44 protein-coding genes and 1 riboswitch (2 of these 45 cut by a window edge) are annotated in these 57,671 nt (G+C 34.4%); of the genes, 27 read left to right on the top strand and 17 right to left on the bottom strand.

Annotation, left to right across the window (positions count from 1 at the left end):
• From EV145_RS00455 to EV145_RS00400, 12 genes are all read left to right on the top strand, one after another.
• Nucleotides 1-1,406 carry the 3' portion of a HEPN domain-containing protein gene (locus tag EV145_RS00455; RefSeq protein ID WP_133523286.1) on the top strand. Its footprint begins 685 nt before the window's first position, so 1,406 of the gene's 2,091 nt are visible here — the last part of the coding sequence; its start codon lies beyond the left edge, outside the window; it ends in the stop codon at nucleotides 1,404-1,406.
• Nucleotides 1,399-2,175 carry a uroporphyrinogen-III C-methyltransferase gene (cobA, locus tag EV145_RS00450; protein WP_133523285.1) on the top strand — a complete coding sequence of 259 codons (777 nt, stop codon included), beginning with the start codon at nucleotides 1,399-1,401 and terminating at the stop codon, nucleotides 2,173-2,175. The genes EV145_RS00455 and cobA overlap by 8 nt, the downstream gene beginning before the upstream one ends.
• 238 nt (nucleotides 2,176-2,413) lie before the next feature.
• Nucleotides 2,414-2,995 carry a bifunctional precorrin-2 dehydrogenase/sirohydrochlorin ferrochelatase gene (locus EV145_RS00445; RefSeq protein ID WP_133523284.1) on the top strand — a complete coding sequence of 194 codons (582 nt, stop codon included), beginning with the start codon at nucleotides 2,414-2,416 and terminating at the stop codon, nucleotides 2,993-2,995.
• A 164-nt stretch (nucleotides 2,996-3,159) separates the two neighbouring features.
• Complete coding sequence (locus tag EV145_RS00440) at nucleotides 3,160-4,212, top strand: NAD(P)/FAD-dependent oxidoreductase (RefSeq protein ID WP_133523283.1); 1,053 nt, start codon at nucleotides 3,160-3,162, stop codon at nucleotides 4,210-4,212.
• Between the two features lie 403 nt (nucleotides 4,213-4,615).
• Nucleotides 4,616-4,730: riboswitch (SAM riboswitch) on the top strand.
• A gap of 329 nt (nucleotides 4,731-5,059) precedes the next feature.
• The gene (locus EV145_RS00435) at nucleotides 5,060-6,064 is read left to right on the top strand and encodes a homocysteine S-methyltransferase family protein (RefSeq protein ID WP_133523282.1); all 1,005 of its coding nucleotides are present in this window, start codon (nucleotides 5,060-5,062) and stop codon (nucleotides 6,062-6,064) included.
• A 107-nt stretch (nucleotides 6,065-6,171) separates the two neighbouring features.
• Nucleotides 6,172-7,332, top strand: coding sequence for a leucine-rich repeat domain-containing protein (locus EV145_RS00430; protein WP_133523281.1), 1,161 nt, complete (start codon nucleotides 6,172-6,174; stop codon nucleotides 7,330-7,332).
• A gap of 75 nt (nucleotides 7,333-7,407) precedes the next feature.
• The gene (locus EV145_RS00425; RefSeq protein ID WP_133523280.1) at nucleotides 7,408-7,962 is read left to right on the top strand and encodes a hypothetical protein; all 555 of its coding nucleotides are present in this window, start codon (nucleotides 7,408-7,410) and stop codon (nucleotides 7,960-7,962) included.
• 259 nt (nucleotides 7,963-8,221) lie between these two features.
• Entirely contained in the window at nucleotides 8,222-10,897 is a 2,676-nt protein-coding gene (gene metH / locus EV145_RS00420; protein ID WP_133523279.1) for a methionine synthase, read from the top strand.
• Between the two features lie 82 nt (nucleotides 10,898-10,979).
• Nucleotides 10,980-11,936 (top strand): methylenetetrahydrofolate reductase [NAD(P)H], encoded by a 957-nt coding sequence (metF, locus tag EV145_RS00415; protein WP_073483305.1) that lies wholly within the window; start codon nucleotides 10,980-10,982, stop codon nucleotides 11,934-11,936.
• Nucleotides 11,937-12,065: 129 nt separating this feature from the next.
• Complete coding sequence (locus EV145_RS00410; protein ID WP_133523278.1) at nucleotides 12,066-12,719, top strand: class I SAM-dependent methyltransferase; 654 nt, start codon at nucleotides 12,066-12,068, stop codon at nucleotides 12,717-12,719.
• A 146-nt stretch (nucleotides 12,720-12,865) separates the two neighbouring features.
• Entirely contained in the window at nucleotides 12,866-14,089 is a 1,224-nt protein-coding gene (locus EV145_RS00405; protein ID WP_133523277.1) for a dicarboxylate/amino acid:cation symporter, read from the top strand.
• A 112-nt stretch (nucleotides 14,090-14,201) separates the two neighbouring features.
• A complete protein-coding gene (locus tag EV145_RS00400) occupies nucleotides 14,202-15,611 on the top strand; it encodes a pyridoxal phosphate-dependent decarboxylase family protein (RefSeq protein WP_133523276.1) in 1,410 nt (469 codons plus the stop codon).
• Nucleotides 15,612-15,927: 316 nt separating this feature from the next.
• On the opposite strand, the gene gldA is transcribed toward EV145_RS00400, so the two are convergent.
• Nucleotides 15,928-16,824: a gliding motility-associated ABC transporter ATP-binding subunit GldA gene (gene gldA / locus EV145_RS00395; protein WP_133523275.1), complete on the bottom strand. Its 897-nt coding sequence runs from the start codon at nucleotides 16,822-16,824 to the stop codon at nucleotides 15,928-15,930.
• Between the two features lie 146 nt (nucleotides 16,825-16,970).
• Between gldA and EV145_RS00390 the strand changes: the two genes are divergently transcribed.
• On the top strand, nucleotides 16,971-17,552 hold the full coding sequence (locus EV145_RS00390; RefSeq protein ID WP_133523274.1) for an outer membrane beta-barrel protein: 582 nt from the start codon (nucleotides 16,971-16,973) through the stop codon (nucleotides 17,550-17,552).
• 303 nt (nucleotides 17,553-17,855) lie between these two features.
• Here the strand turns inward: EV145_RS00390 and metE are convergent, their stop codons facing one another.
• Nucleotides 17,856-20,180 carry a 5-methyltetrahydropteroyltriglutamate--homocysteine S-methyltransferase gene (gene metE / locus EV145_RS00385; RefSeq protein ID WP_133523273.1) on the bottom strand — a complete coding sequence of 775 codons (2,325 nt, stop codon included), beginning with the start codon at nucleotides 20,178-20,180 and terminating at the stop codon, nucleotides 17,856-17,858.
• A 158-nt stretch (nucleotides 20,181-20,338) separates the two neighbouring features.
• Here metE and EV145_RS00380 point away from each other — a divergent pair, with 158 nt between their 5' ends.
• Nucleotides 20,339-20,800, top strand: a complete 462-nt coding sequence (locus EV145_RS00380; RefSeq protein WP_129053166.1) for an Lrp/AsnC family transcriptional regulator — start codon at nucleotides 20,339-20,341, stop codon at nucleotides 20,798-20,800.
• An 86-nt stretch (nucleotides 20,801-20,886) separates the two neighbouring features.
• Nucleotides 20,887-22,233 carry a deoxyguanosinetriphosphate triphosphohydrolase gene (locus EV145_RS00375; protein ID WP_133523272.1) on the top strand — a complete coding sequence of 449 codons (1,347 nt, stop codon included), beginning with the start codon at nucleotides 20,887-20,889 and terminating at the stop codon, nucleotides 22,231-22,233.
• A 76-nt stretch (nucleotides 22,234-22,309) separates the two neighbouring features.
• Here EV145_RS00375 and EV145_RS00370 read toward each other — a convergent pair whose 3' ends face one another.
• From EV145_RS00370 to EV145_RS00350, 5 genes are all read right to left on the bottom strand, one after another.
• Complete coding sequence (locus EV145_RS00370; protein WP_133523271.1) at nucleotides 22,310-23,311, bottom strand: DUF3078 domain-containing protein; 1,002 nt, start codon at nucleotides 23,309-23,311, stop codon at nucleotides 22,310-22,312.
• A gap of 34 nt (nucleotides 23,312-23,345) precedes the next feature.
• Complete coding sequence (locus EV145_RS00365; protein ID WP_133523270.1) at nucleotides 23,346-25,133, bottom strand: 1-deoxy-D-xylulose-5-phosphate synthase; 1,788 nt, start codon at nucleotides 25,131-25,133, stop codon at nucleotides 23,346-23,348.
• 66 nt (nucleotides 25,134-25,199) lie between these two features.
• Nucleotides 25,200-26,117, bottom strand: coding sequence for an energy transducer TonB (locus tag EV145_RS00360; protein WP_133523269.1), 918 nt, complete (start codon nucleotides 26,115-26,117; stop codon nucleotides 25,200-25,202).
• 5 nt (nucleotides 26,118-26,122) lie between these two features.
• Nucleotides 26,123-26,881 (bottom strand): hypothetical protein, encoded by a 759-nt coding sequence (locus tag EV145_RS00355; RefSeq protein WP_133523268.1) that lies wholly within the window; start codon nucleotides 26,879-26,881, stop codon nucleotides 26,123-26,125.
• Nucleotides 26,881-27,714: an energy transducer TonB gene (locus tag EV145_RS00350; RefSeq protein ID WP_133523267.1), complete on the bottom strand. Its 834-nt coding sequence runs from the start codon at nucleotides 27,712-27,714 to the stop codon at nucleotides 26,881-26,883. Before EV145_RS00350 ends, EV145_RS00355 begins: the two co-directional genes overlap by 1 nt.
• Nucleotides 27,715-27,773: 59 nt before the next feature.
• Here EV145_RS00350 and EV145_RS00345 point away from each other — a divergent pair, with 59 nt between their 5' ends.
• From EV145_RS00345 to pbpC, 4 genes are all read left to right on the top strand, one after another.
• Nucleotides 27,774-28,217 carry a nucleoside deaminase gene (locus EV145_RS00345; RefSeq protein WP_133523266.1) on the top strand — a complete coding sequence of 148 codons (444 nt, stop codon included), beginning with the start codon at nucleotides 27,774-27,776 and terminating at the stop codon, nucleotides 28,215-28,217.
• Between the two features lie 295 nt (nucleotides 28,218-28,512).
• Nucleotides 28,513-34,185 (top strand): alpha-2-macroglobulin family protein, encoded by a 5,673-nt coding sequence (locus tag EV145_RS00340; protein ID WP_133523265.1) that lies wholly within the window; start codon nucleotides 28,513-28,515, stop codon nucleotides 34,183-34,185.
• 158 nt (nucleotides 34,186-34,343) lie between these two features.
• Complete coding sequence (locus EV145_RS00335) at nucleotides 34,344-34,934, top strand: transposase (protein WP_133523264.1); 591 nt, start codon at nucleotides 34,344-34,346, stop codon at nucleotides 34,932-34,934.
• A gap of 143 nt (nucleotides 34,935-35,077) precedes the next feature.
• Nucleotides 35,078-37,453 (top strand): penicillin-binding protein 1C, encoded by a 2,376-nt coding sequence (gene pbpC / locus EV145_RS00330; protein ID WP_133523263.1) that lies wholly within the window; start codon nucleotides 35,078-35,080, stop codon nucleotides 37,451-37,453.
• A gap of 220 nt (nucleotides 37,454-37,673) precedes the next feature.
• On the opposite strand, the gene EV145_RS00325 is transcribed toward pbpC, so the two are convergent.
• Nucleotides 37,674-39,218: a ribonuclease E/G gene (locus tag EV145_RS00325; protein ID WP_133523262.1), complete on the bottom strand. Its 1,545-nt coding sequence runs from the start codon at nucleotides 39,216-39,218 to the stop codon at nucleotides 37,674-37,676.
• A gap of 393 nt (nucleotides 39,219-39,611) precedes the next feature.
• Complete coding sequence (locus EV145_RS00320) at nucleotides 39,612-39,902, bottom strand: HU family DNA-binding protein (protein WP_007805026.1); 291 nt, start codon at nucleotides 39,900-39,902, stop codon at nucleotides 39,612-39,614.
• 140 nt (nucleotides 39,903-40,042) lie between these two features.
• On the opposite strand from EV145_RS00320, the gene mutY reads away from it, so the two are divergent.
• Genes mutY through gldD form a run of 4 tightly spaced genes read left to right on the top strand, consistent with a single transcriptional unit; the run spans nucleotide 40,043 to nucleotide 43,448 of the window.
• The gene (gene mutY, locus EV145_RS00315) at nucleotides 40,043-41,089 is read left to right on the top strand and encodes an A/G-specific adenine glycosylase (protein WP_133523261.1); all 1,047 of its coding nucleotides are present in this window, start codon (nucleotides 40,043-40,045) and stop codon (nucleotides 41,087-41,089) included.
• 37 nt (nucleotides 41,090-41,126) lie between these two features.
• Entirely contained in the window at nucleotides 41,127-41,567 is a 441-nt protein-coding gene (locus tag EV145_RS00310; protein ID WP_133523260.1) for a single-stranded DNA-binding protein, read from the top strand.
• Between the two features lie 23 nt (nucleotides 41,568-41,590).
• On the top strand, nucleotides 41,591-42,886 hold the full coding sequence (locus EV145_RS00305) for a gliding motility-associated protein GldE (protein WP_133523259.1): 1,296 nt from the start codon (nucleotides 41,591-41,593) through the stop codon (nucleotides 42,884-42,886).
• Nucleotide 42,887: 1 nt separating this feature from the next.
• Nucleotides 42,888-43,448, top strand: a complete 561-nt coding sequence (gene gldD / locus EV145_RS00300; protein WP_133523258.1) for a gliding motility lipoprotein GldD — start codon at nucleotides 42,888-42,890, stop codon at nucleotides 43,446-43,448.
• A gap of 58 nt (nucleotides 43,449-43,506) precedes the next feature.
• On the opposite strand, the gene EV145_RS00295 is transcribed toward gldD, so the two are convergent.
• On the bottom strand, nucleotides 43,507-43,881 hold the full coding sequence (locus EV145_RS00295; protein ID WP_133523257.1) for a heavy-metal-associated domain-containing protein: 375 nt from the start codon (nucleotides 43,879-43,881) through the stop codon (nucleotides 43,507-43,509).
• Nucleotides 43,882-43,981: 100 nt separating this feature from the next.
• Between EV145_RS00295 and EV145_RS00290 the strand changes: the two genes are divergently transcribed.
• Entirely contained in the window at nucleotides 43,982-44,848 is an 867-nt protein-coding gene (locus EV145_RS00290; protein ID WP_133523256.1) for a DMT family transporter, read from the top strand.
• 192 nt (nucleotides 44,849-45,040) lie between these two features.
• Here EV145_RS00290 and EV145_RS00285 read toward each other — a convergent pair whose 3' ends face one another.
• Together EV145_RS00285 and EV145_RS00280 are read right to left on the bottom strand one after the other, a co-directional pair.
• The gene (locus tag EV145_RS00285; protein WP_208110880.1) at nucleotides 45,041-47,089 is read right to left on the bottom strand and encodes an insulinase family protein; all 2,049 of its coding nucleotides are present in this window, start codon (nucleotides 47,087-47,089) and stop codon (nucleotides 45,041-45,043) included.
• 12 nt (nucleotides 47,090-47,101) lie between these two features.
• Entirely contained in the window at nucleotides 47,102-48,424 is a 1,323-nt protein-coding gene (locus EV145_RS00280) for a M16 family metallopeptidase (RefSeq protein ID WP_133523255.1), read from the bottom strand.
• Between the two features lie 275 nt (nucleotides 48,425-48,699).
• Here EV145_RS00280 and rplU point away from each other — a divergent pair, with 275 nt between their 5' ends.
• Nucleotides 48,700-49,137, top strand: a complete 438-nt coding sequence (gene rplU, locus EV145_RS00275; protein ID WP_073412831.1) for a 50S ribosomal protein L21 — start codon at nucleotides 48,700-48,702, stop codon at nucleotides 49,135-49,137.
• A 24-nt stretch (nucleotides 49,138-49,161) separates the two neighbouring features.
• Nucleotides 49,162-49,422 carry a 50S ribosomal protein L27 gene (gene rpmA, locus EV145_RS00270; RefSeq protein ID WP_012023622.1) on the top strand — a complete coding sequence of 87 codons (261 nt, stop codon included), beginning with the start codon at nucleotides 49,162-49,164 and terminating at the stop codon, nucleotides 49,420-49,422.
• 260 nt (nucleotides 49,423-49,682) lie between these two features.
• On the opposite strand, the gene EV145_RS00265 is transcribed toward rpmA, so the two are convergent.
• Together EV145_RS00265 and EV145_RS00260 are read right to left on the bottom strand one after the other, a co-directional pair.
• Nucleotides 49,683-52,439, bottom strand: coding sequence for an AsmA-like C-terminal region-containing protein (locus EV145_RS00265; protein WP_133523254.1), 2,757 nt, complete (start codon nucleotides 52,437-52,439; stop codon nucleotides 49,683-49,685).
• A gap of 39 nt (nucleotides 52,440-52,478) precedes the next feature.
• The gene (locus tag EV145_RS00260) at nucleotides 52,479-53,060 is read right to left on the bottom strand and encodes a tRNA-(ms[2]io[6]A)-hydroxylase (RefSeq protein ID WP_133523253.1); all 582 of its coding nucleotides are present in this window, start codon (nucleotides 53,058-53,060) and stop codon (nucleotides 52,479-52,481) included.
• A 114-nt stretch (nucleotides 53,061-53,174) separates the two neighbouring features.
• Here EV145_RS00260 and EV145_RS00255 point away from each other — a divergent pair, with 114 nt between their 5' ends.
• A complete protein-coding gene (locus EV145_RS00255; protein WP_133523252.1) occupies nucleotides 53,175-54,416 on the top strand; it encodes a glycosyltransferase family 4 protein in 1,242 nt (413 codons plus the stop codon).
• A gap of 54 nt (nucleotides 54,417-54,470) precedes the next feature.
• Here the strand turns inward: EV145_RS00255 and EV145_RS00250 are convergent, their stop codons facing one another.
• The 3 genes from EV145_RS00250 to EV145_RS00240 form a co-directional block, all read right to left on the bottom strand.
• Nucleotides 54,471-55,349, bottom strand: a complete 879-nt coding sequence (locus tag EV145_RS00250) for a helix-turn-helix domain-containing protein (protein ID WP_133523251.1) — start codon at nucleotides 55,347-55,349, stop codon at nucleotides 54,471-54,473.
• A 76-nt stretch (nucleotides 55,350-55,425) separates the two neighbouring features.
• Complete coding sequence (locus tag EV145_RS00245; protein ID WP_133523250.1) at nucleotides 55,426-55,977, bottom strand: carboxymuconolactone decarboxylase family protein; 552 nt, start codon at nucleotides 55,975-55,977, stop codon at nucleotides 55,426-55,428.
• A 220-nt stretch (nucleotides 55,978-56,197) separates the two neighbouring features.
• On the bottom strand, nucleotides 56,198-57,671 hold the 3' portion of the coding sequence (locus EV145_RS00240; RefSeq protein WP_133523249.1) for a hydrolase/aminopeptidase. The gene runs 374 nt beyond the window's last position; 1,474 of the gene's 1,848 nt are visible here — the last part of the coding sequence; the start codon falls outside the window, past its right edge — the gene reads right to left on this strand; it ends in the stop codon at nucleotides 56,198-56,200.

Below are 57,671 nucleotides of genomic sequence, written 5' to 3'. Positions count from 1 at the left end.
TCCCGACAGCAGAAGGAATCATCCGTATTTTTGACAGATACGGAGAACGTGCAAAAAGAATGAAAGCGCGTATGAAATTCTTAATCAAAGAAATGGGAAGAGATGTTTTTCTTGATTTGGTTGAAAAAGAGAAAAAAGCAATCGCTTTTGAAACATACGAAATTGATACAACCGCTTTTGACGGACCAATTGCAGAGCCTTTATTAGAGGTTCCGCAAGTTACAATTGAAGATACCAAAGCTTATGAAGCGTGGAAAAAATCAAATGTAATTGCTCAAAAACAAGCCGGTTATTACGCGATTGGAATCAAAGTTTTATTGGGAGATTTTTATACTGATAAAGCCAGATTATTAGCCGCTTTAATTAAAAATTACGCTGCAAATGAATTACGTTTTTCATTGCGTCAAAATATTGTAATACGTCACGTAAAAGAAGAGAATCTTCCTTTCTTTTATCAGGAATTAGCCAAATTAGATTTTGTTCATTTGGGTTATAATTCTACTGTAGATATTACGGCATGTCCTGGTACTGATACTTGCAACTTGGGGATTGCAAGTAGTACCGGTATTGCAGAAGAATTAGAAAGAGTAATAAATGCTGAATATCCGCAGTATTTAAATAACCGTGAAATCGAAATTAAAATTTCTGGTTGTATGAATGCTTGTGGCCAACACAATATGTCGGCAATTGGTTTTCAGGGAATGTCTATTAATTCTGGAAAATTAGTAGCTCCGGCTTTGCAGGTATTATTAGGTGGAGGAAGATTAGGAAACGGAGAAGGACGTTTTGCTGATAAAGTAATCAAAATTCCAAGTAGAAGAGGTCCGGATGCATTGCGTACGATCTTAAATGATTTTGACAAAAATGCAAATGGAGAAAAATTCCTAAACTATTACGATCAAAAAGGAGAAAAATATTTCTATGAAATTTTGAAACCTTTCGCAGATGTAACCAATTTAACAGAAGCTGATTTCGTGGATTGGGGTAACGCTGATAACTACGTAAAAGCAGTTGGAGTTGGAGAATGTGCTGGTGTTGTGATCGATTTAGTGGCGACTTTATTATTAGAAGCTAAAGATAAATTGACTTTCGCGCAAGAATCTTTCGACGAAGGAAAATGGTCAGATGCTATTTACCACGCTTACGCGGGATTTGTAAATGGAGCTAAAGCTTTATTGCTTTCAGAAAACGAAAAAACAAACAATCACGCAGGAATTGTTGATTTGTTTGATAACGTTTTCATCGTAACAGGAAAAATCGAATTGGCAACATCATTCAAAGAACTAGTGTATCAAATCAATCAAAATGAGCCTTCAGAAGCTTTTGCAAAACAATACATTCAGGAAGGAATTGCATTTTTTGATACCATTGAAAAATATAGAGCTCAAGAATTAGCAAATGCTTAATACAATAAAACCAAAAGTAACTTTAGTCGGTGCAGGTCCCGGCGATCCGGATTTGCTTACGCTGAAAGGCGCAAAAGCATTGGCTGAAGCGAATGTGGTTTTGCATGATGCATTGGCCAATGAAGAAATACTAGCTTACGCACCCAAAAATGCAATTAGAATTTTTGTTGGGAAGAAAATTGGGAATCACGCTTATACGCAAGATCAGATCAATCAATTAATTGTTGATAACGCGCTGACTTACGGAAATGTGGTTCGTTTAAAAGGCGGGGATCCGTTTATTTTTGGGCGTGGAAGCGAAGAAATAGAATTTATTGAAAGCTTCGGAATCGAGACTGTCGTCGTTCCTGGAATTTCTTCAGTAGTAGCAGTTCCGGCAAGTCTGGGAATTTCAATTACAAAAAGAGGCGTTTCAGAAAGTTTCTGGGCGATTACAGGCACAACTTCTGATAGAAAATTATCTGCAGATGTAGCTTTGGCCGCACAGTCATCAGCAACAGTTGTAATTTTGATGGGAATGCACAAATTGCCTCAAATTATCGATTTGTTTCAAAAAGAAGACAAAGGAGATTTGCCCGTAGCGATCATTCAAAACGGAACAACTTCAGAAGAAAAAGTAGGAGTTGGAACAGTAAATTCAATTTTAGAAATTGTAAAAGAGAAGCAACTGAGTTCGCCAGCAATTATTGTTCTCGGAGAAGTTGTCAGAGAAAGTAACAAATTAAAAGGCTTTTACGAAGAATTTCTGTCGAAAGAAATTACAAGATAAAGTTCCGAAGAGAAACATAGCGTCAGGTTTCAACCTGATGGACACAATGTGAACACGTGACATAATAAAATCCCGGAGGGATGAACAATATTGTAGCGTCGGGTTTCAACCCGATGTACGCCCGGCAAATAAACGTTCAAATTTCAATCTGGTATACACATGGTTATAACATTGGATTTTAAAACCAATGCTGTTAAAAATAAATCATCTAATTTTGATTAGTTGAAAATAAATTAAAATGGAACAGAATGAATTATATCCAATATTCCTAAAGCTTCACAATCTGAATGTGTTGATTGTGGGTGGAGGAAATGTCGGATTAGAGAAGCTTTCTTTTTTGCTGAAGTCAAGTCCAAATGCAAATGTTGAGGTCGTAGCGCCCGACTTTCATTTAGAAATTAAAGTTTTAGCAGAAAATCATCCCTCAATTAAATTGACGGAAGCGAAGTTCAAAAAGAAAATGCTCAAAAAACGCCATATGGTAATCGCTTGTACCGATGATTTAAAAGTCAACAAAAGAGTATACGATTTGTCCCGAAAGCGCTATTTGATTTGCAATATCGCTGATACGCCCGATTTATGTGATTATTATTTAGGCGGAATCGTGACAAAAGGAAATGTAAAAATCGCCATTTCGACCAACGGAAAATCGCCAACAACAGCCAAAAGATTGCGGGAATTTTTTGAAGAAGTTATTCCGGAAGACATCAACCAAATGGTAGAAAATCTAAACGAATATAGAAAAACCCTAAAAGGCGATTTTGAGGAAAAGGTTAGAAGAATGAATGAAATAACCAATTCATTAAAGAATAAAGAATAAAGAGCAAAGAATAACAAAAGTCCCGGAGGGACGATTCATATTGTAGCGTCGGGTTTTAACCCGATGAAAAATTAGACAAAGAAATCAATGATAAAAATCATTGGCAGTAGAATAAATTATTCGTTTCTTTGTATTATTAAGAATGATTATAAACAACAACCATAATGATTAAAACAGATATACTTATAATTGGAGCAGGCCCTACAGGTTTATTTGCCGTTTTCGAGGCAGGACTATTGAAATTAAAATGTCATATTTTAGATGCTTTACCACAAGCAGGAGGACAACTTTCAGAATTGTATCCCAAAAAGCCTATTTATGATATCCCTGGTTTCCCGGAAGTTTTAGCAGGAGATTTAATTGATAACTTACAAGAACAAATAAAGCAGTTTGAGCCAGGTTATACATTAGGAGAAAGAGCTGAAACAATCGATAAACAAGAAGACGGAAGTTTTATTGTAACATCAAATAAAGGAACTAAATTTCACGCACCGGTTATCGCTATCGCTGGAGGTTTAGGAAGTTTTGAGCCACGCAAACCACTTATTGAAGATATCGAATTTTACGAAGATAAAGGAGTAAAATACTTCATCAAAAATCCGGAGAAATTCCGAGATAAAAGAGTTGTTATTGCAGGAGGAGGAGATTCAGCTTTAGACTGGAGTATTTTCTTAGCGAATGTAGCTTCAGAAGTAACTTTGATTCACAGAAGAAATGAATTTAGAGGAGCTCTTGATTCTGTAGAAAAAGTACAGGAATTAAAAACCTCTGGAAAAATTAAATTAATTACACCAGCAGAAGTAATCGGAATCAATGGTGCTGAGCACGTTGAATCGTTAGATATCGAAGAAAACGGTGCACACCGTAAAATCGAATGTGACTATTTCATACCGCTTTTTGGATTAACACCAAAATTAGGTCCAATTGGAGACTGGGGATTAGATATAGAGAAAAATGCAATTAAAGTAAACAACGCCTTAGATTACCAGACCAATATTCCTGGAATCTTTGCCATTGGAGACGTAAACACGTACCCAGGAAAATTAAAATTGATTCTTTGTGGTTTCCACGAAGCAACTTTAATGTGCCAGGCTGCGTACCAAATCATTAATCCAGGTAAAAAATACGTATTGAAATATACCACAGTTTCTGGAGTAGACGGTTTTGACGGAACACGAAAAGAAGCACCAAAAGCAGTTGTGAAAGCGATAGTCTAAGTTACTAAGATTCTGAGACGCTAAGACTCTAAGATTTTATATAAAAAGCTCAAACTTTTAGTTTGAGCTTTTTTTTATAAAGCATATAAAACATAGCCAGTGGTTTCAACCACTGGAACGCAATGCATACACACATCGTATTACCGCAACATATAAACGCAACGCATAATCAATATACATGATCACAACACAAACGAATTATCACAATACGTTCCCAGTGGTTGAAACCGCGGGCTATATTTGAAAAACAAAAGCCAAACTTAGCACCTTATTATCTTAGCGTCTCAGCACCTTTAAAAAAAACCTTATAACCTTAGCAACTCAGTCCCTCAGAACCTTCCAAAAAAACATTTGCAAATCGCAAGGCTATTTCATACCTTTGCACCGTTCCTAAATTTATTGAAAGTTATCACGAAAGGCGGAGGGATAGACCCGATGAAACCTTAGCAACCCTTTATCATAAAGAAGGTGCTAAATTCTACTTTACACTAATTCATAGTATTAAAGATAGATAACACAAATACATAAAGTATTTCCTCAACTTTTCCTGACAACCTTACAATATTATTTTACTGAATTCACAGTTTAATGAGCGAATTATTGGCGCATTTATGCCAACATCGTTCCCGCTTTTCGTTACAATCTTTTGCTTTTTAAAGAAAAAAGCAAAAGGATTTCCACTTCAATCGGGGCTAATTAGCAGGCAATAGTGAATTTTTGGAATCAATGTGACTCAAAACGCGTATCCTAACAGGTTTTCTAAAACTGTTAGATATGTTTTAAATAATAGAATAAAAAACTTAGCATCTTAGTGCCTTAGCACCTTAGAAACTAAAAGAAAAAAGAAATGGCAATAACAATTCAGGAAGCAATTAAAAAAAATATCCTAATCCTTGATGGAGCAATGGGAACAATGTTGCAACGCTATAATTTCTCAGAAGAAGATTTCAGAGGAGAGCGTTTCAAAGATTTTCCGCATCCGTTAAAAGGAAACAACGATTTACTATCCATAACACAACCACAAGCGATCCGCGATGTTCACGCTGCGTATTTTGATGCGGGTGCTGACATTGTGGAAACCAATACTTTTTCAGGAACTACGATCGGTATGGCCGACTATTTCCTGGAAGATTTGGTTTACGAATTAAACTACGAATCGGCTAAAATTGCCCGTCAGGTAGCCGATGAATTTACCGCTAAAAATCCGGAGAAACCACGTTTCGTTGCCGGTTCAATCGGACCGACAAACAGAACGGCAAGTATGTCTCCAGACGTAAACGATCCGGGTTACAGAGCCGTAACATTTGATGATTTGCGTATCGCATATAAACAACAAGTGGAAGCTTTAATGGATGGCGGATGTGATTTACTTTTGGTAGAAACTATTTTCGATACTTTAAATGCAAAAGCAGCACTTTTCGCAATCGAAGAAGTAAAAGACGAACGTAATCTTGATATTCCAATCATGGTTTCAGGAACGATTACCGATGCTTCAGGAAGAACACTTTCTGGACAAACCGTTGAAGCTTTCCTTATTTCAGTATCACATATTCCGTTATTAAGTGTAGGATTCAATTGCGCCCTTGGAGCCGATTTATTGAAACCGTATTTAAAAACATTATCTCAGCATACACAGTTCAACGTTTCGGCGCACCCAAATGCAGGTTTGCCAAATGCATTCGGACAGTATGATGAAACTCCGGAACAAACTCAGGCTTTAATTAAAGAATATTTAGATGATAATTTAATCAACATCATCGGTGGTTGTTGCGGAACAACTCCGGATCATATTAGGTTGATTGCTGAGGTTGCAAAGGATTATAAGCCGAGAGTTTCTTCCGTGGGAATGTAAATTATAAACAAGAAAAGATTGTTTTAGATTTTTGTTGGTATTTAGGAGAATTAGGATTTATTTCACTTAAAATTACAATGAAAAAATAAAATACTAACTATTACACTATGAATATTAAAAGTTACTTTTTTGGATTGTTAACTTCTTTAAGTTTGATTTTTTTGGGTTGTTCCAATTCTGATGATGATTCTAAGAACATCAATTCTGATAAAAATTGCACACAAACAGTAAACATTCCAGATGCAAACTTTAAAGCTAAATTATTATCTGCTACTGCAAGCTTAAATAATGTTGTGGCGTCCAATTTAGAAGGTTTTGTTACTAAAATTGATGCTAATGATGATGGGATTATTCAAGTTTGTGAAGCCGAAAACATTAGTGAACTGACTGTTGACAATTCCAATATTAGTTCATTGGAAGGCTTGCTTGCTTTTCGAAATCTTAAATACTTATCTTTTAGAAATAACAAGGTTAAAGTTTTAGATGCTTCAAGTCTAAAAAAACTACATACAGTGTATTGTGAATTTAATAATATCACTACTATAAATGTACAAGGTTTGAAGAACTTAAAATTTCTTAAGGTTAGTCAAAATGAATTAACCTCCTTAAATTTAAGTTCATTGCCATCACTTGAAACTGTGTATTTTGAATCAAATAAAATTAGCAGTTTCAATATTGAAAACTCAAATAATATTAGTGATTTAAGAGGTTCATATAATTTATTGACTAGTTTGACAATTGGACATTTGAAAAATTTGAGTTACTTATATATATCGTATAATTTATTGACATCTTTGGATGCCAATAATTTAAAAAATTTAAGTTCGTTGCAGTGTTCAAATAATAAGATGACCTCTTTGAATGTTTCAAATTGTATTAGTTTAATGGACATTTATTGTGAAAGCAATGTTTTATCAGATTTAAAATTAAGCAATTGTAGTAAGTTGAATTTTATAAGAAGCTACAATAATAAGTTAACCACAATCGATTTAAATGGTTTGACAGCATTAAAAAATTTAGATATATCCAATAATCTTTTATCGAGTTTTGATGCACGTTATTGCCCTCAACTTGATTATTTAGATATTTATAATATGGCAAATTTACAATCGATGGTGTTAAAAAACGGAAGTAATTTAAACAATTACTATTTTGGAAATAATCCTAAACTTAACTCTATCTGTTGTGATGCTTCTGAATTGGCAGAAGTCCAAAATCAAGTTAATTTTTGGGGATATAACTGTACTATTAGTACTAATTGTTTTTAAAATTATAAGAGCTAGTTAATATAAATACTTGGTTAGTGTTTGCAAAGAGAGTTTTGCTTTAATTTTTTTTTAATTATGAAATCATTAAAATTAGCGTTGTTAGTTTTTCTTTCAACGTTACTAGTAAAATGTGCTTCTGGATCAACAGTAGAAGGAATGACCGTAACGGACTATAAATCAAAAGCACAAATTAGTGATGAAGTTTTTATAAAGGCTGTAACTGGAGGAAGGGAAACAAGCCCTTTTTGGAAATCGAATATTTCGAATAAAAATTTTGAAGAGGCTTTTAAAAAATCAATAGTAAGTTCTAATGTTTTTTCGAAGATTTCAGCCTCGGATCACGATTGGACACTGGAAATTAATTTAGTTTCGGTTGATCAACCTGTAATTGGTTTCAGTTTTACTGTGAAAACAACTATCGATTACAAATTGTATCATAATGATAAGTTAGTGTTTTCAAAAAGTGTAACGCAATCTGGGATTGCAACTTTTTCGGATGCTTCTTTAGGTGTGAAAAGATTAAGATTGGCGAATGAAGTTTCGGCGAAAAACAATATAAAGTCATTACTTGAATCATTAGGCGAAATGATATTAGATACTGTTGATTCGAGTACTGTGTTAGCGAAATAGAATTACAATTGAAAAAATTTGATAGCGTAAACGTGTTATGAAACCGAGTTTGCGTGAGGGATAGAAGTGGATAGCCCACAGCCTGACGAAGGAAGTGCGAGGACTAGGAACGGATAGCCCGGCCCTTGGGACACGCCCAAAATAAGATTATTAAAAACGAATATACCTACAAGGTTTTGGAAACCTTGTAGGAAAATAAAACAAAGAATTAAAAAACTCAGAACCTTAGAATCTAAGGATCTTAGTAACTTAAAAAGAAATGGCAGAAAAAAGAAGAGACCTTGTATTAGCAGGATTAGAACCGTTGATTATTACGCCCGAAAGTGTTTTTGTAAACGTTGGGGAACGTACGAATGTAACCGGTTCAAGAAAATTCCTTCGCTTAATCAAGGAAGAGAAATATGACGAGGCGCTTGATATTGCAAGACAACAAGTAGAAGGTGGAGCACAGATCATCGATATTAATATGGATGAAGGAATGCTTGATGGTGTTCAGGCGATGACAAAATTCCTGAATTTAATTGCATCAGAACCGGATATTTCGAGAGTGCCGATTATGATCGACAGTTCGAAATGGGAAATCATTGAAGCAGGTTTAAAAGTAGTACAAGGAAAAAGCGTTGTCAACTCGATTTCGTTGAAAGAAGGCGAAGAAGCCTTTATTCATCACGCCAAATTAATTAAACGTTACGGAGCTGCGGCTATTATTATGGCTTTTGACGAAGTAGGTCAGGCCGATAATTACGATCGACGAGTTGAAATTTGCCAGCGTTCGTATGATATTTTAGTAAATAAAGTGGGTTTTCCTCCACAGGATATCATTTTCGATTTAAATATTTTTCCCGTTGCAACCGGAATGGAAGAACATCGCTTGAATGCTTTGGACTTTTTTAGAGGTACGAAATGGGTTCGAGATAACTTGCCTCATGCGCATATCAGTGGTGGAGTAAGTAACGTTTCGTTCTCTTTTAGAGGAAATGACACGGTTCGTGAAGCGATGCACTCGGTGTTTTTATACCACGCGATCAAGAACGGAATGACGATGGGAATTGTTAATCCGGAGATGTTGACGATTTACGATGATATTCCGAAAGACTTATTAGAACACGTTGAAGACGTAATTTTAGACAGACGCGATGATGCGACAGAACGACTTTTAGATTTTGCTGAAAACGTAAAAGGCGAAGTAAAATCAGATGAAAAAGCGATTCAGGAATGGCGTTTAGGAACGGTTCAGGAAAGAATTACGCATTCATTAGTAAAAGGAGTTGATGCTTTTATTGAAGAAGATGTTGAAGAAGCAAGATTAGCGGCTACAAAACCAATTGAAGTTATCGAAATCAATTTGATGACCGGAATGAATGTCGTTGGAGATTTATTCGGAAGCGGAAAAATGTTCCTGCCTCAGGTTGTAAAATCGGCACGTGTAATGAAAAAAGCGGTGGCTTATTTATTGCCTTATATCGAAGCAAGCAAACAAGCCGGAGACAAACAAGGAAACGGAAAAATTTTGATGGCAACCGTAAAAGGCGATGTTCACGATATTGGTAAAAATATCGTTTCGGTAGTTTTGGCTTGTAACAATTACGAGATTGTAGATCTTGGTGTTATGGTGCCTCCGGAAAAAATTATTGCGGCTGCGATTGAACATAATGTTGATATTATTGGTTTAAGCGGACTGATCACACCTTCGCTTGACGAAATGGTTTATTTAGCCAAAGAATTAGACAAACAAGGAATTAAAATTCCGATTATGATTGGTGGAGCAACCACTTCGCGTGCGCATACTGCCGTGAAAATTGCGCCACAATATAGAGAAACTGTAATTCACGTAAACGATGCTTCACGTGCTGTGACTGTTGCAGGAAATCTATTAGACCATAACCGTAAAATATATGCAAGCGATATTCGTGCAGAATACGATTCGTTTAGAGAAACGTTTTTGAATCGTTCGAGAGATAAAAACTTCTTAAGCATTGAAGATGCGCGTAAAAATAAAATGCAGTTAGACTGGAGCGAATACACTCCAACAAAACCAAAATTTATTGGTAAACAGACAGTTGAAGTTGATCTGGATGTTTTGGTTCCGTATATCGACTGGACGCCATTTTTTCAAACTTGGGAATTGCACGGAAAATATCCTGCGATTTTAACGGATGAGGTTGTGGGTAAAGAAGCAACTTCTCTTTTTGCAGATGCTCAGGCGATGCTTAAAGTAATTTTGGCTGAGAAAAAACTACAAGCAAAAGGTATTTACGGCATTTTTCCTGCAAATCAGGTTGATGATGACGATATCGAATTACGTGATGAAAACGGAAAAGTTTTGGAGAAATTCTTAACGCTTCGTCAGCAATCACAAAAAACAAAAGGCGCGCCGAATATTGCATTGTCTGATTTTATTCTGCCAAAAGAGAGCGGAATAGAGGATTATATGGGAGCTTTTTGTGTGACAACCGGTTTTGGTGTAGACGAATGGGCAGCTGAATTTGAAAAAGATTTGGATGATTATAATTCCATTATGGTTAAGGCATTGGCCGATCGTTTTGCCGAGGCTTTCGCCGAATATCTTCACGAGAAAGTTCGTAAAGAATTCTGGGGTTATGATGTAGAAGAATCTTTAACAAACGAAGAATTGATTAAAGAAACTTATAAGGGAATTCGTCCGGCTCCTGGATATCCGGCTTGTCCGGATCACCTGGAGAAACCAACGATTTGGAAACTTTTAAATGTAGCCGAAGAAATTGGAGTTACGTTAACGGAAAGCATGGCGATGTGGCCAGCCTCATCGGTTTCCGGATATTATTTCGGAAATCCAAAAAGCAGGTATTTCGGACTCGGAAAAATAAAAGAAGATCAGGTGGTCGATTACGCCAAACGACGCAATGTTCCAACTGATTATGCAATGAAATGGTTAAACCCTAATATAGCAGATTAAAGAAAAAGTTTCAAGTTTCAAGTTTCAGGTTCGCACGTAACTTGAAACTTGAAACTTAAAAAACTTGAAACAAAAAATAAGAATGAAAGTAACAGAACATATAGAAAACGCCAAAGGAAAAACATTATTCTCATTTGAAATTATTCCGCCTCAAAAGGGGAAAAGTATTCAGGAATTATACGACAATATCGATCCGTTAATGGAGTTTAAACCACCTTTTATTGACGTAACAACGTCTCGTGAAGAGTATATTTATATTGATCGCGGTAACGGACTTTTAGATAAAAAATTGACTCGTATGCGTCCGGGAACGCTTGGAATTTGCGCTTCTATAAAACATAAATACAATGTAGATACCGTTCCGCATTTACTTTGTGGCGGATTTACGCAAGAAGAAACCGAATATATGCTGGTGGATTGTCAGTATTTAGGAATCAACAATGTCATGGCGCTTCGTGGTGATGCTATGAAAGACGAACAATCTTTTGTGCCTAAAGCTGGTGGAAATCATTATGCAATAGATTTGGTTCGCCAAATCAACGATCTAAACTGCGGAAAATATCTGCACGAAGTAATGGATATTGATAATAAAGCTGACTTTTGTATTGGTGTTGCGGGTTATCCTGAAAAACATTTAGAATCGCCATCTTTACAATCTGATTTAAAAAGATTAAAAGAAAAAGTTGATGCCGGAGCAGATTATGTGGTAACACAAATGTTTTTTGACAATTCAAAATATTTTGCCTTTGTAGAAAAAGCCAGAGAAATGGGAATTACAATTCCGATTATACCTGGAATTAAACCAATCGCTGTTCAAAGACACTTGCAAGTTTTACCGCAGATTTTCAGAATTGATCTTCCAGAAGATTTAATCGATGCTGTTGACAAATGCAAAAACAATGCTGAAATCAAACAAGTTGGAATCGAGTGGGCGATTCAGCAGTCTCTTGAATTAAAAGCGGCAGGAGTTCCGTTTTTACATTATTATTCAATGGGAAAATCGGAGAATATTCGCCAGATCGCGAGTCAGGTTTTTTAATGTCATTGCGAGGAACGAAGCAATCTTACTTTGCTTATCTTTTGTGCTTTTGTTAGTGAGGTTGCTTCGTTCCTCGCAATGACTCAGTAGTTGCTATTGGAATTTTAATTGAAATTTAATTTTTGTATTATGGAAAAAGAAGAATTACAAGCAATCGCCTCTCAATTAAAACATCCAACAGGACAAAAAGGGATAGAAATGGCCAACATGATGCATGAAACCAACATCAACATGACGCGTCATTCTGTTCAAAATCTAAATATAAAAGACGGGAATTCTATTTTAGAATTAGGCCATGGAAATGCTGGCCATGTAGAATTTATATTTGAACAAGCCGAAAACCTGAAATACTACGGACTCGAAATGTCGGAATTGATGTTTCAGGAAGCGCGTCAGATCAATCGAAATTTTGTCTCTCAAAAACAAGCATTCTTTTCGCTTTACGACGGAAACGCATTTCCGTTTGAAGACGAATCTTTCGATAAAATATTTACAGTAAATACCATTTATTTTTGGCAGGAACCAGAAAAATTACTTTTAGAAATTTACAGAGTTTTAAAACCAAGTGGGAATTTCTGCTTAACTTTTGCTCAGGAAGATTTTATGAAGCAACTTCCGTTTACGCAATTTGAATTTGAGCTTTATAACACCGAAAAAGCACAAAAACTAATTGAAAAAACAGATTTTAAAATTGTTTACATTGAAAGTCAGACAGAAAAAGTAAAAAGTAAAACAGGCGAATTGCTTGATAGAGAATATACAACTATTGTTTTGCAGAAATAGTAGTAATTATTTTTTTGCAACAGATTCAATAATCATTTTAGAGCACTTAATCTTTGGCAAAAAAATGACGAATCAATTTTCGCAATCTTTTTTTGAGTACTTTCATTCTTTGTTTTATGTTTCTGAATTATAATCCTTAAAATTTTATGGAAATTAAGAAAATCAATTTTTTGCAGAGTTACAGTAGTATTTTGTGGCTTCTTGGCGGTATTATAATCGGGAGCATTTTTGGATTGGTTTTCGGAGAAAAAGTTTTGGTAATAAAACCAATTGGCGATATATTTCTGAATTTGCTTTTTACAGCTATTATTCCCCTTATATTTTTTACAATCGGTTCTTCGATTGCTAATTTGGAGAAAACAGAAAAACTAGGAAAACTGTTTATGATTATGATATTGGTCTTTCTGGCTACGATTCTTATTTCAGCAATTGTTATGATTTTTGCTGTTTATATTTTTCCTATTCATGAAGATATTGCTATTGCCAAAATTCCGTTTGAAAAAATTGAATCAGGATCAGCTGGAGATCAAATTGCAAAACTACTTACCGCAAATGATTTCTTCGAATTATTGTCTCGAAAAAGCATGCTGGCGTTAATTATTTTCTCTTTTTTAATTGGTTTTGCAACATTGCAGTCTGGTGAAAAAGGAAATGCATTCAAGAGTTTTCTGGATTCAGGAAATGAGGTAATGAAACAGCTTTTGAACATTATAATGAAATTTGCTCCAATTGGTTTAGGAGCTTATTTTGCTTATCAGGTTGGTATTTTTGGGCCGCAGTTGTTTGGCGTTTATGCAAAACCTATGGCTGTTTATTATGCGGCCTGCATCTTTTATTTCTTTGTATTTTTTAGTTTGTATGCTGTTATTGCGGGCGGAAAAAGAGCTTTTAAAGTTTTTTGGAGCAATAATATTACGCCGTCATTGACTGCAGTGGGAACTTGCAGCAGTATTGCAACTATTCCGGCCAATTTGGATGCTGCAGAAAAAATGGGTATTCCGGCACATGTTCGTAATCTGGTAATTCCGCTTGGTGCGCCTTTGCATAAAGATGGTTCGAGTATGTCTTCCATTTTAAAAATCACTTTTTTGTTTGCCATGTTTGGAAAAGATTTTTCAGACCCGATGACCATTCTTTTAGCACTCGGAATTACAGTTGTTGTTTCAATTGTCGAAGGAGGAATTCCAAATGGAGGTTATATTGGCGAAATCTTAGCCATAACCGTTTATGGTTTCCCAATGGAGCAAGCTTTGCCAGTTGCCATGATTTTAGGAACTCTGGTCGACCCAATTGCAACTTTATTAAATGCAAATGGCGATGTAATTTGTTCGATGATGGTTTCGAGATTTTCAGAAAAAACCAAATGGTAGCTTACTAAATTTCATCAAAAATAATTAATCTAAAATTTACTATCATCTTGCTAAGGAAGGTTTCGGCTTTGCTCAATCTGACAATTAGTAGGATATTAATACCTTATAAATTATGAATTCAATATTACAACAAGATCTAAACGATTTCGAAAATATCTTAGAAAAAACAAAACAACAGGGAATTGATTTTTTAAATAATCTTGAAACGATTCCCACTTCAAATAAAAATACAATTGATACGGCAAGTACTTTAAATGAGTTTGGTTTAGGTTCAATCGCAGCATTAAATGAATTTAATGAAAGACTTGCGCCACTTATGGTTTCTTCACCCGGACCGCGTTATTTAGGCTTTGTCACAGGAGGTTCAACACCTGCCTCAATAGTAGGTGACTGGCTGGCTTCAGTTTATGATCAAAATACGCAGGCAGTAAAAGCTCAGGGAGGTGCATCGGCATTGATTGAATTTGAAACAATTAATTTTTTACTGCAATTGCTACAATTGCCGGAAACATTTTCTGGTGGCTTCGTAACTGGTGCTACAATGTCAAATTTCACCTGTTTAGGCGTTGCTCGACAATGGTTTGGGAAACAATCAGGAAAAGATTTTGCTAAAAATGGAATTTCTGAACCTATTTCAATTCTAACTGCAACACCTCATTCTTCCTCAATTAAATGTTTGTCAATGTTAGGAATTGGAAGCCAAAACTATACAGCTGTAAAAACCATAGAAGGGAATCGTGAAGCTATTGATTTATTTGATTTAGAAGAAAATATTAAAAAGTTAGACGGAAAACCTTTTATCTTGATTTCAAGTGCAGGAACGGTTAATACAGCAGATTTCGACGATTTTGAGGCTATTGCTGCTTTAAGAGAAAAATACAATTTCTGGTGGCATATTGACGCCGCTTTTGGCGGATTTGCAGCTGTTTCAGATAAATTCAAACATCTAGTTGAAGGCTGGGAAGGGGCAGATAGTATTACAATTGATTGTCATAAATGGCTGAATGTACCTTATGAAAGCGCTTTTTATTTAGTAAAAAAAGACCATTTGAGTTTACAGGTAGAAACTTTCCAGAATTCTAACGCACCTTATTTGGGAAATCCGCTGGAGAATTTTAATTATTTAAATGTTCTTCCTGAAAATTCACGTCGTTTACGTGCACTTCCGGCGTGGTTTGCTTTGCGTGCTTATGGAAAAGACGGATTTAAAGATATCGTTGAAAATAGTACTGCACTGGCGCTTCATTTTGCGAATGCTTTAATTGAGACGGGAAGTTTTGAATTATTAGCTCCAATTCGTCTCAATAATGTTTGTTTTACTTTAAAAGGAAATCATAATCAGGAGAAAGTAAATGAGTTTTTGACGATTTTGAATGATAAAGGAAAGGTTTTTATGACGCCGACATTCTATCAAAATAAAAAAGGAATCAGAGCTTCTTTTGTGAATTGGCGAACAACCGAAGATGATATTAAGATTATTATGGAAGAAATGAAAACTTCAATTTTAGATCTTGAAATATAAAGCTTCAAAAAATATAAAAGAGCCTGTTAACTACAAACAGGCTCTTTACTAACACAAAAAAAAACAAAAAACAAGAATCGAAAGGTTGATTAAAGTATGAAGTTATACCATTTCTCTTTGCAAATATAACACTATTTATATCAAGTCTAAATAAAAATAGATAAAAAAAAGAATATAAAATAGTAATCGTTTGAAAACGAGTCAATAACACGCGTTTGAAAAGAAAGAAAATCGTAAGAGTTAGATATAAAAAAGAAAAAACCAATTTGTTCATTTAGAACAAATTGGTTTTTTCTTTTTTATAGTGACTAAAGTACTACTTTGTAATTTCTCTAAAAACAGCTTCTAGGTTTTTATTTTTCTGATTTAGCTGTAGTGTTTTTAAACCATTTTCATTTGCGAAATCAAAGATTGTCGGACGCATATCTTTCTCGGTTACAAAAGTCAGCTCCCACGTCATGTCATGCGTGTTAACATATGAAGTTATATTTTCTAGTTTTGCCAAAAGCTGTTGTTCAACTTGATAATCAAATTCAACTTCAATAACTTGTTCTTTGTTGGCAGAGACTAAATGATCTAATTTATTATCGGCTACAATTTGTCCTTTGTCAATAATTATGACACGGTCACAAATCGCCTCAACTTCTTGCATAATGTGTGTCGATAAAAAAACGGTTTTATCTTTTCCCACATTTTTAATAACATTTCGAATTTCCATTAACTGATTTGGATCCAGACCTGTAGTAGGTTCATCCAAAATTAAAACATCAGGATTGTGAAGTAAGGCATTGGCAAGTCCAACGCGCTGGCGGTATCCTTTTGACAACTGGCTTATCTTTTTATGACTTTCTGGTGTCAGTCCTGTCAGTTGAATTACTTCTTCAATTCTTGATTTTGGAACTTTATAAACATCAGCATTAAAAGCCAAATATTCACGCACATACAAATCTAAATACAGCGGATTATGCTCTGGCAAATATCCAATCGAGCGTTGCACCTCTTTAGTGCTTGTCATGACATCGTGACTATTTACAAGGGCTGAGCCACTATCGGCAAGTAAATAGGTGGTCAAAATTTTCATTAAAGTAGATTTTCCAGCTCCATTTGGACCAAGAAATCCGACGATTTCTCCTTTCTCAATTTTAAAAGAAATTTCATTTAAAGCTTTTTGCTCTCCGTAACTTTTTGATATGCTGTTTACTTCTATCGACATTGACTTTTTATTTACTGCAAAAGTAAACAGAAATAGTTTCGATTACTACATTTTGTCTTTTAAAAATAATGATAAAAAATAGGAGAGCCCTTTATTCACGGCATCGTTATTGTTAAGGGAATGCTAAATTTAAATATACCCAAATCATGAAAAAAATTTTAGTGATAGCTGCCCTAGCTATCTGCAGTTTTGCAAACGCTCAAAAAGGAACAATCTTAGTAGGTGGAAACATTGGCTACACTTCTGAAAAATCAGAATACCAATTTAGCGAAGCAAAAGCAAGCACATTTAGCTTTTCTCCAAAAGTAGGTTACCAATTTAATGATAACTGGACAGTAGGAGGAGAGTTTACAGTTAGTTCAGCTACTACTGACAACGGAAGTATTGAAGAAAAAGACAACCGATTCAAAATGGGAGCATTTGTACGTTACTCTGTGCCATTAAGCCAAACTTTTTCTGTTTTTGCTGATATGGGAGCAGGTTTCCAAAATTTAAAAAATAAAACCTACGGTCCTGGAAATGCTTTTTCAAAAGACAAAGCTGATGGTATGTATGTAGGTGTTACTCCGGCTCTTTTTATTAACATGAAAAAAGGTTTCGGATTAAACTTCAGTATTGGTGGTTTAGGATACGAAACTTTAAGTTTTGACAACAATGGAGCTGATTACAGTAAATTCTACTTCAACTTCGGTCAGACATTTAATATTGGAGTTTCTAAAAACTTCTAATCTTAGGTTTTATTTCATTTAGAAAGCATCCGCCACGGCGGATGCTTTTTTTTTTTAACTAAAAGGTCTTTTAAAAATATAAAGTTCTAGTCTAGCCCCGATAGAAGCGGTATCCTTTTATGGTCTCGTTTCTTTAACGAGACCATAAAAGATAAAGCGGATAGCGGGACTGAACATGTTATGAAAACGAAATTTCTGCTACAAAAAATAATGCCAGCAAGAGTGAACTCAAAACCGAATCATAACTAATTTCGAGCTCCACTTGCTGACATAAAAAAACAAAAATTATATCTAAATAAAGTGTTAAATGACAGGGTTTTCAACTGCAGTTCTCATTTCCTGAGCCGCTTTAACCATTTCAATTAGAGCTTTTTTAGTTTCGTCCCAATGACGGGTTTTTAGTCCGCAATCTGGATTTACCCATAATTGATCTACCGGGATTACGGCCGAAGCTTTCTCTAATAATTTTACCATTTCCTGGCTTGAAGGAACGCGAGGCGAGTGAATATCATAAACTCCAGGGCCAATTTCGTTTGGATATTTAAAGTTGGCAAAAGCATCTAAAAGTTCCATTTGCGAACGTGAACATTCAATTGTGATGACATCAGCATCCATATCGGCGATGTTTTGAATAATGTCATTGAACTCGCTGTAGCACATATGCGTGTGAATTTGCGTGTTGTCGTTTACTCCGCTTGCAGAAATGCGGAACGCTCGAACTGCCCAATCTAGATATTTAGCCCATTCTTCTTTTCTTAAAGGCAAACCTTCGCGAATGGCTGGTTCATCAATTTGAATGATTTTGATTCCGGATTTTTCTAAATCGACAACTTCATCACGAATGGCCAAAGCGATTTGCGTACAAGTTTCAGAGCGAGGCTGATCGTTACGTACAAATGACCATTGTAAAATTGTAACTGGACCCGTAAGCATTCCTTTGACCCATTTTGGAGTTAAAGACTGTGCATATTTTGACCATTTTACCGTCATGGGATTTGGTCTTGAGACATCACCATAAATAACTGGAGGTTTCACACAACGGCTTCCATAACTTTGAACCCAGCCATTTTTAGTGAACGTAAATCCGGATAATTGCTCTCCAAAATATTCCACCATATCATTACGTTCAAATTCTCCGTGAACTAAAACGTCGATTCCGGTTTCTTCCTGAAAACGAATTGTGGCTTCGGTTTCTTTTTCGATTAAATCGTTGTATTCTTGGGTAGATAATTCTCCTTTTTTAAATTTTGCTCTCCAGCTTCTCACTTCAGCAGTTTGAGGAAAAGATCCAATTGTGGTTGTTGGGAATAATGGTAATTTTAAAGCTTCGATTTGGCTTTTTCTTCTCACAGAAAATGCACTTTTTCGTTGGTCATCAGAAGCTGTAATTCCGGCAACACGCGCTTTAACTTCACTATTATGAATTAATTTTGAAGTTTTTCGGTTTTCATTTGCAATTACGTTTCTTTCGTAATCAATAGAGTTTGTAACGTCAATATCGTTTGAAGCAGACAATTGTTTTAAAACTACAATTTCATTGATTTTTTGCTTCGCAAAAGCCAGCCATTGTTTGATTTCTGGCGTTAGTGTTTCGTCATTAGTTTCTAAATCTAAATCGCACGGACTGTGAATTAAAGAACAAGATGGCGCAACTAAAATTCGATTTTCGCCTAAAGCATCAGTTGCTTTTTTGATTATTTCTAATGATTTTTTGAAATCATTTTTCCAGATATTTCTTCCGTCAACAACTCCAAGGGAAAGATTTACGTTGGATGCCAATTTTCCAGATTCTAAAATATCATCTAATTGAAGCGGACAACGAACCAAATCTAAATGAAAAGTATCAACAGGCAAAGCCAAAGCTGTTTCCAGATTTTCTCCAAAACAGTCAAAATAATTCGCTAAAATAATTTTAAGTTTTGGAAAGCGAGCGTTGATTTCGTTATACACTTTCGTGAAAGCATTTCTTTCTTTATCAGTAAGATTTAGTGCCAAGAAAGGTTCGTCTAATTGAATATATTCGGCGTTTTCGGATTGTAGTTTTTCTATAATTTCGAAATAAACAGGAAGTAAAGCATCAATAAGGTCAATTCTATGAAAACCATCTTCTTTTTCTTTTCCTAATAATAGATAAGAAACGGGTCCAATTAAAACCGGTTTTGTTTTAATTCCGATAGCATTAGCTTCTTTAAATTCATTGATTATTTTTTCAGAAAACAATTCAAACTTTTGGTTCTTAGTGAATTCAGGAACAATATAATGGTAATTAGTATCAAACCATTTTGTCATTTCCATTGCTACAACATCTTGACCTTCTTTTTGTGATCCTCTTGCCATTGCAAAATACAAATCTAGAGCCGAATTGTTTTTTGCTAATTCGTGATAACGTGCAGGAATTGCGCCAACGGTTAAAGTCAAATCCAAAACTTGATCGTAAAAAGAGAAATCGTTTGACGGAATTAAATCAACGCCCGCAGAAGCTTGTAAATGCCAGTTTTTGCTTCGGATTTCTTTACCAGATGCAATAAGTTCTTCTTCAGAAATTTTTCCAGCCCAGTACAATTCAGATGCTTTTTTGAGTTCTCTATTGCTGCCAATTCGTGGGTAACCTAAGTTGTTTGTTTTCATTTTTTGATTCAGTATTTTTTACTGAACAAATTTATGTTAATGGATTTTAAAACTTATATTTGAGAATTATTTCAGTAAAATGTTTTTTTAAATTCGATTTTAAAAGATTTAATTACTGTGAATGTGTTTTAAATGAATCTTTAGCAGTAAAAAAAACTATGGAAAACCTAGATAAAACCGATTTGTTGATCCTAAAACATCTTCAGGAAAACTCAAATATCAATACAAAAGACCTTGCCAGTAAATTATTTTTGACCGTAACGCCAGTTTATGAACGCATAAAACGATTAGAAAGAGATGGTTTTATAACTAAATATGTAGCGTTATTAGATAAACAAAAAATGAATCGGGGCATGACGGTTTTTTGCAATGTTCGATTAAAAGAACATGCAAAAAATGTAGGAAGCAATTTTGTAAAAGATATTGTGGCACTTCCTGAAATTATTGAATGCTATAATATTGCCGGCGATTATGATTTTATGCTGAAAATCCTAGTAAAGGATATGGCTAGTTATCAGGATTTTGTAATGAATAAATTGTCAACGATCGAAAATATAGGGAATACCAATAGTATTTTTGTAATGGGAGAAATTAAGCATAGTACAGCATTGGAATTTTAATGAGTATAAAATCTTAAAATAAAATGTATTTTTGATGTTTAGATCCTCAAATCTAAAATCAATAATCTACAATCTAAAATATCAAAATGAACTGGGAACAACTTTTATCATTAAAACGTCAAGGCGATACAAGCAAAAGATTACGTGTAGAACAAGATGATACGCGCTTAGGATTTGAGGTCGATTATGACCGAATTATCTTTTCATCGGCATTTCGATCTTTGCAGGATAAAACTCAGGTTATTCCGCTTTCAAAAACAGATTTTGTGCATACTAGATTAACGCACAGTTTAGAAGTTTCTGTTGTAGGAAGGTCTTTAGGGCGTTTGGTTGGTAAAAAAATCATTGAAAAATATCCTTATTTAAAAGAAATTCATGGTTATCATATGAATGATTTTGGAGCTATTGTTGCGGCAGCTTCTTTAGCACATGATATCGGGAATCCTCCTTTTGGGCATTCGGGAGAGAAAGCAATTGGTGAATATTTTTCAATCGGAAAAGGATTAAAATATAAAGACAAGCTTACCGCAAAGCAATGGCAGGATTTAATTGATTTTGAAGGAAATGCCAATGGATTTTCGGTACTTACAGCTAGCCGTCCAGGAATTGAAGGCGGACTTAGAATTTCGTACGCGACTCTTGGCGCTTTTATGAAATACCCAAAAGAAAGTCTTCCTAAAAAACCGACGACCAATATTTCGGATAAAAAATACGGTTTCTTTCAGTCGGATAAATTGTTTTTTGAAGAAGTCGCTCAGGATATGGGAATGATTGCGAATAAAGGAGAAGGCGATATTGGTTTTGAAAGACATCCTTTGGCTTATTTAGTTGAAGCTGCTGATGATATTTGCTACACCATTATTGATTTTGAAGACGGAATAAATTTAGGCTTGGTTTCTGAAGATTATGCTTTAGAATACTTAATTAAACTGGTAAAAGATAATATTGGCGTTGCCAAATACAAATTATTAGAAACAAAAGAAGACCGAATCAGTTATTTGCGTGCTTTGGCCATTGGTGCCTTGATTAATGACGCTGTTGATGTTTTTATTGAAAATGAAGAAGCAATTTTGGCTGGAAATTTCCCTTTTGCTTTAACGGATAAAAGCAAATACAAAGCGCAGATGAATGATATTATTAATTTAAGTGTTGAGAAAATCTATCAAAGTCGTGAAGTTATTGAGAAAGAAATTGTGGGCTACCAAATTATCCAGACTTTATTAGATAAATTTATTACGGCATTTAATAACAAATATGAAGGAACAGCGTCAAATTACGATAAGCTGATTCTGAAAATGCTTCCTGAAAAACATCATTTAGAAAAGGGTAATTTATACGAGCGTCTGCTTCATATTTGTCATTATGTTTCGCTTTTGACGGATGGGAATGCGTTAGAATTATATGAAATGATTCAGGGGAATAAAAAGAGATAATCTGATATTTGCATAAAAAGAAACACGCCATAGAATTTAAATTCTATGGCGTGTTTCTTTTTATAGAAGAATTTATTTACTGAAAAGCATAAACTAAACCAACGCCCAGAACTTGACGTAGTTGCGTTCTTGGTCCGTCGTTAACCTGTGATTTTGCTCCAGTAGTTGGGTCAATAACATCTTTTTTAGTTTTAATATCGTCATCATAAACAATATGCAAACCTATATTTGCTTTAACGTAAGCATTAACAACAAGATCTAATTTTGTGTCGTAATCTACATCGACGTTTCCAAATTTATTTAAATAGTCGGTATATAAACTCAGACGATTTTCGTAGAAAACATTTTTATAAATCTCTGTTTTCATATATCCTGTCGCAAGTATACCAAATTCGGCTTTTACTTTCTGGCCTTCTTCAACCAATATTTTAGCATTTGGATCAGCAGGATCTGTAATGTAAACTGCTTTTTTAACCCCAAACGCTCCTTGATTTGCCAAATATTGATCTAAAACCAAAGTAGTTTTCAATGTGATTGGTGAGAAATAAAAGGTTCTATTTTTCTTTTTGTTTGAATTCTCAGCTCCGGCTCCAAGGAAAATGTAAGCTGGCGCAAATGGTTTCGAAATCGCAACGTCTCGGTTTGGGTAATTGTAACCGTTTGTAAACTGTGTATTGAAATTTAATTTTGAAGAATAGTACCAGTTTGAAACGGTGTCTTTTCTAAAACCGTAAGTTGAGTTGAATTGAACAGCGTCATCAGTTTTTCTTAATTCAATTCCGTCTTGTTTATTTAAACCGTACTTAACAATAAGTTCGTTTACCCACTTATGATTTCCTTTGGCATAGGTTCTTCCAAATTCGCCTTTAAATAATCCAGAAATTGAACTTGTTCCCCCTGCACTCCAATTCACAAATGCGATCTCAGAAATATCAAAACCCAGCTGATTTTTTTTAGTCCAGTTTGATGGAAGTTTCGGCAGTTGATTTGGGTCTAAAGTAGTTTGTATAATTTGAGCAAAGTTATGTGAAGTACACAATAGCAATAACAGCAAAAGGGTAGAACGCAATAATTTCATTAGGCTTATTTTAGTTTTTGGTTGTGCAAAATAATTATTTTGAATCGTTTGAAAAAAGATTTATTAAACTTTTAACGTCAATTTTACATAAATGTTGCAGTTCCGGAATGCTTCCATGCTCAATAAAATGGTCAGGAATACCTAAAATTTCAATCTTATTTTTAAAATTATTTGCTGCTCCATATTCTAAAACAGCGCTTCCAAAACCGCCATTTTTAACCCCATCTTCAATTGTGATAATCTTTTCAAAGGTGGAGAATATGTATTTTAATGCATTGATGTCTAGTGGTTTAATAAAGCTGAAGCTGTAATGAGCAATAGTGCCTGGATTGCCACATTCTTGTAAAGCTTCAATAACATTATTTCCAATTGTTCCGGTCGAAAGCACAGCAACTTTCGTACCATCTTTTAGACATTTTGCCGGACCAATTTCAATTTTTTCATAATGTCCGAAATTTTCTACTTCCCAATTCGGCAAAACACCTCTGCCACGCGGATATCGAATCGCGATTGGGTGATTTAGTCCTAATTGTGCCGTATATAAAATGTTTTGAAGTTCAATTTCATTGATTGGTGCATAGATAATGATATTCGGAATTGCTCTTAAATAAGCAATATCAAAAACCCCATGATGCGTTGCGCCGTCTTCACCAACTAATCCGGCTCTGTCGAGACAGAAAATAACGGGCAAATCTTGCAAGGCCACGTCGTGAATCACTTGATCGTAAGCACGCTGTAAAAAAGTTGAATAAATATTGCAGTACACGATCATGCCTTGCGTGACCATTCCTGCAGAAAGTGTAACCGCATGCTGTTCGGCAATTCCAACATCAAAAGCACGTTGAGGCAATTCATCCATCATAAATTTTAATGAACTTCCTGATGGCATTGCAGGTGTGATTCCTATAATTTTTTCATTCTTTTTGGCCAAATCTAAAATAGTCAAGCCAAAAACATCCTGATATTTTGGAGGAAGATTTTCTTCTGATTTTATATGAATTTCTCCGGTCGAAGCGTCAAATTTTCCCGGTGCATGGTATTTCACCTGATTTTCTTCAGCCTGTTGCAAACCTTTTCCTTTTGTAGTAACAATATGCAGGAATTTTGGTCCTTTTATATTTTTTAAGCGATTTAATTCTTTGATTAATTTTGGAAAATCATGTCCGTCAATTGGTCCCGAATAATCAAAATTAAGCGATTTGATAATGTTATTCTGCTTCGGATTTTTTCCATTTTTAACTGCAGTCAGGTATTTTTTTAATGCACCAACGCTTGGATCAATTCCGATGGCGTTGTCATTTAGTATTACGAGAATATTAGCATCAGTAACGCCGGCATGATTTAAGCCTTCAAAAGCCATTCCGCTTGCGATTGAAGCATCGCCGATTACTGCAACATGCTGTTTGTCAAAATCGCCTTTTAGTTTAGAAGCGATCGCCATTCCGAGCGCTGCCGAAATAGAAGTTGAAGAATGCCCAACTCCAAATGTATCATAAATACTTTCGCTTCTTTTAGGAAAGCCAGAAATACCGTTTATTTGTCTGTTTGTGTGAAAATTTTCTCTTCTTTCAGTTAAAATTTTATGTCCGTATGCCTGATGGCCAACGTCCCAAACCAATAAATCTTCGGGCGTATTGAAAACGTAATGCAAAGCAATTGTAAGTTCTACAACTCCTAAACTGGCTCCTAAATGGCCTTCTTTTACAGAGACAATATCAATTATAAAATCTCGTAATTCCTTAGCCAGCTGTGGTAATTGAGTTTCGTTGAGTAAACGTAAATCAGCGGGATTGTATATATTTGAAAGTAAATTGCTTTTCATTGTAAGGTAAAAAGCAAATTTACGGTTTTAAATTTAATTTTATTGTAGAGAGTTTTAAGAATGGCATTATTGAAATGCTATTGGCATGCTGTATTTTATTCTGGTTTTCTTGCCGTTTTGTGTGCCTGGTTCCCAATTAGGCAATTTTTTTAAGGCTCGTATTATTTCAGTTTTTATTTTTGGATCTGTGTTTTTTGGGAAATCAAATGATGATAAAGAGCCGTCTTTCCCTATCACAAACGAAACTATAATTGGCGTTTTTGGAATTTCAACTTCCTCAGGCAGTTCAAATTCTTTTAAAAAGGAATGATAAAAATTCTCAATTCCATCAGGATAACTTGCTGTCGTTTCAATAGCTGCACCCATATAGAAAGTATTATCTTCTTCTACAATAGAATCTTGTTTAGCTGTTTTTTCACAGCTTATTTTTTCAGCAGAAGAATAAAGTTTTGCCTTTTTATTTTTGGACTTCACATCATTAGTTGCTCGATTTTCTGGGATTACTTCTCCACTAATCATTTTATGGAGCTTTTCTGAATTTTCGTGATTAGCATTTTTTTCAAGTGGCGGCGGTGGTGGTGGCGGAATTTGTTTCAGCTTCTCATTTTGATTCTTATCAGTATCTTCAACAACTTCAATTGTATCTATTTTTTTCTTATTTCCGTCTTTATCCTGACAACTAAATAAAGTTGTTCCCATGGCAATAAACAAAGCCAGCAAAAACATTTTGTGATATTGAGTCTGCGTGTATAAAACACGCCTAGGAATTTGAATTGTGATTGTATCTAATTGCGATTTTCTAAACCTTCCGCAGATTTTTTCATTTTGATTCTGAACGAAATAATGGCGAACTTCATCTGGCATCATTGACGTAAAATCAACAACGGTTTTAGAACAGCTCATACAAAAACGGCCATTGTCTTTTGGGGTCATTTCGTCCCAATTTTCATGGCAGGGTTCTGGAATGGTTATTTTATTTTTCATTCTTATTACTTAAACGGAATTTGTAAAGTGTAAGTGGAGCGAACAATTTTATTTTTTCGTTTACCCGGAATCCACTTTGGAGTTTTTTCTAAAATTCCGATAATATCTTTTTCACTTGCTGACGTTGTATTTTCTAGTATATTAAAATTGCTAAGACTTCCGTCGCCTTCAATTACAAATAAAACGGATATTTCTCCTTGTTTTGCTGTGATAAGATTTTTTGAAAAATTAGAATTGAATTTTTTTATTCCATTTTTTGGAACAGCTGCAACGTCTAAATCATTTGCATTATAAATAATTCCGTAATGTCCAGATTGAGGTTCTTCAGAATGTTCTTCGGCGTTTAGTTTGTCTATAGGAGTCACCATAATTCCAGTAGTAGCATGTTGTTCTGGTTTGACCTCTTCTACAACTTCAATTTTATCTATTTTTTTCTTATTTCCGTCTTTGTCTTGACAACTAAATAATGTAGTGCCCATTGCTATAAAAAGTGCCAATAAAAACATTTTTTGATAATGGATTTGACTGTGTAATATTTGAGACGGAACCTGAATATTTATTTCACTTAACTGTTCACTTTTAAGTCTTCCACAGACATTTTTATGTGAAATAAAATACTGTTGAATTTCTTCCGGAAGCATTGACGTAAAATCAACAACGGTTTTAGAACAGCTCATACAAAAACGGCCATTGTCTTTTGGGGTCATTTCGTCCCAATTTTCATGGCAGGGTTCTGGAATTGTAATTTTAAGATTTCTTTCCATTATTTAATTGTGATTGGTAAAATATAAGAAGAACGGACAATTTTGCCGCTAAGCTTTCCGGGAATCCATTTTGGAGCTGTTTTTAAAACTCTAATGGCTTCTTCTCCAATTTCTTTTGATGTATTTTTAAAGATGTTGAAATTACTTAAAGTACCATCTTCTTCTATAACAAATACAACAAAAGCTCTTCCTTTAGATTTTTCTGTAGTTTTCGCGATAACATAGTTTTGTTTAAAAAACTCAAGGAACTTTTTCATTCCATTTTCTGGAACTGGTGAAACATCTAAATCAGTTGAATTGTATATTGTGTGATATGCAAAACTTCCCGATTCGATGGTGTTAGGGGGAATTATTTTCCCCATAACAGTTCTCTCTATAGTATTTTTTGATTTTACTTTTTTAGCTTCGATTTGATGTCCATAACAAGAGGAATGAACATTATTTTCATCTTGATTTTGCACAACATTATCAACAATTTCTATAGAAGTAATTTCTTTTTTGTCTCCATTTTTATCTTGACAGCTAAATAAAGTTGTTCCCATGGCAATAAACAAAGCCAGCAAAAACATTTTGTGATATTGAGTCTGCGTGTATAAAACACGGCTAGGAATTTGAATTGTGATTGTATCTAATTGCGATTTTCTAAATCTTCCGCAGATTTTCTCATTTTGATTCTGAACGAAATAATGGCGAACTTCATCTGGCATCATCGATGTAAAGTCTACAACCGTTTTAGAACAGCTCATACAAAAACGGCCATTGTCTTTGGGAAACATTTCATCCCAATTTTCATGGCAGGGTTCTGGAATGGTTATTTTATGTTTTCTTTCCATATTCAGATATCAGAAATTAAATGTAATAAAAATTATTTCAAAACCGTATTTTTGCAACTATGATAAATCCTTTCACCGACGAATACTTTATGAAGAAAGCTTTGCAGGAAGCTGAAATAGCTTTTGATAAAGGCGAAATTCCTGTTGGAGCCGTTATTGTAGTGGCTAATAAAGTAATCGCAAGCAGTCATAATTTAACTGAATTATTGAACGATGTCACCGCTCATGCCGAAATGCAGTCTATAACTGCAGCTGCAAATTTTCTGGGCGGAAAATATTTAAAGGATTGTACGCTTTATGTAACCCTTGAACCTTGTCAAATGTGTGCAGGTGCGCTGTATTGGAGTCAGATTTCAAAAATCGTTTTTGGTGCACGCGATGAACAGCGTGGTTTTATTGCAATGGGGACAAAACTGCATCCAAAAACTACTGTTGTGTCTGGAATTATGGCGAACGAAGCGGCAGATTTAATGAAACGTTTTTTTCTAGAAAGACGTAAATAATATCATAAAATGGATTCGTAACTAAAGTAGAATCTATTCCCATTTTTTATATTCATAGAAAGTGAAAGGTAGGCCTATCTAGCCGAGATTGTTCATAAATTGGGTTAAAAACAACTTTTAAACTTCAACAAAAGTTAAATATTTTTCTTAAAGAAATTTCTTCTTAAATAAGCTCAGAAAATATTTTATATTTACTACAATATATTAATCATTTGATAGTTATAGGATGTAACAGTCAAATGTTAAAATGTTCTCTGATTTCTTAAAAATTGTAACCCATTAACTCTAAATAAAAGTGAAAGCAAAAGGATTAGTTCTCGTGTTTTGTGTGTTTTTTATTTTTCAATCTTGCGGCAGAAAATCAGCAGCCGATTTTAATTCTGATTTTTCATTATTTAAAGAGTATATAGTCAGTTTCACCGGGGGAATAGTCTCGTCGGAATCTGATATTAGGGTTGTTTTGGCTTTTGATAAAAAAGAATGGAAAGCCAATCAGGTTTTAGACAGCGATTTATTTGACATTTCGCCAAGCGTTGACGGAAAAGTGGTGGCACTTTCGCCAAATACAATTGCTTTTATTCCAGAAAAAAAGCTGAAACCGGGTACAGAATATCAGGTAACTTTGAAATTGAATAAACTTATTACACTTCCAATAGAGAAAGAAAAAGACCTTTCTGAATTCAATTTTACAGTCAAAACAATAAAACAAGATTTTACGATTAATACGGCCGATATTCAGTCGTATAGTAAAGAATTTCAATATTTAAACTGCGTTTTAAAAACAGCTGATAATATTGATGTTGAAACAGCTAAAAAGTTAGTCGAAGCGAAACAAAAGGGAAATAATCTTAAAATTAAATTTGAGAAAAAATCAGGTTTTGGCAAAGAATTCAATTTTATAATTGACAGTATTCAACGTTATTCTGAAGCAACAAATTTAGAAATTCTTTATGATGGAAGTGATTTTGATATTGATCAGAAAGGACAAATTGATTTTCCGATTACCAATATAAACGAATTTAAAATCGTAAAAGTTGAAGTTCCCGATGGAAATAACCAGTCGGTTTTGATTAATTTTTCTGAACCTCTTGAAAAAGGACAGGATTTTAAAGGATTAGTTTCGATTCAGAATACCAATAATTTAAAATTTTCTACAGAAGGAAATCTGCTTAAAGTTTATTTCAATAATGAAAAAACGCCTGCAAAAAAAGAAGTTGTAGTTCCTGTTGAAGAAACCACAGTTTCACTTGTAGATTCAGCAGCAGTTGTGGTGGACAGCGCAGCAACAGCAATTTCAGAACCTATAGAAGTAGTTGAAAATGATGAAGCTGAAGCCGAACCAGAACAAATTGCGGTAGGAGATTTACTGATTGAAGTTTTTCAGGGAATTGAGAGTCAGTACGGCAAAAAAATGGAGGCTAATTATTCTGAAAAAATATCTTTTGATCAGATAAAACCAAATGTACGCTTTATTAAAAACGGAACAATTCTGCCAAGTTCAAATAATTTAAAATTGAATTTTGAAGCGGTAAACTTGAGCGCAGTTGATGTGAAGGTCTATAAAATATATAAAAATAATATTCTGCAGTTTCTTCAGTATAATGAATTAAACGGAGGTCAAAATCTCAAAAAAGTAGCGCAGCCTATTGCCAAAACAACACTGAATTTGATTGAAAGCAAACTTATAAATCCGACTAAATGGAACACATTTGCATTGGATTTATCCAAACTTATTACGCCAGAACCAGGAGCAATTTATAGAGTTGAATTTGCTTTCAAAAAGAAATATTCGCTTTATAAATGTGAAACTTCAGACGGAGATCAAAATGATGAAGAGGAAGAAGAAGTTGATGAAAACGACGTGAACTATAGCGGCAACTCTTACGACGATTATTATTATGATGATTATGAGTGGAGAGAAAGTCAGGATCCTTGTTCAAGTTCGTATTATTACAACTCCAAAATTGCAACCAATATTTTAGCAACAGATTTGGGTGTCATTGCAAAAAGAGGAGAAAATAAATCGTATGTGTTTGTTGTAAACAATATTGTTACAACAGAACCAGTTTCGAATGCTAGAGTTGATTTATATAATTTTCAACAGCAGAAAATAGGAACTCAGGCAACAAGCAGTGAAGGAATTGCTTCATTCCAGCTGAATAAATTCGCGTATTTTGCAATTGTGACTTTGGGTCAGCAATCAACTTACGTAAAACTCGATGACGGACTTTCGTTGTCTGTAAGTAATTTTGATGTTGCGGGTGAGACACTGCAAAAAGGGTTAAAAGGCTTTATTTATGGAGAACGTGGCGTTTGGCGTCCGGGCGATAATTTGTATTTGTCTTTTATTTTAAATGATGCCTCGAATAAATTGCCAAAATCACATCCGATTAAATTCAGATTAAATGATCCGAACGGAAAAACGGTTTATCAAACGGTTCAAAAAACAAATGAACTAAATCATTATGCCTTTACGGTTCCTACAAACCAAGATGCACCAACAGGAAATTGGGAAGCAATGGTAAGCGTGGGAGGAGCGAAATTTTATAAAAGCATAAAGATTGAAACAATTAAGCCGAATCGTTTAAAAATCAAAAATACGTTTACCAGAAAAACGCTTTCATCATCTTATCCAAATACTGATAATCTAGAAGTGACGTGGCTTCACGGTGCGATTGCTAAAAATCTGAATGTAGAAATGCAGGCGAAATTTTCTCAGCAAACTACTACTTTTAAAGGATACGAGAAATTTAGTTTTGATGATTTGGTGCGTCAATTCAGCACAGAAGAAATCAATGTTTTCTCTGGAAAATTAAATGAAAACGGAAAAGCATCTGTAAATATTCAGCCAAAATTGCAAGGTCAGGCACCGGGAATGTTGCGCGCCTCATTTATAACGAAAGTGTATGAAGAAGGAGGTGATTTTAGTACTGATGTTATTTCGACAACTTATTCTCCGTATAAAACGTATGTCGGAATTAAATCTCCGGAACTTAACAAGTATAATATGCTTGAAACCAGAACTGCAAATCGTTTTGACATTGTTACGGTTGATGAAAACGGAAGACCAAAATCAGTACGAAACTTAGAAGTAAAAGTTTTCAAAGTAGACTGGCGCTGGTGGTGGGACGCTTCAAGCGATAATTTATCAAATTATAATTCTTCGAATGCGACAACTTCATATAAAACTTTCGTAGTTAATACTGATTCAAGTGGAAAAGGAAGTGTTCAGTTTTCTTTAACCGATGAAGAGTGGGGACGTTACCTAATTCGTGTTTCAGATAATACAGACGGACATGCAACTGCTTTGACAGTCAATATTGACTGGCCAATTTGGTCTGGAAAAACAAGAAACAGAGATGCTTCAACTGCCAATATGCTAGTTTTTTCTACAGATAAAAAAAATTATGCCGTTGGTGAAAAAGCACAAATTTCCTTTCCTTCAAGTGAAGGCGGACGCGCGTTGATTTCAATCGAAAACGGATCAAAAGTAGTACAGACGATTTGGGCAAAAACAAAACAAGGAGAAACAAAAGTTGAGGTTCCAATTACTTCGGCCATGGCTCCAAATGTGTATTTCAATATTACATTACTGCAGCCTCACGCTTCAACTAAGAATGATTCGCCAATTCGTATGTACGGAATTGTCCCTATTGAAGTTGTAGATAAAAACACAATTTTGGCACCAACGATTAATATGCCTGATGTTTTGAAACCAGAGCAACCTTTTACAGTGAAAGTAGGAGAAAAATCAGGTAAAGAAATGACGTATACAATTGCTGTTGTCGATGAAGGACTTTTAGATTTAACTCGTTTTAAAACACCAAATGCATGGGATAGTTTTTATGTTCGTGAAGCTTTAGGCGTAAAAACTTGGGATATTTATGATGATGTAATTGGCGCGTATGGTGGAAAAATAAATCAGATTTTCAGTATTGGTGGAGATCAGGATTTAGGTGGAGGAAAAGCTAAGAAAGCAAACCGTTTTAAACCTGTTGTATTGTATTACGGACCATTTAAATTAGAAAAAGGGCAAACGAAATCGCATCAATTAAAATTACCAAAATATATTGGTTCAGTGCGAACCATGGTGGTTGCTGGCGATGCAAATACAAGTGCTTATGGAAGTGTCGAAAAAGCGACGCCCGTTAAAAGTCCGTTGATGGTTTTGGCTTCGTTGCCAAGAAAAATTTCACCTTCAGAGAAAGTAACAATTCCGGTTACTGTTTTTGCAACGGAGAATAACATTAAAAACGTTTCGATTCAAATTAAAACAAGCAACGGTTTAAAAGTAATGGGAAGCGCAACGCAATCCTTGACTTTTGCTTCGCCTGATGAAAAAATGGCGTATTTCAATTTGGTTGTAGGTGCTGCAACTGGAATAGCTAAAGTGCAGGTTATCGCAACTTCAGGAAATGAAAAATCGAGTTATGATGTAGAAATTGATATGACCAATCCGAATCCGGTTACAAGTACTTTTGTCGATGTCGTTCTGCCTCCAAACAGTACTAAAACACTTTCGTGGAAAACATTTGGAGTGGCCGGAAGCAATAAAGCCAGATTAGAAGTTTCGTCAATGCCGTCAATGAATTTGAATGGAAGATTACAGTTCTTGATTCAATACCCGCATGGTTGTGTAGAGCAGACAACTTCATCTGTTTTCCCGCAATTGTATTTAGCTGATGTTGCTGATATTGATGCTGTTCGCAAAGGTTTGATTCAAAAGAATATTACTGCTGGAATCGCAAGATTAGGAAATTTCCAATTGTCTAACGGTGGAATGCCTTATTGGCAAGGAAACGCCGTTGCAGATGACTGGGGAACATCTTACGCGGGACATTTCTTGATTGAAGCCGAGAAAAAAGGATATGTATTGCCAATTAATTTCAAATCAAAATGGCTGTCGTATCAGCAGAAAGAAGCAAAACAATGGCGTTTTGAACAAAAATACGGCAACGATCTCGCTCAGGCTTACAGATTATATACTTTGGCTTTAGCCGGAAATGCTGATTTGTCTTCAATGAACAGATTACGAGAAACAAAAGGCATTTCGAACGAAAGTAAACTTCGTTTGGCAGCAGCGTATGTTTTAGCAGGACAAAAATCGGCTGGACAAAGTTTGTTTCTGAAAACAAGTATTGACGGCGATTCAGACGGATATAATTATTACTATTATGGCTCAAGTGAAAGAAACCGTGCAATGGCTTTAGAAACATTACTGCTTTTGGGACAAAAACAAAAAGCATTTACAACGGCTTCAAAACTGGCAAAAGAAATGTCAGCGAATCAATGGATGAGTACACAGACAACAGCTTATTGTTTGTATTCGATGTCGAAATTTGCAGTAAGCAATGGGCCAAAAGGAATTAATATTCAGTTTAGTAAAAATGGTAAAGGAGAAACGATAAACACGCAAAAAACAATTGCTGACCGCAGTTTGTCTGCTGCTAGCGGAACAAACAGTATTACATTGAAAAACATTAAAAATAATACGGTTTATGTTCGCGTACTGAATACTGGAATATTGCCAATTGGACAAGAAAATGCAGTTCAAAATGATGTTTCTGCCAATATTGTTTTCAAAAACAGAAAAGGAAGCGTAATTAATGTTTCAAAAATTAATCAGGGAACAGAATTTATTGCTGAGGTTACGATTAAAAACCAAAGAAATGAAAGTGTTCAGAATGTCGCATTATCTCAAATTCTGCCTTCGGGATTCGAAATTGTAAATACTCGTTTCACAGATTATGGAGACGCCGTAAACAATACTGCGGATTATATTGATATTCGTGACGACAGAACTAATTTCTATTTCGGAATGAAAGCAGGAGAAACAAAAGTTTTCAGGATTCTGTTAAACGCATCGTATTTAGGAAATTATTATTTGCCTGGATTGCAATGTGAAGCGATGTATGATAATACTTTCTTAGCGAGAACAAAAGGATTCTGGGTTGAGGTTGTGAAATAAGGTTTTGAATATTAAGTATCCTAACAGGTTTCCAAAACCTGTTAGGTATCTATGTTACGTTAGATGAAAAAATATTTTTTTTAAGTAAACCTAACAACTTTTGGAAACCTGTTAGGATAATAAAAGTGAGAAATAATAAATTAAGAAGATTATAAAAGTTGAAGAGGGATATTTTTGAACATGGGCAATATTATCATATTTACAATCGAGGAAATAATAAAGAGAATATTTTTGTTGAGGAAAAGAATTATAATTATTTTCTAGAAAAATTAAAGAAATATATTGTTCCGATCGCAGATATTTATGCCTATTGCTTGCTTAAAAATCATTTCCATATAGTTTTACGAATTAAGGAGAGAGAAGATACTCCGGAAAAATTTAAAGGAAAAATTCATTTGCCATTTTCAAATTTATTTAATTCCTATTCTAAAAGTATTAATAAATCGTATAATAGAAGTGGCAGTCTATTTCAAGAACATTTGCAACGTAATAGAATTGAAAATGAAAATTATTTAAAGCAATTAATCATTTATGTTCATTTGAATCCGATTAAGCATAAATTTACTGAAGACTTCGAAAATTATTTACATTCATCTTATCGTTCTTACTTGACAGATAAACAAAGTAGTATTGATAGACAGTTTATTCTTGAATTGTTTGATGATTTAGGAAATTTTAAATTTTGTCATGACGAAAGAAGGATTATTTATGAAGGAGTGCTTAATGACGTAAGTTTAAGTGATGATTAAAAGTAGTTTTCTCTCCCAATAGGTTTTCAAAGCCTTTTAGGTATGATATTAAGAGAAAGTTGATTTTCTTATAGTTATTATTAAAAAGATACCTAACAGGTTTTTAAAACCTGTTAGGATATTAAAAAAACTCTCGAGTTACATTGAAAAATAAATTAATAGCGTTCTCGCAACGCATTATAAATTGGATAAAAAGAAATAAAATAAAATCAGCAATTGTATTTATACTCTTGCTGATTTATTATTTCTCTGTACCTCGAACTTTGTTTAAAGAACCTTATTCTACGGTGATTGAAAGCAAAGAAGGAGAATTGCTCGGAGCCAAAATCGCTCGTGACGGACAATGGCGGTTTCCGGCGCAGGACAGTGTTCCGGATAAATTCAAAAAATGTATCGTTTATTTTGAAGACGAATATTTCTACAAACATCCAGGATTTAATCCAGGTGCAATGGTAAATGCATTTAAACAAAACAAAAAAGCTGGAAAAGTAGTAAGAGGAGGAAGTACATTAACACAGCAGGTTATTCGATTATCTCGAAAAGGAAAAAACAGAACCTATTTCGAGAAAATTATCGAAATCATTTTAGCAACAAGATTAGAATTAGGATATTCAAAAGATGAAATTCTCGAAATGTATGCGGCTCATGCGCCATTTGGTGGGAATGTTGTTGGACTAGAAATGGCTTCTTGGCGTTATTTTGGTGTTCAGGCCAATCAATTATCTTGGGCAGAAAATGCTGTTTTGGCTGTGTTGCCAAATGCGCCAAGTTTAATTTATCCGGGAAAAAATCAGATAAAATTACTAAACAAGCGTAACCGACTTTTGCTAAAACTTCATCAGGAAGGAATAATTGACAAGCAAACGTATGAACTTTCTATAGAAGAACCTTTGCCGCAGAAACCGTATGATTTGCCTCAAATCGCACCACATTTACTGCAGCGAGTGGCTAAAAATGAAGAAGGAACTAGAGTGAAGACCACGATAGATTATGCGTTGCAGAATCGTGTAAATCAAATTGCGAGGTATTATTACAATCAATACAAGCAAAATGAGGTCCATAATTTAGCTATTTTGGTAATTGATGTTCAAAACAGGAACGTAATGAGTTATGTTGGAAATTCTCCAGCCGATTCAGATCACCAAAAAGATGTTGATATTATTGATGCGCCTCGAAGTACAGGAAGTATTTTAAAACCGCTTTTATATGGCGCAATGCTAGATGACGGCGAATTATTGCCAAATACATTAGTTGCTGATATTCCGACACAAATTTCAGGTTATACACCGCAGAATTTCAACCTTACTTTTGACGGAGCTGTTCCGGCACATCGCGCATTGTCGCGTTCACTGAATATTCCTGCTGTTTTGATGCTGCAGGATTTTGGCGTAAATAAATTTTATGAAGAACTGCAAAAATTTAAATTAAGAGATATTAATAAAACCCCAGATCATTATGGTTTGTCGCTAATTTTGGGCGGTGCCGAAAGTAATTTGTGGGATTTGTGCCGAACGTATGCGAACTTATCCTCAACATTAAATTATTATGCTAAAAATCAGGCAAAATATAGAACTAATGAGTTTACAGAATTAAATTATAAAAATGATTTTAAGCCCGATTTTGGTTCAGAAACCGATCAAAAGAATATTTTGGGTGCAGGATCAATCTGGTTGACATATAACGCAATGGAAGAAGTAAACAGGCCAGAAGGAGATGAAGCTTGGAAATTTTACGACAGTTCTTTAAAAATTGCATGGAAAACAGGAACAAGTTTTGGGAATCGCGATGCCTGGGCTATTGGAACCAATTCAAGATATGTTGTCGGAATTTGGGTTGGAAATGCAACCGGAGAAGGAAGGCCAACATTGACTGGAGTTACCAGCGCTGCACCAATTTTATTCGACGTTTTTAATTTACTGCCAAGACAAAGATGGTTTGATATTCCGTATAAAGATTTAGAAGAAGTTGAAGTTTGCCGATTAAGCGGTTATCTGGCAAAAGAAAACTGTCCGAAAATAAAACAGTGGGTGGCTAAAAAAGGAAAATCAACAAAAGTTTGTCCGTATCATAAAACGATTCATTTAGATAAAACGGAACAGTTTCAGGTAAACAGCAGCTGTGAAAGTGTCGAGAATATTGTTACTAAAAATTGGTTTGTACTGCCTCCCGTTATGGCTTGGTATTATAAAAGTCAGCATATAGAATATTTGCCATTGCCACCTTTTAAAGAAGGCTGTGAAGGAACGCAAACTACAACAATGGATTTTATTTACCCAAAAACAAACAGTAAAATTTATTTGACTAAGAATTTTAACAGTGAAGTACAGCCCGTTATTTTAAAAGTAGCGTATTCTGAAAGAGATAAAGAATTGTTTTGGTATGTTGATGATGTTTACAAAGCAACCACAAAAACTTTTCATGAACTGCCTATTACGCCAACAACAGGTACACATTATATTACAGTTGTAGATGCTTCTGGAAATGAAATTAGACGGAAAATTGAAATTGTAAGAGAATAATAGTCTTATGAAAATGAGTTCCCTAGCCCTGATGGGAGGGAAAATCCTTTTATTTTTTTCTTTAAAAAATAAAAGATTGGAACGGATAGCTGGAAATTGCTCCTAAACAAAATAAATCTCAATCTTTTAAATGTCAGAGTTAAATACTAAATGAGATTGCTTCGTTCCTCGCAATGACGCATAAAAAAACCGCCAATCTTTCGAGAGGCGGTTTTTTGTTTTATTCTGAAATAACATTTCCTTTTTTATCATAGAAATGGTATTCTAAGTACGTGTAAGCGTCACGAGGTATGATTTTCACCCATTTCTTATGTTCAAAAAACCATTTTGAACGTAATGATGGAAAACCTTTGCTGAGGTATGCAGCCACAAACGGATGTACATTAAGCACAACTTTATTGTGGGTTTTTAAAATTCTGTCCAGATCAGATGCGATTTTATCAATGATTAAAATTGGCGCTTCAATTTCGCCATTTTCATTGTTTGGATCTTCTTCTCTAGTCTTAATATTAACTTCTGGTCTTACGCGTTGTCTGGTAATTTGAACTAAACCAAATTTACTAGGCGGCAAGATTTTATGTTTTGCTTTATCGTCGCTCATTTCTTCTCGCAAGAAGTCGAACAAGACTTTCCTATTTTCAGGATTAGACATATCGATAAAATCAACTACGATTATTCCGCCCATATCACGCAAACGAAGTTGTCTGGCAATTTCAGCGGCAGCAATCATATTTACTTCCATGGCGGTATCTTCCTGATTAGTCGCCTTATTCGAACGGTTTCCACTATTTACGTCTATAACGTGAAGAGCTTCAGTGTGTTCAATAATAAGATAGGCGCCTTTACTCATGGAAACGGTACGTCCAAAAGAAGTTTTGATTTGTCTCTCTATATTGTATTTCTCGAAAATTGGAGTGTCATTTGATTGATAAAACTTTACAATCGATTGTTTTGAAGGTGCAATTTCTTGCAGATATTCCTTCGTTTGATGGTACAACTCTTCGTCATCTATCTGAATACCGCTGAAGGTATCATTAAATACATCTCTTAATATCGAAGAAGCTCTGTTAAGCTCTCCTAATACTTTTGATGGATGATGAGCAGTTGGTAATTTTTTACACATTGCAGTCCATCTGCCAAGCAGGTTCTGCAAATCTTTTTCTAATTCGGCTACGTTTTTGCCTTCGGCTACTGTGCGAACAATAACACCAAATCCTTTAGGTTTGATCGATAGAACAAGTTTTTTTAGACGATCCTTTTCTTTTTTGTCTTCTATTTTTTGAGAAATAGAAACTCTGTCAGAAAAAGGAACTAGAACGATAAATCTTCCGGCAAGAGAAAGCTCAGCACTTATTCTTGGACCTTTGGTCGATATAGGTTCTTTAACTACTTGAACTAAAACAGATTGATTGGCACTTAAAATATCAGTAATGATGCCATCTTTGTCAATCTCTTTTTCAAACTGAAAGGTTTTTAGGGAGAAATCTTTTATTTTACCTGCGCTTACAAGTTTTATGAATTTCAGTTGGGAAGCTAAGTTTGGACCTAAATCGTGATAATGTAAAAAGGCATCTTTTTCGAAGCCTACGTTTACAAAAGCGGCATTAAGTCCTGCAACTGGTTTTCTGATTTTGGCAATAAAAATATCACCAACCTGAAAGTTGCTTTTCTCTTCTTCTTTGTGTAATTCAATTAGTTTTCCATCTTTTAATAAGGCAAAATCTACGGCATCAGAACTAGATCTAATGATTAATTCTTTATTCACACTGTAAATTTTTATCTGTTTTTTCAGAAAATAAAAAAAAGAGAGAAGAGTATAGATTCAAAAAAAATCTAAAATCTTAAGTCTAAAATCTAAAATCTTATCTACAGATGGATTAAACAATATTTTAACAGGTATTGAACCCGGGGAAAAGAAGATTAATAGAGAATAGAACAAAGAAAATAGATTTTTACGTCTATCTTCTATTTTCTTTACTCTTTCATCTTTTTTCAATTTCAATGAACGTTTAAAAAGAAAAAAGTAGTTTAAAACTACTTTTTCTTTTTGTGACGGTTAGCTCTCGCTCTTTTTTTACGTTTGTGAGTAGCTACCTTATGTCTCTTTCTTTTTTTACCACTTGGCATATCGTGTCAGATTTTATGTTAATTAATAGTATTATTTTGCTTCGTTGTTCGTTTTTACTCCTTCTACAAAAACTTTTGCAGGTTTAAACGCAGGGATGTTGTGTGCTGGAATTTTAATTGTAGTGTTTTTTGAAATGTTTCTACCAGTCTTTTCAGCTCTTGTTTTAACGATAAAGCTTCCGAAACCTCTTAGGTAAACATTGTCTCCAGTTTCCAATGAAGTTTTAACTTCTTCCATAAAAGTTTCTACTGTTGCTTGAACATCTCCTTTTTCAAGACCTAGTTTCTCTGAAATTTTCGCTACGATATCTGCTTTCGTCATTTTCTTTCCTATTTTATTTTATAAATGATGTACTATTTTTTTGAGTTTGCAAATATAGGAATTAAAAAAATAATTAATCAAGCTAAATCGTTAAATTTTAATTACATAAACATTTACTTTTGTTTTCTAAGTATTTTTAAATGGATTTTCATAACGTGTTGATAAATTGGTATTTACAAAACCAGCGCGATTTGCCTTGGCGTAAAACGGCCGATCCGTACCTGATTTGGCTCTCAGAAATTATGCTGCAGCAAACTCGAGTTGCTCAAGGAATGCCTTATTTTTTTGCTTTTACGAAGGAATTTCCTACTGTATTTGATTTAGCAAATGCCTCAGAAGAACAAGTTTTAAAACTTTGGCAAGGGTTAGGATATTATTCTAGAGCTCGAAATTTGCATAAAACAGCTCAATATGTGGCAAATGAGCTCAACGGCATTTTTCCGGAAAACTATAAAAGTTTATTAAAATTAAAAGGTGTAGGCGAATATACTGCCGCCGCGATAGCTTCTTTTTCTTATAATGAAGCGGTTCCTGTTGTTGACGGAAATGTTTTTAGAGTTCTTTCTCGTTATTTTGATATAGAATCTGATATTGCTTTGCCGGCGACAAAAAAAGAGTTTGCAGAATTGGCAGCAGAATTAATGCCAAAAGATAATCCAGCGATCTTTAATCAGGCAATAATGGAATTTGGCGCGCTGCAGTGTGTTCCTAAAAATCCTAATTGTATGGTTTGTGACTTTAACGATAGCTGTGCTGCTTTGCAAAAAAAGAAAGTGGCAGTTTTGCCTGTAAAATTGAAAAAAACAAAAGTGACAAACCGCTTCTTTAATTATTTGGTTTTAGAAGATGTTTTAGGAAATACTTTAATTCAAAAAAGAACTGCAAAAGGAATTTGGCATAACTTATATGAATTTCCACTTTTAGAAACTGATGAAATTGTTGGGTTTGATTTGGTTGCAAAAGCAGTTCAAAATGATATTTTTCCTTCCTATACTATTATAGGTATAGAGGAATGTGCAGAAACGACTGTTGTGCATAAACTTTCGCACCAGCATCTCCATATACAGTTTTGGAAAGTAAAAATTAGTAATGAACTACGGAACGGTGTGAACACCAAGGAGTTAAAAAGTTTTCCTTTTCCAATTGTGATTTATAATTTTATTGAAAAGCAAGAAATAAATTGCTAAAAAAATGTATCTTTGGTAGAAATACCACAAAAAAACTATGAACGGAACATTAAATAAGGTGATGTTAATTGGCCATTTGGGAGATGACGTGAAAATGCATTATTTTGATGGAGGAAATTGCATAGGACGTTTTCAGCTGGCTACAAACGAAGTGTACATCAATAAAACAACGAACGAAAAGATAACTTCGACAGAGTGGCATAATTTAGTTGTACGTAATAAAGCCGCCGAAATTTGTGAAAAGTATTTATCTAAAGGAGACAAAATATATGTCGAAGGACGAATAAAATCGCGCCAATGGCAAGCAGAAGACGGTACAACAAAATATACTACAGAAATTCAGGTAACGGAGTTTACTTTCTTGACTACCAAAAAAGAAACAGGAAATCATAGACCAAATCACGAGTCAGAATCCACAAAAAATACTAACTTTGACGCCGCAAATGAAGGCTTGCCCGTAAACGACTTGCCTTTTTGATTGTTTAACTAATTCTTTTTAATTTGGACCCAGAGCCCAGTTTATTTTTTACTACAACTTTAGACACCAATTTAATCATTGGTTTTGTCGGAATATTTATTTTGCTGTTTTTATCAGCCATTGTTTCAGGCGCCGAAGTCGCTCTTTTTTCATTATCACAAAAAGATTTAGACGATGCCTTGCAGGAAAATCTCTCAAAAGGAAAAACCATTTCCAATCTTTTGGACAAACCTAAAAAATTGCTGGCAACCCTTTTAGTTGCTAATAATTTCTTGAATATCGGGGTTGTTATTTTGTTCTCCTTTATTGGCCGAAATATTTTTTCTAATATAACTTCGCCTGCTTTTAAATTCTTTTTAGAAGTGATTCTAGTTACTTTTCTCATTTTATTATTTGCCGAAGTTTTGCCTAAAGTTTATGCCAGCCGAAACAATCTGAAATTTGCAAAACGTGTTGTGTACCCAATCGCTTTTTTAGACAAATTACTTTCGCCAATAAGTTTGCCGATGCGCAGTCTTACTCTATATTTGCAACATAAATTAGGGAAGCAAAAGAATAGCTTTTCTATAAATCAAATTTCTCAGGCTTTAGAGCTGACTGATTCTGAAGGAACATCAACTGAAGAACAAAAAATATTAGAAGGAATTGTTTCTTTTGGGAATACAGATACCAAACAGGTTATGAGTCCGAGAATTGATATTTTTGCCTTAGAAATTTCAGAACCTTTTGCGGCAGTTTGTTCTAAAATTATAGAAAAAGGATTTTCGAGAATTCCGGTTTATAGAGACAATATAGATCAAATTGAAGGCGTTTTGTTTGTAAAAGATTTGTTGCCTTATATTGATAAAGAAGAATTTGACTGGACTTCTTTAATAAGAGAAGCTTTTTTTGTTCCCGAGAATAAAAAACTGGATAACTTGTTAAAAGATTTTCAAAGTCTGAAAAGTCATTTGGCGATTGTCGTGGATGAATATGGCGGAACTTCGGGATTAGTTTCTTTAGAAGATGTTATCGAGGAAATAGTAGGCGATATTAGTGACGAGTTTGATGATGAAAATTTGAATTTTTCGCAGATCGATGAAAAGAATTTTCTTTTTGAAGGAAAAATCAATTTGAAAGATTTCTACAGAATTATTGATGTTGATGAAAATGTTTTTGAATCCCGTAAAGGCGAAGCAGAAACTCTGGCGGGATTTATCTTGGAAATTTTGGGCAATTTCCCTAAAAAAGATCAAAAAATAGCTTTTGAAAACTGTGTTTTTACAATAGAAACGGTAGATAAAAAGCGTATAAAACAAATAAAAGTAACGATAGATTAAGATGTTAAAAAAGATAATTTCAACGGCAGTAATTTTATTGACTCTGACTGTAGTAAGTTGTAAAGATGATGTATTGCCAAAACCGGCAAGTTTTCTGCGTTTAGATTATCCGGAAGCGAAATATGTTCATTTTGAGAATAATTGTCCATTTGCTTTTGATATGAATGAAGCGGCGATTATTAAAGGCGAAAAAGATTGCGGATTTGCGATTACATATCCAAAAATGAAAGCCACAATTTATTTGACTTATAAACCTGTACACGGTGATATTAATAAGCTTTTAAAAGATGCTCAAAAACTTACTTACGAGCACGTTATCAAAGCCGATGATATTTTAGAACAGCCGTATTTAAATCCAGAAAAAAAGGTGTACGGAATGTTTTATCAAGTTGACGGAAACGCGGCCACAAACTCTCAATTTTACGTTACAGACAGTACAAAACACTTTATAACAGGTTCAGTTTATTTTTATGCCAAACCTAATTTTGATTCAATTATGCCGGCGGCGAGTTATATCAAAAATGATATGCAAAGGCTTATGGAGACTTTGAAATGGAGATAAAAAGATAAAAAAACGGCGTTCATTTGAACGCCTTTTTTTTGTTTTCTAAAACTTTAAATTAAGATTTAAAATTCAAAACCTTATATGTTTTTCCGTCTCCAGTTCCTTGAACAACTTTAATTAAAGATTCTTGGTTCTCAACAGTTTTGTCAAAAGTTACGGTTGCTGTTTTTTTATCAAAATCAACTGCAGCTTTTTCAACTCCATCAAGATTTGATAATTCTTTTTCGATTGTTTTGGCACATCCCATTGCGCAAGTCATTCCTTCAATTTCGAAACTTGCCGTTTGTACATTTTCAGCAGCAATTGTTTTTTGTTTAGAAGTTGTTTCTAAAGGTTTTATGTTAGCCAAGTTTTTATCTTCTTCCTTTTTACAGCTTACGAATACTAAACCCGCAAGGACTAGCGATGCTATTATTTTTGTGAATTTCATTATATAGAATTTTAAGTTGTCAATATGTTTGTTGCAAAATTAATAAAATTCAAGAGGTCAGTTCATAAAAATAGTACAATTTTGCAGTAAAATGGTGTTTATGGATGCAAAACAGTTAAAGTGGGCTTATTTGTTGGTTCTTTCTCTTATTTGGGGAAGTTCTTTTATTTTAATCAAAAGAGGATTGGTTGGTTTAACAGCAATTCAGGTTGGTTCATTCCGAATTATTTTTGCCGCTTTGTTTTTATTGATCGTCGGATTTAACAGTTTGAAGAAAATTTCGCTTCGCCAATGGAAATTCGTTGCCATAACTTCCTTTTTCGGAACTTTTACACCGGCTTATCTTTTTGCCATTGCCGAAACACAGGTTGATAGTTCAATTGTAGCGATTTTGAATTCGCTTACGCCTTTAAATACTTTGGTTTTAGGAATTCTGATTTTCGGAATTCAATTTCAAAAACGACAGGTTTTAGGTGTTTTTGTTGGGTTGGTAGGCTGTTTGCTCTTGGTTCTCAGTGGTGCATCAGCACATCCGGGACAAAATTACTATTATGTGGTTTTGGTGGTAATTGCAACGCTTTGTTATGCAATAAATGTCAACTTGATCAAAAAGTATTTATCTGATTTAAATTCATTAAGTATTACAACCGGAAATTTTACGGTTTTGCTTTTGCCTGCATTAATTATTTTAAGCACGACAGATATTTCTCAACGAATTAATATCGATGTCACGCAACATTCCATATTTTTTGTGCTTATTCTGGGTGTATTAGGAACCGGAATTGCAAATGTTTTGTTCTTTAAATTGATACAAATGTCTTCTCCAGTTTTTGCAACTTCGGTTACTTATTTAATTCCGATTGTCGCTTTCTTTTGGGGATTATTAGATAATGAAATGCTAACGCCAATTCAGTTTTTTGGTGCCTTTATTATTTTGATTGGAGTTTATTTATCGGCGAAGAAATAAAAGTTGTTCTAAATGAATGTCATCCTGAGCTAAGTCGAAGGGTGCGCCAATTGGAACGGGGCTTCGACTCCGCTCAGCCTGACAAAGTCATTCATAAAAAAAAGCTTTGTCAAAGTTTTAAACTTTGACAAAGCCTATGGGAAAGATAACTTAGCAACTTAGTGCCTTAGAATCTTAGTGTCTTAGTATCTTCTACAAAAAATCTGCATCAGAAACTCCTTCATTTATTTTGATATCAGACATTTTGATGTCTAATTCGAAACCAACATTCTGAATCAAATTAAAAGGAACCTTTACGCCTTTTACTTCTTTATAATCGCCAAAGTTTGTTATTTGTGTTGCTGATTTTCCGCCTTGTTCACGAACTTTAGACTCCGCAACTTTTAATCCTGATTTTACATCATAAAAATAAGTTGTTTTTCCGTCTTTTATAGCATAAGCGTCGCTTCCATTAATTGATTCGATGCTGTCAACTTTTAAATCTGTTCTTTTTTGCAATTGTAATTCTTCAAAAGGTGCTGCGTTTGCCTTCATTTCTTTAAGATCATCACCTTCTAGATTTTTGTGTTGGCCTTGCTGTTCAATATAAGCGCCTTTGTCATTGACAACCTGTTTCATTAAATTCATAGTTCCCATAGCAAGCGAAACCATCATTTTTCCTTTTGAATCTAATTTTGAAGTAAAAGTCAGTGGAGTAGGAGCCTGCGGAATTGTAGTGCTTCCGTTCATGTAAAGTGTTTTTACGGCTGTTACTGCTTTTTCGCCACCAATTGCTTTAATATAATTTTGAAAAACGGTTTGTGCGGTAACATTTGAAGGAGTTTCTTTTTTAGTTGCTGGTTTTTCAACAGAATTTCCGTATTTATCAAAATAATAAATTGGAATTTGAAGCTTTTCTAAACCAGAAATTACATCAGAACCTTTTCCTGCAATAACAATTCGCATATTGTCAAGCAAGAAATACTTGTTTGCAACACGGTAAATATCATCGGCAGTTACGTTGTTTATAGTTTGAATATATTTTTCATAGAAATCAGCCGGAAGTTTTTCTGTTTCAATATTTAAAGCATAACGTGCTACAGCTTGAGGTTTTTCAACCTGCATAACAAAACGACCGATATAGCCTGCTTTTACATTTCTTAAAACTTCTGGATCAACTTTTTCAGTGCGGATTCTTTTTATTTCTTTAATGAATTGAACCACTGCACTGTCTGTAACTGTATTTCTAACAGCAGAAGAAGCTTTAAATTTAGTTACATATTTTCCGCTTCCAATGTTTGAATTTGCGCCATACGTCCAGCCGTGCTGTTCGCGTAAATTCATGTTTAAGTAACTGTTGAAGTCACCTCCTAAAATTTGGTTAGCAATAACTGCAGGGAAAAAATCAGGATCGCTCATTTTTAAATTCACAGTGTTTACCAATGAAATCTCAGATTGTACTGCATTTGGAACATCAACAAAATCGATTTGAAGTTTAGATGCGTTTTCCGGATTTGGATACGTGTTTTTTGGTGCGGCTTGTTTTTTCCATCCTCCAAAAAGTTTTTCTACAGCAGTTTTGGTTTCTTTAAACTTAACATCGCCAATAATTACTAAATACGCATTTTCTGGAACAAAATATGTATTGTAATTTGTCTGAACATCTGCCAGTGTTACATTTTTTACTGTTTCTTCAGATAAATATTCTCCAGAAGGATGATTTTTTCCGAAAGCCAAAACATCAACTACGCGAGTAGCAATGGCCGGAACGCTTTTTTCGTCGGCTTTAAGTCCTTCTAAAAGTTTTGCTTTTTCTTTGTCAAATTCAGTTTGAGTGAAATTTGGTTGTAAAGCACCTTCAGCAAGAAGTTCTAAAACACGTCCAGAATATTTTGATAAAGAACTTCCATAAGCGCCTGAAGAAGAAAAACTGATGCTTGCTCCGTAAAAATCAATTTCTTCGTTAAAAGCTTCTTTGGTTGTTTTTTTGGTTCCGTTTCCAATCAAACTGCTGGTCAATTCGTCGACACCTTTTTTGTTTCCTTCTGTAAAAGGAGCATTGTCAAGTGTTAAATTGAAACTGACTCTTGGTAATTTATGGTTTTCAACAACTAAAACTTTCATGCCGTTTGACAACACAAAAGTTTGAGGCTTTTTAATATTGACTACAGGAGAGTTTCCTGGTTTTGGCTGTGGACGATCTTGTGCTGTCATAATTCCAGTTAGGAAAAAAAGGATTAAAAAAGTATATATTTTTTTCATGATTCGATATTCTTAGTTTTGAGATTTTACGGTTGGTATATAATCTAAAATCAAGCGTTGGTTCGGATTTAAATATTTCTTGGCAACTTCTCTGATTTCCTCTCTCGTTATAGAGTGATACATATCAATTTCAGTATTGATTAGGTTAACATCTCCGTAAAGCAAATAATAAGAAGCAAGATTTTCGGCAATTCCTTCTACGCTAGCATTTGCATTCACAAAATTATTATCGAATTTGTTTTGTAATTTTTCGTAATCTTTTTCAGAAATCAAATCGGTTTGAATTTTTACGATTTCTTCATCTATTTCTTTTAAAATATCCGCAGTTGTATAAGGCGCCATTGGCAATCCATATAAAATGTATGTTCCGTAATCTTCTTGACTAAAACCTACGGCGCCAATTTGAAGTGCCATTTTTTTATCGTCAACGATTTTTTTGTACAACTTAGAGCTTTTTCCGTCACTTAAATAAGACGATATTAAATCTAAAACCCTTGCATCTCTGGTTTTCATTGAAGGTGTTCTGTAAGAAGCAACAACCATCGGAATCTGAATGTTAGGATCTTCGTAAGTTGCTTTTATAGTCTGCGTAATCGGCTCTTCGGTGTAAGTTTGCTTTTTAACTTCTTCGCCTTTCGGAATCGGGCCAAAATATTTCTGAACCCATTCTTTGGCTTTGGTCTTATCAAAATCTCCAGCAACTACTAAAACAGCATTATTTGGCGTATAGAATTTTTTATTGAATGCCTGAAATTCTTCAAGAGTTGCGGCATCTAGATCTTTCATTGAGCCGATAGTTGTCCAGCGATACGGGTGATTTTTGAACATATTCTTTTTAACTTCTGGGAGAATATTTCCGTAAGGCTGATTGTCGTAACGCATTCTTTTTTCTTCTTTTACGACTTCATTTTGCGTATCAACTCCAATTTTATTAATAATTGGATGCATTAGACGCTCAGATTCCATCCATAAACCAAGTTCTAAATTGTTTGACGGAAAAACTTCGTAATAGTAAGTTCTGTCGTCTGAAGTGTTGGCGTTGTTTACGCCTCCATTTGCAGTAACGATTTTCATCCATTCGCCGCGCTTTATGTTTTGAGTTCCTTCAAATAATAAATGTTCGAAAAAATGTGCAAAACCTGTTCTGTCCGGGCGCTCATCTTTGGAGCCAACGTGATACATTACAGAAGTAATAACCACAGGTGCCGATGGATCGTTATGCAGAATTACATGCATTCCGTTATCTAAATTATACTCTTCAAAAGCTACCTTTTGAGCATGAGCTACTCCGCCGAGCATTAGTGCTGCACTTAACATCATTATTGAATTTTTCATATGCGATTAATAAATTTATAATACCTAAAGTAAGTAGGTAGCAAAAAGTCGATTATAGTTACTCCAAAAATAGTCTTTTTTGTGTATTGTTTTAAGATTTGTGCTTTTATAGGTTAGAATTAATAGTATTTTACATCTTTTTTTAGTTAGAGAATGATTAAAAAGCCCTGTAAAACAGTCTTTAAAGCCAAAGAAAATATTTTTGTAGCAAGGGATTGCGTAGTAAATTTTTAGTTGTATATTTGCAACCTTAAAAATCAATAAATCAATTTGATATGTATGCAATCGTAGAGATAGCAGGGCAACAATTTAAAGTAAGCAAAGACTTAAAGGTTTATGTTCACCGTTTAGCTAATGAAGAAGGTTCAAAAGTTTCTTTTGACAAAGTTCTTTTATTAGATGATAATGGAAATGTAACTTTAGGCGCCCCAGCTATAGAAGGTGCTTCAGTAGAAGCTAAAGTGTTACAACACTTAAAAGGTGATAAAGTTATCGTTTTCAAAAAGAAAAGAAGAAAAGGATACAAAAAGAGAAATGGTCACAGACAATATCTTACTCAAATTGTAATTGAAGGTATTACTGCAGCAGGAGGAACTAAAAAAGCAGCGGCTAAAAAAGCAGTTGTAGCAGAAGAAGCAGCTACTGAAGAAGTAGAAGCTCCAAAAGCGAAAAAAGCAGCTCCAAAAGCAAAAAAAGAAGCTACTAAAGAATAATAACAATATTTAAACTCATACGTCATGGCTCACAAGAAAGGTGTCGGTAGTTCGAAGAATGGTAGAGAATCAGAATCAAAACGTTTAGGCGTTAAGATTTATGGTGGTCAAGCTGCTATTGCTGGTAACATCATCGTTAGACAAAGAGGTTCAAAACATAATCCAGGTGAAAACGTTTACATCAGTAAAGATCACACACTACACGCAAGAGTAGCTGGAGTTGTTAAGTTCCAAAAGAAAAGAGATAACAAATCTTATGTATCTATTATCCCATTTGAGGCATAATAATCAAAGATTACTTTTTATAAAAAACCCGTTCAGAAATGATCGGGTTTTTTGTTTTTAGTCATTGCGAGAAACGAAGCAATCACATATGCTATCAATCAATGTTACTATTGTTAATGTGGTTGCTTCGTTTCTCGCAATGACAAGATTGTGGTGCAGATTTGAGAAAAAAAACCTTTGCCAAAGTTTTAAACTTTGACAAAGGACTATGATGAACATTGGAATGTGGTTCCGAAGCTTCGGGATTCAAAATTGAAATTTTATTCCTCTGTATCCTTAGTTTCTTCAAGATCTTCGGTTTTTTTGCCAACCTTTATTTTTGGATTATCCTGTGTTCCTGTAACGGTAAGTGGAATGCCAAAAATACCAAAAGGTGGTAGTCCCAAACGCATTTTTAAATTAAGTTTTCCGTCTAAAGTTGTTTTGCCTTCAATTCTTGGTCTGAAACCCGCAAACTTAAATTTAAAACGTTCAACAGTCATTATATTGTTTTTGATTGTAGTTTTAATGTCAACTTTAGAAAGATCAGGATTTTTCATCGATTCAGAATTTGTTTCTTTGCTTACTGCAGTAAACATTTTCAATCCACGAACTTTTACGTCTTTTACTGAAAGGGTTCCGCCTCCAACTAAAGAAGGATAAACGGGTTCCATATTTGCATTCAAACGACCTTTTAGCTGATAATCCAAAGAGACAATTCCTTGTGCTTTTTCGGCAGCGCTGGCCATTTTTCTAAAAACTTCAATTTCGTTATAAGCTCTTTTAATGTCAAAATCAGTTGCTTTTATAGCATAATCAAAATTTGCCTTTTGAGGAGTTGTGGCCTGGTAATTGGCATTCATAGTTACCTTGCAGCCAATTAAATCAAAACCTGTGTTTTGCATTGTCAGTTTGCCTTTATTCATGCTTAGGTTTCCGGTAGCGTTTTGAAGATTTAATTTGTCGAAATTAACTTTTTGAGCATTTGCTGTAAATTTTAAATTCAAATTAGTCGGAATAATAATAACACCTTTTTGAGCAATTTCGGTTTTTGTTTCGGGTTTTGGGGCTGAATTTTCTGTTACAGAAGTCCCGGCTGTTGTCTCCGACATAAATTCATCAACATTGATATAACGAGAAGTAGCATTGAAGGAACCTCTTAAAACGCCTGTATTAGTAGTCGCATAATTAAAAACGTTCTGCAAGTACCCATTCATTCTAAAATCAGATTGACCGTAAGCGGCTAGAAAATTATTGAAGTACATTTTGTCTTGATTGATTTTAAAGATGCCTTCTTTGATGACAAACTTTTTAGGAAGATATTCAGATGTAATGCCAATATTTCGCAGCTCAAGAGTTCCTTTGTTGTGCAGTTTGCTGTAATTTCCTTTTTCAGCATCACTTTGTTTTCCTTTCAAAACCACATCAGCTTTTACAAATCCGTCTAAATCAAGTCCTTTTTGAGAAAAAACTTTGTAGATTTTGTTTACGTCAAGTTCACCTTTTGCTTTGATGTCGTAAGTTAAATCAACAAAATTGCTCAAATCAGCATCAACAAAAACAGGTTTTCCTTCAAAGGTAAACTGCGCCGGTTTTAGTTTTACTTTTAAATCATCATAAGTTCCTTTTTGGTTGTTAATCTGAGATTTAACGATAATATTTGTTATTGGATTTGGGTAATATTTTGTTTTTAAATAACCGTTTTCCAAATTAATAGTTCCATTTGTAACTGGAAAAAGCTTGTTTTTTTGATCAAATTTTCCGTTCGCTTTTACATCTGAAGTTAAGATGCCTTTTAGTTCAATGTCAGGAATTCCCAGTGCTTTTGTCAATTTTTCAAGATTGATTTTTGCTTTAAAATCGGCATTAATAACTGGTGTGTTGACGCCGGTTACATGGAATTTTGATTTTAAATAATCCTGATTTATGTTTAAGGAAATATTTTTAGCGTCAATGACAGCTAGATCCGGATTTAATGACGGAACTCTAGTTTTTATGTCCAGATTTAAATTTGAAACAGGAAAAGCACTTTTGTTGTAATTCACAAAGCCGCTGTCGATTTTTAAATCCAGATCAAGTTCTGGTGCAATGTTTTTTGAAGCAATATAATCGCCTTTTAATGTCAAAAGAAGATTGGTATTTCCTTTCAATTCGGTTTTAGAAAGCCAAGTAATGTATTTTGGAGGAAAGGCAGTAAAAACATCATATAGTTTGCTATTATTTGATTTTATTACAAAATCCATGTTGTAGCCATCTTTCAAAAAGTCGAAGTTTCCTTTAAAATCAACTAAAAGCTGGTTTATTTTTAAGTTATTCTGCTGGAAGAAAAACGACAATGAATTCACGTTTACCTTTGTAATCAAATCGGCATCGATTTTTTTATTCATTAAATAAGGTTCACCTTCATAAACAATATTCAGTTTTTCTACTTTGGCTTTTGAATAAAGATCAAAAACCGATTTGTTTAAGTCGCCTTTGCCTAAATAATTAAAGCCAAAAGCATCAAAATGAACTTTCGTTGATAGATCATCGTAAATTATTTTACTATTTAAGATTTCAATTCGTTCTAATTTTAAAGCGGTTTCGGTACTGTCTTTTGGGTTTGAAGGTTTTGAAGACTTGTAGATATTGTAATTTGCCTCACCTTTTGCATTTACTTTTACATTGATAAAAGAATCTGACAAGTAAATTTGATCAATTTTTACCGCTTTGCTGAAAACTAGGCTGGCAACATTTATTCCAAAAGAAACTTCCTTTGCGGTAATGAATTTTTCTTTAGCATAAGGAGCAGAACCATTAAGGTTTAAGTCGCTTAAAGTCAATGTCAGTGAAGGGAAATGATGAAAGAATGAAACGGAAACATCAGAATAATTTAATTCTGCACTAAGTTTTTCGTTTGCAGTTTTTTTAATTTGCTCTTTAATTTTATCCGCAAAAATAATAGGCGTTAAAAACAATAATCCTATAATAACAACAAAGGTTATTCCAAGATATTTAAGGATTTTTAATATAATGGATTTTTTTTTGGTTGCAGTCATGTTATTTTGCTATTTGTTTTTGGAAATATTCAGAAAAGATTACCCGTGTACAGTTTCGTTTTTTCCGTAATTGGAAATAATGGAACCTTCGTATTCAATCCATTCTTTCCAGCGTTTGTCAATATCAATATTGTCTTGATATTTTCTGGCAAATCCTAAAAAAGTAGTATAATGGCCTGCTTCAGAAATCATTAAATCACGGTAGAATTTAGCTAATTCTTCATCTTTAATGTTTTCAGAAAGTACTTTAAAACGCTCACAACTTCTGGCTTCAATCATGGCAGAAAATAGTAATCGGTCACAAAGAGCGTCTCTTCGGCTTCCGTCTTTCTTCATGAATTTAAAAAGCTCATTTACATAATGATCTTTGCGCTCGCGTCCCAAAGTAAGGCCACGTTTTTTGATTACGTCGTGAACCATTTGTAAATGTTCCAGTTCTTCCCTTGCAATTACCAGCATTTCAGTCACTAACTCTTCTAATTCAGAGTTATAGGTAACAATGCTTATCGCATTTGAAGCCGCTTTTTGTTCGCACCAGGCATGATCCGTTAAAATTTCTTCGATATTCGACTCGACAATATTTACCCAGCGAGGGTCTGTGGCTAACTTTAATCCTAGCATAATTCCTTCAAAAAAATGTTTCCTACAAAATTAGTGTTTTTTACGACCGAATCTCAGGAAATTGGGTGCAAATCCGCGCAAAAAAGCATTATTTTGTAATATGAAACAAATATTATGAATCAGATAAAAAAACTTTTAATTATTGGATTTGTTTGGCCTGAGCCAAATTCTTCTGCGGCAGGTGGAAGAATGATGCAATTAATTTCTATTTTCAAAGAAAATGGATTCGAAATTACATTTGCCAGTGCTGCACAAGACAGCGATTTTATGGTAGATTTATCTGAATATGGAGTGTCTAAAAAAAGCATTGAACTTAATTCTTCAAGTTTTGATGATTTTGCCGCCAAATTAAATCCTGATGTGGTTTTGTTTGATCGCTTTATGATTGAAGAACAATTTGGATGGAGAATAATTGAAAATTGTCCGAAAGCAATCAGAATTTTAGATACTGAAGATTTGCATTGCTTGCGAACTGCAAGACAAAAAGCCTTTAAAGAAAAACGAACTTTTGAGCTATTAGATTTGTTGTCTGAAGAGGTGGCGAAACGAGAAATAGCTAGTATTTTAAGGTGCGATTTATCTTTGATTATTTCAGAATTTGAAATGAATGTCCTGCAAGATGTTTTCAAAATAAGTAATGATTTGTTATTCTATCTTCCGTTTTTGGTCGAAAAAATGAATGAGGAGGATCTTCAGAAACTGCCTTCTTTTGAGGATCGAAAAAACTTTGTTTTCATTGGAAATTTTCTTCATGAGCCCAATTGGAATACCGTTCAATATCTAAAAGAAGCTGTTTGGGCTTTTGTGAAAAAGGATTTTCCAGAAGCAGTTTTAGAAGTTTACGGCGCTTATCCGTCACAAAAAGTTTTGCAATTACATCAGCCTAAAAATGGCTTTTATATTATGGGAAGGGCAGAAGATGCTAATGAAGTGGTGAAAAATGCAAGAGTAGTTTTGGCGCCAATTCGTTTTGGAGCGGGCTTAAAAGGGAAATTATTGGAAGCGATGCAATGCGGAACGCCAAGTGTTACATCTTCAATTGGTTCCGAAGCGATGCATTTAGATTTACCTTGGAATGGTTTTATTGAAGATAATCCAGAGGAGTTTGCAAAAAAAGCAATCTCACTTTATCGAGATGAAAGTCTCTGGAAGGAATCTCAAAAAAATGGAATTGCGATTATTGCCGCATGTTATCAAAAAAGCAGTTATTCAAATGAATTAGTTTCGCTGATAAATTCTCTTTTATCTGATTCTCAAAGTCATCGTCTTCATAATTTTATGGGTAATTTATTGCAACATCATGCTTATAAAAGCACCATGTATATGTCGAAATGGATTGAAGCGAAAAATAAGTAATCAGTAACAGTTTGCAGTAATCAGCAAACTGCGACTGAAAACTGCGACTCTAAACTAAGCTTGCATTTTACCAAATCCTACCGTTTCACGATAAATTTGAGGCGAAACATCTGCATTCGTTTTAAAGAAACGGCTGAAATAATGTTCGTCATCATAACCTAATTCATAAGCAATTTCTTTGACCGTTTTGTTGGTCATGTATAATTCTCTTTTGGCTTCAATAATGATTCTTTCAGATATTAAATCGGTTAGCGTTTTGTTGAAATAGTTCTTAGCTAATTTAGCTAATGCTTTTGGAGAAATATTCAGCAAATCTGCATAATTTCCTGCGGAATGTTTGGTTTTGAAATTCAGTTCGATTGCATCTTTTAAACTTTGAAGAATTAGTGGTTCTTTTGAATCTGGAACCGATTTCATTTCTTCTAATTGTTCCGTTTTTAATCTAGAAGCGGTAATTAAAAAAATCTTCAAATAAGAAATAAGTAATTCATATTGTGCTAATTCGGCATTTTGAATTTCAGCTTTCATTTGGTCAATAACCATATTAAAAGTTTGTTCTGCCTGTTTTGTAACCTGCACATAGGGAGGCTGATAAATATTGTTGAATAGGACGCCATTGCAGGAAACCTCTTTCTGGTGCATGTGAATACAGTAAAAGTCTGGGTGAAAATGAATCGCAATTCCTTCAATCGGTTCGTTCACGCAAAGCATAAAAGGCTGATAAGGTGAAAAGGCTAGGAGTGAATTTTCTTCAAATTGATGTTCTGAAAAATCAGCTTTTACTTTGCCTTTTCCTTTGGTTATCCAAATTAAAGAATAATAGTTATTTCGCTGTAAATGGTCGAAATGGCTGTTGTCATCAAATGAAAGAATTTTGAAGGCCAAATTGCCATTTTGAGGATTTATTAAAGTGAAAACGTTTGAAGAATTCATAACAGACTGTTTTTGAAACTGTAAAGATAGCTATGAATCATTTCATAGCTATCTTTACAGTTTGTTTTTTGGTGTATTAATTTTGTAATTCTAAGCTAGAAACTTCTGGAAAATCAATTTCTGTGTTTGCTACATTATTAAAGTAGTTCGTTAAAACATTCAAAGCTACATGGGCGATAGTTTCGGCTATTTCAGCATCAGAAACTCCTGCGTTTTTAGCTTTGTTTACATCTTCATCGTTTACTAAACCATTTTTATTGATTAATGTTTTGGCCAATTGTAAAATGGCGCTAGTTTTTGCATCTGCTGAATTTCCTGTTCTTGCTGCGTGTAAAACAGCTGGATCTGCTTTAACTAATTTTTCTCCAATAAATGTGTGAGCTGCTAAACAGTAATCACATGAGTTGCTTTCTGAAACTGCTAAAGCAATTAATTCGCCAGTTTTTGCGCTTAGTTTTCCGTGACTTAATGCACCGCTTAAATTTAAATATCCTTCTAGAACTGCTGGAGAATTTCCCATTGTTCGCATCATGTTTGGAACAACTCCTAATTTTGCCTGAACTGCGTTGAATAAATCTTTAGTTTTTCCTGTAACTTCTTCTGGGTTTAATGCTGTTAATCGTGTCATTTTATTTAATTTTTAAAGTTGTTATTTGTTGTTGTCTTTTGACATTACAAAGTTGCGACGATTACAGATTTTACAACATGGAGAATGTACGCTATGTGATGGATAATTTTCCCTGCTGGCTGTTTAAAACAAAAAATCCCCGATTACGTAATGTAATTGGGGATTTTTTGTTCTCAGTCTCAGTAAGCTGTTATCTGAAAACTGCGACTGCGACTGAAAACTATTTCAAAATACCTTCAACAGCTTGAATTGTTGTAGCATGATAACCAGATTTTGCTTTATCAAAAACTTGTTTTGCCCAAACTTTTCCTTCTGGGGTTTTAACCATTTCTTTATACAGCATCATCACAGATCCAGTTCTGCTGATTCCAATCAGGAATTGCTCAATTGCAGGATATGCTGGTTTGTATTGGTGGCGTAGCGCCTGAACAAACCATTGACGTTTAATGATGAAATTGCTACCTTTTGTAAAGTTGAATTCATTATCAATCGCTTCTATTTCTTTTGCTGTAATATCAGTAGGAAGATGGTCTATAAAGTGTTGTTTTTCTGCAGTGGTTGTTATTTTTTTGCTTAAACCTGCAACGCCTGTTTCTCTCCAGCTTTTCTGAATTTTATCAATAGCGTCAAAGTCGGCTGAACTTACAGGAAGAATATTTGATGGAATTCCGGGTTTGTAAATCCAGTCTTCTAATTTGATTTTATCTGCTAATGCTTTGTTATCTTTAATTAGATTTTCGTTTAGATATTTCACGAAATCTTCTGTAGTAATTGATTTGAAAGCATGCGAATCAAAGTAATTTTTAATAAAAGGATCGAATTTGGCGCGTCCAACTGCATTTTCAATAACTCTTAAGAAAGCATATCCTTTGACGTAAGGAATTTGGCTGATTCCGTCATCGGGATTTCTTCCTGTCAAACTAACTTTTAATCTTGTGTCTGGATTTGTATCGCCATATTCTGCAACGTTGTCAGTCAATTCTTTGTTGATGATAACATTTTGCATTTCGAATTCTTTTTTACCAAAGATTGCTTCACCAATTCTATGTTCAACATAAGTGGTGAATCCTTCGTTTAGCCAAATATCATCCCAAGTGGCATTTGTAACCAGGTTTCCGCTCCAGCTGTGGCCTAATTCGTGTGCTAACAAGCTTGTTAAAGAACGATCGCCAGCAATAACTCCTGGAGTTAAGAAAGTTAAGTTAGGATTTTCCATTCCGCCATAAGGGAAACTTGGAGGTAAAACCAAAACATCGTAACGTCCCCATCGGTAAGGGCCATAAAGTTTTTCTGCCGCTATAACCATATTTCCGAGTTCAGCAAATTCCCAAGCTGATTTTTTCAGCATTGATGGTTCTGCATAAACTCCAGTTCTATTGTCGATTGCTTGAAATTCAATATCTCCAACGGCAATTGCCATTAGATAAGACGGAATAGCTTTATCTTGTTTGAAAGTATAAACTCCAGTGTCATTTTTCTTCTGCGGATTTACAGCACTCATAACGGCTAATAAATCTTTAGGAACGGTAACTTTTGCATTATAAGTAAAACGAATTCCTGGTGAATCTTGACAAGGAATCCAAGTTCTTGACCATACGCTTTCTCCTTGAGAAAACAAGAATGGTTTCTTTTTATCAGCGGTCTGCTCTGGTTTTAACCATTGAAGTGCAACAGCATCCTTGGTTGTATTGTAA

Source organism: Flavobacterium sp. 245 (assembly GCF_004362055.1).
Taxonomy (GTDB): domain Bacteria; phylum Bacteroidota; class Bacteroidia; order Flavobacteriales; family Flavobacteriaceae; genus Flavobacterium.
The sequence above is the reverse complement of the archived record's forward strand: the minus strand, read 5'-3'. Positions and strand labels throughout refer to the sequence as shown.

Coding starts and splice junctions, on each gene's coding strand:
- EV145_RS00250 (WP_133523251.1), bottom strand. CDS start 55,349: ATGAATTCTTCAAACGTTTTCACTTTAATAAATCCTCAAAATGGCAAT.
- metE (WP_133523273.1), bottom strand. CDS start 20,180: ATGAAAACAAACAACTTAGGTTACCCACGAATTGGCAGCAATAGAGAA.
- EV145_RS00370 (WP_133523271.1), bottom strand. CDS start 23,311: ATGAAATTATTGCGTTCTACCCTTTTGCTGTTATTGCTATTGTGTACT.
- EV145_RS00410 (WP_133523278.1), top strand. CDS start 12,066: ATGGAAAAAGAAGAATTACAAGCAATCGCCTCTCAATTAAAACATCCA.
- EV145_RS00405 (WP_133523277.1), top strand. CDS start 12,866: ATGGAAATTAAGAAAATCAATTTTTTGCAGAGTTACAGTAGTATTTTG.
- EV145_RS00355 (WP_133523268.1), bottom strand. CDS start 26,881: ATGGAAAGAAATCTTAAAATTACAATTCCAGAACCCTGCCATGAAAAT.
- EV145_RS00350 (WP_133523267.1), bottom strand. CDS start 27,714: ATGGAAAGAAAACATAAAATAACCATTCCAGAACCCTGCCATGAAAAT.
- EV145_RS00375 (WP_133523272.1), top strand. CDS start 20,887: ATGAACTGGGAACAACTTTTATCATTAAAACGTCAAGGCGATACAAGC.
- EV145_RS00310 (WP_133523260.1), top strand. CDS start 41,127: ATGAACGGAACATTAAATAAGGTGATGTTAATTGGCCATTTGGGAGAT.
- rpmA (WP_012023622.1), top strand. CDS start 49,162: ATGGCTCACAAGAAAGGTGTCGGTAGTTCGAAGAATGGTAGAGAATCA.
- EV145_RS00360 (WP_133523269.1), bottom strand. CDS start 26,117: ATGAAAAATAAAATAACCATTCCAGAACCCTGCCATGAAAATTGGGAC.
- EV145_RS00390 (WP_133523274.1), top strand. CDS start 16,971: ATGAAAAAAATTTTAGTGATAGCTGCCCTAGCTATCTGCAGTTTTGCA.
- EV145_RS00425 (WP_133523280.1), top strand. CDS start 7,408: ATGAAATCATTAAAATTAGCGTTGTTAGTTTTTCTTTCAACGTTACTA.
- EV145_RS00320 (WP_007805026.1), bottom strand. CDS start 39,902: ATGACGAAAGCAGATATCGTAGCGAAAATTTCAGAGAAACTAGGTCTT.
- EV145_RS00445 (WP_133523284.1), top strand. CDS start 2,414: ATGGAACAGAATGAATTATATCCAATATTCCTAAAGCTTCACAATCTG.
- EV145_RS00265 (WP_133523254.1), bottom strand. CDS start 52,439: ATGACTGCAACCAAAAAAAAATCCATTATATTAAAAATCCTTAAATAT.
- EV145_RS00365 (WP_133523270.1), bottom strand. CDS start 25,133: ATGAAAAGCAATTTACTTTCAAATATATACAATCCCGCTGATTTACGT.
- EV145_RS00255 (WP_133523252.1), top strand. CDS start 53,175: ATGAATCAGATAAAAAAACTTTTAATTATTGGATTTGTTTGGCCTGAG.
- cobA (WP_133523285.1), top strand. CDS start 1,399: ATGCTTAATACAATAAAACCAAAAGTAACTTTAGTCGGTGCAGGTCCC.
- EV145_RS00285 (WP_208110880.1), bottom strand. CDS start 47,089: ATGAAAAAAATATATACTTTTTTAATCCTTTTTTTCCTAACTGGAATT.
- mutY (WP_133523261.1), top strand. CDS start 40,043: ATGGATTTTCATAACGTGTTGATAAATTGGTATTTACAAAACCAGCGC.
- metH (WP_133523279.1), top strand. CDS start 8,222: ATGGCAGAAAAAAGAAGAGACCTTGTATTAGCAGGATTAGAACCGTTG.
- EV145_RS00345 (WP_133523266.1), top strand. CDS start 27,774: ATGATAAATCCTTTCACCGACGAATACTTTATGAAGAAAGCTTTGCAG.
- EV145_RS00400 (WP_133523276.1), top strand. CDS start 14,202: ATGAATTCAATATTACAACAAGATCTAAACGATTTCGAAAATATCTTA.
- EV145_RS00440 (WP_133523283.1), top strand. CDS start 3,160: ATGATTAAAACAGATATACTTATAATTGGAGCAGGCCCTACAGGTTTA.
- EV145_RS00380 (WP_129053166.1), top strand. CDS start 20,339: ATGGAAAACCTAGATAAAACCGATTTGTTGATCCTAAAACATCTTCAG.
- gldA (WP_133523275.1), bottom strand. CDS start 16,824: ATGTCGATAGAAGTAAACAGCATATCAAAAAGTTACGGAGAGCAAAAA.
- EV145_RS00260 (WP_133523253.1), bottom strand. CDS start 53,060: ATGCTAGGATTAAAGTTAGCCACAGACCCTCGCTGGGTAAATATTGTC.
- EV145_RS00430 (WP_133523281.1), top strand. CDS start 6,172: ATGAATATTAAAAGTTACTTTTTTGGATTGTTAACTTCTTTAAGTTTG.
- EV145_RS00280 (WP_133523255.1), bottom strand. CDS start 48,424: ATGAAAAATTCAATAATGATGTTAAGTGCAGCACTAATGCTCGGCGGA.
- EV145_RS00295 (WP_133523257.1), bottom strand. CDS start 43,881: ATGAAATTCACAAAAATAATAGCATCGCTAGTCCTTGCGGGTTTAGTA.
- metF (WP_073483305.1), top strand. CDS start 10,980: ATGAAAGTAACAGAACATATAGAAAACGCCAAAGGAAAAACATTATTC.
- gldD (WP_133523258.1), top strand. CDS start 42,888: ATGTTAAAAAAGATAATTTCAACGGCAGTAATTTTATTGACTCTGACT.
- EV145_RS00245 (WP_133523250.1), bottom strand. CDS start 55,977: ATGACACGATTAACAGCATTAAACCCAGAAGAAGTTACAGGAAAAACT.
- EV145_RS00290 (WP_133523256.1), top strand. CDS start 43,982: ATGGATGCAAAACAGTTAAAGTGGGCTTATTTGTTGGTTCTTTCTCTT.
- rplU (WP_073412831.1), top strand. CDS start 48,700: ATGTATGCAATCGTAGAGATAGCAGGGCAACAATTTAAAGTAAGCAAA.
- EV145_RS00435 (WP_133523282.1), top strand. CDS start 5,060: ATGGCAATAACAATTCAGGAAGCAATTAAAAAAAATATCCTAATCCTT.